The organism is Pontibacter sp. LHS1 (assembly GCF_058932855.1).
Genome location: NZ_JBZYWF010000010.1, coordinates 1 through 57,671, shown reverse-complemented (window position 1 = coordinate 57,671; position 57,671 = coordinate 1). Strand labels below are relative to the sequence as shown.

Here is a 57,671-nt window from a genome sequence, read left to right as displayed (position 1 = left end):
AGAGCTAATGCTCCATTTATGCGGTATTATAAATATGATTGGGCGTATGAAAACAATTTATACCTTCCTTCTGGTGCTGCTTTTTGTCATGCCACTGACTGTACAAGCGCAGACGAAGCCTAAAAACGGTATCTGGCCTTTCAAGATCAACCGATTCGACAAAGAGGGGCGTCACCACGGCCGCTGGAAGCTATACCTGTCAGACAACACCACGTTGTTGCGCAACGGACGGTTCAAGCACGGGCAGGAGCGAGGTAAGTGGCGCTATTACTACCCCGACGGCAGCCTTCGGAAGATCGAGTATCACAAGCCAAACTCTTTAGAGTTTTTAGTCAAGCTGTTTCACGACAACGGCGAACTGGAAAAACAAGGTATGGCTAGAGTAGTAGAAACAGAGCGCGTCATCCACTATTACTGGTTCGGCACCTGGCAGGTATACAACCGCGCCGGACAGCTCACCCATACCGAGTATTATGAAAAAGGGAATGAAATGAAGTTGGAGTTGAGTAGGGATTTTAGGGAGTAGGGTGCTGCCAGGAGGGTGAATTGTCTGAATCAGGATTTACAGGATGCTTGGATTTACAGGATTTTCGTGCACGATTGTGATCACAATGGTACAAGCCTGGTACATGTAGTTTCTATTACACACCATTGGCAGGTATTGAAAGACATCCTTGCCCCTGAAGCAATAAAACAAATCACATTTGCCAAGTGCACCTTTTGACTACCCACTGTCTGAGCGTTCAGCGAGTGGGGGTAGGGGCCCTCGATTTTTTCATCAAGGAAAAAAGTGAGTGCCCGCCGCAGAGGCGAAAAGGCTACCCGGCTGGCCAAGCCATGCAATGAAACAAAGTCAGTTCTTTTATATATACCTTGAATATACTTATACCTGGGCCAGAGGCCCCTCTATACCAGTCACGAGCGTGGACGCTCGCGCCATATAAAAGAGCATCGCCGGCAAGGCGAAAACTTTACAAGATTAACTTAAAGTATAATACTCCTCCTTCTCCTTATCATGCAGCCGCAGATACCCATGAATAACTAACTTCACCAGCATCCGGTAAGCCCTTCTTTCAGAAAGATTCGCAATCTTCATATACTGCCGCAGCGTGACACGGCGGTTGAGCGCCAAATAATCTAACACGGCAAGCTCGTGGCGGTCTAGAGGGATGCGCTCAAAAGTAGGTTCATCCGTCTGCAGGGACTTCTCCACCATTTTGCTGGTCTGCACACTGGTATCCTTTACCCGCACATAGCCGCGCCAGTCATCCTCCTTCACCTTCGCAAAATGCGGCTTCGCCTTACTTTCCGGCACTATTACTTTCAAAATAGTATGGCCATCCAGCTCCACTTCTTCATATGTTAGTTGCAGAGGAGGGTCGCAGTAAAAACCAGCAGCCAGTTCGAGTGTATGTTTTTCCTCCTCCGGGTCTATACCCACCACTTTGCCATTATCTTTCACGCCGATCAGGATAGTGCCACCGCGGGTGTTGGCAAAGGAAACCAGGGTGCGGGCTATTTTGTCAGGCTGCGTGACACGTTGCTTGAAATCTACCTGATCGTTTTCGCCCTGCCAGATCAGGCGCTGTAAATCATCCATAGTCAGAAGGGTTCAGGTATAGCGGCTATACCTCGTTATACTATTAAAGTCGCTGGCAGTAGGTTTTGTTTTAGGAAGCCAGCATTATCCTGTGCAGGACGAGCATAAAAAAAGCGAGCCTGTCGGGGCTCGCTCTCATTATACGCAATATGTATTAGAAAGGCAGATCGTTGTCTGCATCGCTGCTGTAGAAAGAAGGAGCCGCTGATTCCTGAGCAGGAGCACCAGCTGGAGCACCAAAACCACCAGTGGCGGCAGCACCCTCGATACGCCATGCCTGCAGGTTAGTGAAGTACATGGTCTGGCCGTTCTTTGTGAATGGCTTACCAGTCAGGTTGAAGGTAACTTTCACTTCGTCACCCTGCTTGTAATTGTCGATCAGGTTACACTTGTCTTGCGTCAGTTGGAACTTGCAGTACTGCGTGAACGAACCGTCCGGAATCTCCAGTACAAACTCACGCTTTCTGAACTTTTCACTTACCTGCTGTTCCTCAAACACTTCGTACAGCTTTCCTTGAATATCAAACGACATAAAATAAACTTTATAATGAATAGATTGACCTAAGGACAAATATACAAAATCTTTGGTTTCGGCGGGACTGAAAAATTGACAGCTTTACTAATTTTTGACCATTTACCAGCCTTCTAAAACAGCCGGACCCCTATAGGCGTAGGAGCCTACTATAACGCACCTGTTACCTATGCAAAACCTAGCCATTGCCATACACGGAGGGGCCGGCACCATAACACCCGCCTCTATGACACCCGAATTGGAGAAAGCCTACAAAAGAGCCCTGTCACATGCACTCAAAGAGAGTTATGGCGTCCTTGAAAAGGGGGGAAGTGCCCTCGATGCCGTAGAGCTGGCTGTCGCGCTGCTGGAAGATTCGCCATTGTTCAATGCCGGGCGTGGCTCTGTGTTTACAAAAGAAGGCAAGCACGAGATGGATGCGGCTATCATGTGTGGCAAAACGCTGGAGGCCGGTGCTGTGGCAGGTATACGCAGCATCCGAAACCCGGTGCGTCTCACACGGGCGATCCTGGAGCACTCTGATCACGTGTTCCTGAGCGGTTATGGGGCAGAGGAGTTTGCCCGGAAGTATGATATCGCATTTGAGCCCGAGGAGTATTTTTATGACCAGCATCGCTACAAGCAGTGGCGTGAGGTGCGCGATACCGACATCTTTATGCTCGACCATACCGAAGAGCGGAAGTTCGGCACAGTAGGCGCCGTGGCACGCGATAAGAATGGCGACCTGGCAGCGGCCACCTCTACGGGTGGAATGACCAATAAAAACTATAACCGCATCGGCGACAGCCCTGTGATTGGGTCTGGTACCTATGCCAACAATAAGACCTGCGCCATTTCCTGCACGGGGCATGGAGAGTACTTTATAAGGGCGGTAGTCGCCTACGATGTCTCCTGCCTGATGGAATACAAGGGCTATACCTTGCAGGAGGCCTGTGATGAAGTGGTTATGAACAAGCTGGTTAAGTTTGGGGGCGAGGGTGGCCTGATCGCAGTCGATAGCAGGGGGAACCTAGCCCTTCCATTTAATTCGGAGGGAATGTACAGGGGTTACCGCACCAGCGGCAGCGAAGGCAAGGTGGCCATCTACAAAAACTAGCTCCGCGACTCCGAAGCCAGTTCGTTCTTCTCTACGTCTTCCATGTCTTTATAGAAGGCGCGTGAGTTTATGTTGAACACATTGCCCTTGGCCAGCACATGCATCATCATACCGGCAATGGCTACCGGACGCCCAGGCTCTATTTCATTGATATTGGTATACTCCACACCATGTCCATCCACAATCACGACCAGGTTAGAGCCTATGGTTTCGATCATATGACCGTCTGTAATCAGCACGCCGGTATCTTCACCCAGTCCGATGCCTACTGTTTTAGGATGAGTGACCACGGCTTCCATCAGGCGACCAAAGCGGCCCCGGATCACAAAGTGAGAGTCGATGATCACCCCACCGATCAGGCCAAAGCCACGGCCCATCTTCACTGAGCCGCGCAGCAGGGCCTCCGTCGAACTGCCCCCCTTGATCATGATCTCTGACATGGCCATGGCACCTGCGCTGGTACCTGCCACGATGAAGTCCTCGTGCCAGTACCGGTCATGTATGATCTGTAAAAACTCCGTGTCTCCAAAAATGCGGGTGAGACGGGACTGGTCGCCTCCGCTGAACATAACCCCGTCGGCCTTGCGGATACGCTCCAGGTACTCTGGCCGCAGGGCATCTTCTTCTTCCCGGATGTGCATCATATTTACTTTCTCGCAACCCAGTATCCCGAAGGCACTTTCGTAGCGTTCGCCTACTTCCTCAGGTATAAGCGAGGCAGTTGTGATCACCTCAATGGTGGGGTTGCGGGCAGGTATCTCGTTCAGAAAGCGCTTTAGTATACCCAGCTCAAAGAAATCAAGGTAGTATTTCTTTTTATGCTTGGGATTCGGGTATGAGCCTTTGTCTTCATTTCCGCCAATGGCTATCAGCTTTCCTTTTGGTTTGTCCACGGGTACTTCTCTTTTATGCTAATTGTATACTTATTGTACAGGGATGCTGCCTTACAACGGTAGCACACTCCCCTAAGATTACCCATATTCTGGAAAATCGTTACGGCAAGCATGCCTTTATTACGTATTAAGGCCATATTTATTTGTTTCTGCTATTTGTGCTCAAAAAAACAGGTATAGCCTAGACAATACATATATCTCAAATGTTATATACCTCCTTGTTATGTGATCTTACTATATATATTTTATCTAATTAAAATTATATTTTTAAACCTCAGCCATATCCTGCCGTATAGTAATCACACAAGCTTAGGCTTATAATTATTTACGACGCTAAACCTTTCCAAGCTATGAAACTAAACAACCTGAATGACTTATTCATCCACGAACTCAAGGATATCTACAATGCTGAAAAGCAGATTACCAAGGCGCTGCCACTGATGGCCAAGCAGGCTTCTACTTCACAGTTGAAAAAGGCCTTCGAGATGCACCTCAGTGAGACAGAGACACAAATTGAGCGATTGGAGCAAGTCTTCGACATGCTGGGCATGAAAGCCTCCGGAGAGAAGTGCAAGGCGATGGAAGGAATCATCAAGGAAGCGCAGGACATGATGTCTGAAAACGCTGACTCGGATGTGATGGACGCCGCCCTGATCGCTTCGGCACAGCGTGTGGAGCACTACGAAATTGCCGGCTACGGCACTTTGTGTACTTATGCCAAGCAGTTGGGTCACAAAGAGATTTTGAACCTGCTGCACACGACACTGGAGGAAGAGAAAGCCACAGACTTAAAACTAACTGATCTGGCTGAAAGCAAGATCAACGTAAAAGCAGAACACAAAGGAGCAAAGTAAGGCTCCAAACGAAATAAGGAAAAAAATCTGTCCTTTCCCCATGCTAACCAAGCTGGCCAGAAGGAGACAGATTTTTTTCATTTATACCTGTTGCAAAACAAAAGCCCCGCAGCTATGCGGGGCTTTTGTTTTATCTGGTGGCTATACCTATTTCAGCATGGCATCCAGTGTGTTGGTAGACACAGCATGATAGTTTGGCTTTGCCCGCACGTAGATTTCCTGCGCTTTTTTCTTACCCTCCGGGGTAGCGGCAAGCGCTCTGTAGATCGGCACCAGGAATTTGCGGCGTCCTACATTGGTCAGGAAGTTATCAAGCGCCTGATCAGCCGGTTTGTAGCCATTGCGGATCGTATGGATGAACCAGGCGGCCAGCACTTCGGAGTTGCCGGAGTTGGTAAAGCCAAAGGCCTTGTCCAGCTCCGCTAATTGCTGCTGGCTCATCTGCTCTGGCAGCAAGCGGATAAAGTGCAGCCATTCGTGGCTTGACCAGTCCTTGGTTTGCAGCTGGCCGGCCGGTTTGCCGCCCTGCCAGGCCTTGAACGACTCTTCTACCTGCGCAAAACGCTTTGATGTCGGATTTATGTGATCTTCCGGAAGACCTGGCGTGTATACCCAGCCCTCGATATTGATCTGCTCCGCAATTTTCTCGTCGCCCTGAATCAGCTCCTTGCGCAAAAAGTCCAGGAAGAGGTCGGTGTTTGTGCTCTGGAAAGCAAAAGTCTGGAAATACTTGTTCAGGAACTGGTCAAAGCGCTCCCGGCCAACCACACGCTCGATGTTCTGCAAAAAGAAATTGCCTTTTTCGTAAGCGATATCTGTCAGACCTTCATCCGGATCGCGGCCTTCGAGGTCCAGCTTCAGGCGTGTGTCATCGCTGTTGCGACCCAGCTCGTCCAGCGTGTGCTGCAGGTCCTGGTAGCCCAGCACGTTCAGCATGTCGGCATAGTCTTTTCCGTAGATTTCCTCCATGATGCGGCGCTCAAAGTAAACCGTGAAGCCTTCGTTCAACCAGAAATCATCCCAGGTGCCGTTGGTTACCAGATTGCCGCTCCAACTGTGCGCCAGTTCATGCGCGATCAGGCTGGTCAGAGAGCGGTCTTTGGCCAGTACGGTAGGAGTTACAAAAGTCAGACGTGGATTTTCCATACCTCCGAATGGAAAGGAAGGAGGCAGCACCAAGAGGTCGTAGCGGTCCCAGCGGTACTTTCCGTACAGCTTCTCAGCGGCCACCAGCATCTTGTCCATCTCTGCAAACTCGTACACGGCAGCATCAATGGTAGCAGGCTCGGCATAAATTCCGGTTTGCTGCCCGATCGGTTTAAACACCATGTCACCCACGGAAAGCGCCATGAGGTAGGAAGGGATCGCCTGGCGCATTTCAAAGGTATAGCTGCCGGTGCTGTTTTTCTGCTGCGGGTTCTCTGCACTCATCACGGCCATCAGCTCCTTCGGCACCTGCACTTTGGCGCTGTAGGTGATGCGTATGCCCGGGCTGTCCTGAATCGGAATCCAGGTGCGGGCCAGAATCGCCTGCGACTGCGTGAACAGGAACGGGTGCTTCTTGCCTGCCGTCTGCTGCGGATTTAGCCACTGCAGCGCATCGGCATTGGCAGTCGTGCGATACTGTATCGTCACGTAGTCCGTCTCAGGCTGTATGGCAATGATCAGCGGACGACCGAGGAACTGCTTTTCGTCACCGAGCCTGAAGGTGGTCGGCGTCTGCTCTTTGCCCAGGTATACCTGCTCAATTTCCAGTCCGCGTGTATCGAAAATAATCTCGTTGCCTTTGGCCAGGTTTTCGATCTGATAAGAAGCCTTGCCGGAAATCACTTTCTGTTCAAAGTTCACGGATATGTCGAGGTCCAGGTGGCGGGCCACAGCCTCTGCCGGCTTGGCGAAGCTGTGTACATCGTTTGGCGCTTGGGCCATGCCTTGTTGTGCTGCAGTCATAGTTTCATCTGTCGTGGTCGTTTGGGTAGAGCAGGCGCCCAGTTGCAGACTGCCGGCCAATCCAAGTCCAAGTAAAATTTTACGGTATGGAGTCATTGTATACTTTAGTTATGGTGTGGTAAGATACATTTTTTGTGATGAACAGTAAAGTATCAGAGTCCAAACGTATCGACTGGCGCTTACTGTACGTAATATGTTATAGAGGCTCGCTTCTGAAAGTGAAGTTAATCTGCTGTGTCCCGCGGAGATAGGCTGATTGCTTTCAGCATGCTATGCAGCCTTGTATAGAACATTTTATGCCGGTTTGAAGTACATAAGGCAAAACCAAGACAAAAAGGCAACCACTACTGGAAAATAGCACAATTTAAAGGGTGATATAATTCTACCGGATTATCAACCTAACCCAGTAGGCCATTAAACCAACACACATGAACCCTTTCATCCTAAGAAAAATAAAACCTATAGGCCTTGTCATCCTCTGCCTGTTCAGCTTTGCATCCTGCAACCAGAGCGGAGAGAGCAAAGAAGAGGGCACTGGCGGCGTAAAAGAAATGCTGGGCCTCAATACCCTGACGGCCACTGAAACGGACAGTCTATACATAAAAGACTATATTTCCAAACAAAAGCAGTTCAAAGAACATGAAGACCTGATCTACCAATTCTACGGCGACCGTGAATACCGGCTGGCCTGGTTCAAAGGATCTGATCTGGTACCGGAGTCAGAGAAGTTGCTGACAACGATCGACAATGCCTCGAAAGAGGGACTTGACCCCAAAGAATACAAAGTGGTGGCCATAGATGAAATGATCAGCCGCTACAACGAATTGGGGCGCAAGGACTCCGCCCGTCTGGAGTTGCAGCAGCAGATCGATATTGCCCTGACCGGTACTTATTTCAACTATGCTTCTGATTTTTACCGGGGCCGCATCAATCCAAGCAACGTCAAGCAGGTACAGTGGGGCGTGCGCAACAACAAAATAAAACTGCACAAGGCGCTTCAGACCATTCTGAAGGAGCGTGAAAGCACCTACCCATACTATGAATTTGAAGCACTGCATAAAGGTTATATTGACCTTCGGGACGCCCTGCAGCAATATCGTGACCTGGAAGCCAAAGGCGGTTGGGCAAAGGTAGAACTGGGAAACCGCAAAATACTGGAGAAAGGGGATACGGCAGCCGCCGTCATTTCGCTCCGTAAGCGCCTTGACCCGAATGCACAGATCAATGCTAACGACCCGGCTATGCGCAAGTTTGATGACAAACTGGAGGCGCAGGTCAAAGCGTTTCAGGAACTACACGGTCTCGCACAAGACGGCAAGGTAGGCGGCAACACGCTGCGCATGATGAATGTGCCGGTAGAAGACCGTATTCAGCAGATTATGATGAACATGGAGCGTTGGCGCTGGATACCAAAGCGACTGGTACCTAAGAGCTTGGATCAGAAGTACGTTTGGGTGAATATCCCGGAATACAAGCTGTATGTATATGAAGATCCGAGTAACAGTCCGGAGGCGGAGCGTTCCTACAAAAAATCGATGGAAATGAATGTGATCGTGGGCAAGGAGCTGAATTCCACGCCTATCTTCAGCGATAAGATGGAGTATGTGGTGCTTGCACCCTACTGGAATATTCCCAATAGTATTGTAGAAAAAGAGATTGCACCGGCTGTGGCCCGAAACCCAGGTTACCTGGAGAGCCAGAACATGGAAGTCGTAACGAAGGAGCGCAATCCGAAGCAGATCTCCCCATCGTCCATCGACTGGTCATCTGTGACTGAGAAGACCTTCCCTTATATGGTGCGCCAGCGTCCGGGACCGAAGAACGCCCTGGGCACCATGAAGTTCCTGTTCCCGAACGAGCATGCCATATACCTGCACGATACGCCTTCCGGCTCCCTGTTCAGCCAGACCCAGCGCGGCTTTAGCCATGGCTGCGTACGTCTGCAGCGCCCCATGGACCTTGCCAAGTATGTGTTGAAAGACATGCCAGAATGGACCGAGAGCCGCATTCAGGAGACGATCAATGGGGGAGAAGAGACCTGGATCACCTTACCTAAAAAGGTACAGGTATACCTGGTATACTTCACCAGTTGGGTCGATGAAGATGGAAATGTCCACTTCCGGGATGACATATATGGACACGATAAGAGACTGGAGCAGGAGCTCTTTAGCTAAACTCCAGGTATAAGCACTCAATCTTAACACACATTTATGAAACAGGTATGGGTAATCGGTATGTTCTCTGTTTTACTGTTTGCCTCCGCATGCGGCAGCCAGCAGGAGACAGGTGACAGGCCGGAGAAAATAACAGAAGAGCCTCTGATGCAACAGGAAGAGGAGCAGGATACCACACTACAGGATGTGGAGGAAGTGAGTATCCGGGCTACAGGAGGCGAGGAACTGGAAAGCATGACCTTCGATCAGGACACAATCGAGGTAAAGGCTGGATCGCATGTCAGGCTGGCTTTTACTAACGAGGGAAAAGATCCTAAGATGATCTACAACATTGTATTTACGAAAGAAGGCTATTCAGCACAGGTTGCCCGGAGAGGGAGCGAGGCTGGTGCATCCGGCAATTACCTGCCCGACAGCACCTTGCTGCTGGCAGCTTCGCCACTGGCACTACCCGGCCAAACTGTGACAATGGAGTTCAAAGCGCCTGATGAAACCGGGGTGTATGAATTCGTAAACACGTACCCCAGCGAAACGCCACTGATGAAAGGAAAGCTGATTATCAAGTAGTAAGCCGTTCACCTGGTTTATTTATTAAGTAAAGCCCCTGCACACGAGCAGGGGCTTTCTTTTTGAGTTTTAAACACTTACAGGTATAGCCTTAGAACGAAATGCAAAAAAACCATGTTGGAAGGCGTACGATATAACAGGCGAATGCATACTTTTGCAGCATCCTGATTGCTTATGAAATTCACCAACCCTGACTGTCTGAACTGTTCGAGCCGAGCAAACTCCCTGCTGAGCTGCTGCAGAGCATCTGAGCTGTCGCACCTTTCTGAAACAAAATCATGTTTCGCATACAAGAAAGGGCAGCTGATATTTCATGAGGGGGGCAAGCCGTCAGGACTTTACTGCATCAACTCCGGGAAGATCAAAATTGCCAAGCTGGGTAGCGACGGAAAAGAGCAGATCGTGCGCCTGGCCAAACCAGGTGATTTGATCGGCTACCGTGCCCTGATGGCCGACACCAACTATTCTGCCTCGGCAGTTGCGCTCGAGGATGCCGTCATCTGCTTTATACCCCGCTCGCAGTTCCTGGAGCTGATCAGCCAGAACGTGGAGTTTGCGGGAGGACTGATGAAGCTGATCTCCAATGCCCTGGGTGAGGCAGAAGAGCGTATGGTACAAATGGCCTACAAGCCGGTGCGGGAGCGGCTGGCAGAGGCCCTGCTGCTGCTTCAGAAAACCTACCAGGAGCGTGAAGAAGGCGATCTGTTCACCATTTCCATCTCACGTGAAGACCTGGCCTCCATTGTCGGTACCGCTAAGGAAACCACCATCCGCTTGCTTTCTGAATTTAAAGACGAAGGACTCATCTCCGCTAAAGGCAGCTCCATCACTATTCTGGATCACGACAAGCTCTACAAGATCAGCCACATGTACGACTAAGCCGGTTGGCGCAAGGTATAAGGTACAGGCAATAAAAAACGGCAGCCGTATGACGCCTGCCGTTATTGTAGCTCAGTCTCTCCTCTAAGCTTAAATCACCTTATACTAAACACTAAACTTTGATCACAAAACAATATCTTCATAGGCTTGCAGTACGCTTGCGCTTGCCGTATTTGTCTTTCTTGATGTTACAAATTTCGGCCTTCCTTCCGGGCTATGCACTGAGTATTATCAGTTCAGAAAGTGACATGCATCATCTTTTAGGCTATACCATCCAATTACCTTTGTGTCAGACATTAATAAAGGATAATTGTGATGGAAGCCGCACTCCAAACCAATATTCAGAACTGCTATCACTGCGGGGATTCCTGTGGTGACGAGCCCATTGTAGCACACGAGAAAGCCTTCTGCTGCGATGGGTGTAAAGCCGTTTATGAACTTCTCGAAGAAAACAATCTCTGTACCTACTATAACCTGGAGGAAAGCCCGGGCCTGACTGGCAAAAAGCCGGTTTCGGATGCCCGTTTTGCCTATCTGGATGATCCGGGTGTGGAGGCGCAACTGATTAACTTCCGCAGCGACAAGATCTGTAAGCTGACCTTCTATATTCCGCAGATGCACTGCAGCTCCTGCATTTGGCTGCTGGAGAATCTGTTTAAGCTTAACCCAGGTATAGCCGAGACGACGGTGAACTTCATGCGCAAGGAAGTGGCCCTGACTTACTTCCACGAAAAGACATCTTTGCGTGAGGTAGTGGAGCTGCTGACCCGCATTGGCTACGAGCCCGCCATTACACTGGCCGACACAGACGGCAAGAAAACGACCACAAAGAGCCGCACCATCATCTACAAGCTAGGTATAGCCGGTTTTGCTTTCGGTAACGTGATGCTGCTGGCTTTCCCGGATTACCTGGATTTTACGCAGGGGCTGCAACACAATTTTGGTTCCTTCTTCGGGTACCTGAGCATCCTGCTGTCTATACCTGTGTTCTTCTACAGTGCCCGTGGATTCTTTACTTCGGCCTGGGAGGGGATCAAGCAGCGTATGGTCAACATCGACCTGCCGATCTCCACTGGTCTGCTGGCGCTCTTCTTTGTCTCCCTGTTCGACATCCTCACCGGCCGCGGCCCAGGCTACCTGGATTCGTTCACGGGTCTGGTATTTTTCATGCTGATCGGTAAGTACTTCCAACAGCGCACCTATGACACGTTGTCTTTCGACCGCGACTATACCTCTTATTTTCCGGTATCCATCACGGTGCTGAAAGAGAACGGCGAGGAAAGCTCTACTGCTGTACGAAACCTTCAGGTAGGCGACCGTATCCGCATTCGCAATCAGGAGCTTATACCTGCAGATGCCATTTTGCTGCACGGTCGTGCCATGATTGACTATAGCTTCGTGTCAGGTGAGTCTGAACCGGTGGAGAAGGTGGTCGGTGAGGTAATCTACGCGGGTGGACGCCAGGTAGGCGAGAGCATCGAGTTGGAAGTAGTGAAGGAGGTATCACAGGGTTATCTGACCCAACTCTGGAACGACACTGTGTTCTCTAAGAACGAAGAGCAGTACCTGCATACCTATTCCAATATCGCGGGCAAGTATTTCATTATCGTGACTTTGATGGTGGCTGCCGGCGCACTCGTTTACTGGGTGCCGCGTGACATGGATATCGCGATGAAGGCGTTTACGTCCGTGCTGATTATCGCTTGTCCCTGTGCTCTGTCTCTGGCTACGCCTTTCGTGCACGGCCATACCATGCGGGTGTTCGGACGCAACAAGTTCTACCTCAAAAACACCGGCGTAGTCGAGAGACTGGCTAAAATCGATACAGTCGTATTCGATAAAACAGGTACGCTCACAGAGCCGAGCGAAGCAGAGGTAACCTACACAGGCAAAACACTTTCACCTGAACAGGAACAATCTATACTTTCAGTGCTGCGTCACTCCACGCACCCACTCAGCCAACGCATCAGCGAGTCGATGAAAGGCAGCACGGCACCGGTTGCTGGCTTCCAGGAGTTTACCGGAAAAGGACTGGTGGGCGAAGTGAACGGCATGCTGGTGCGTGTAGGATCTGCCGCCTACCTGGGTATACCTGCCGATAAACAGAAAGACACACTCAAGACCACGGTTTATGTTTCTATAGACGGTGTGGTGCTGGGTTACTATTCCTTCTTCAACGTGTACCGAGACGGCCTGAGCAAAGTGCTAGGTGATCTGAAAGACAAGAAGATCGCTGTGCTCTCAGGTGACAACGACCACGAAGAAGCAAGACTGCGGGAGCTGCTCGGCGATGAAGCCGAACTGAATTTTAATCAGTCGCCGGTTCAGAAGCTGGAGTACATCCAGAAACTGAAGGAGCAGGATCACCGCCAGGTACTGATGGTGGGGGACGGCCTCAACGATGCCGGTGCCTTAAAGCAAAGTGATGCAGGTATAGCCCTGAGCAATAGCGTCACCAACTTCTCACCGTCTTGCGACGCCATTCTGGATGCGGAGTCATTTGACAAACTGAGCCTGTTCCTGAAATTCTCTAAAAAGACCATGACACTGATCCTGTTGACCTTCGCTGTGTCGCTGGTTTACAACGTGGTTGGTCTGACCATGGCGGTGATGGGACTATTTACACCGATTGTCTCAGCCATCCTGATGCCGATCAGTACGCTCAGCGTGATGACCTTCGCCACACTCTCCGTAAAGTACGCCGCCAAAAAAGCGGGACTTTGATAGTTGAGTGAATGAGTGATTGGGTGAATGAGTGAATAATATTCGCAGGTATTGACAATCACACATTTACCAATTCACTCATTCAGTAACTCACTCAATCGCTTATTCACTAACTCACTAAATCCAAAATCCCATGTATATCATATTTGTTCTTATCGCTGTCAGTGTGCTTGTAGCAGCCGGTTTCCTGGCCGCTTTCCTGTGGGCCGTTCGCTCGGGACAGTACGACGACGACTATACCCCAGCCGTTCGCATGCTATTCGAGAACGACTTCAACGGCATGCCTAAAGCCGAAAAGCCGGGCCAGAAGCAGTCATAAATCACCTCGATTACTGATGACAATCACCTCGAAGAATGACATTGGTCATCTTTTCGGAGGGGCCGATTTATCAATTTTGCACATGATTAACAAGCAAACAAACAGTATTTCACAACACACCTTAACCAATGGAGGACACCGCACATGTCAACTAATGTAGCAACTGTCTTAGAACCGAGCCCGAAACGGGTAGGTCAGGATTCAGGGGGGATCGAATCCTTTTTCTACGACAACAAGATCGTTCGCGACTTTGGCATCGCTACCGTATTTTGGGGCGTAGCCGGTATGATTATCGGTACGCTGATCGCGTTCCAGCTCGCCAACCCCGATGTGAACATGGGTAACCAGTACACAACATTCGGCCGTATCAGGCCACTGCACACCAATGCGGTGATCTTTGCCTTCGTGGGAAATGCCATTTTCATGGGTGTGTACTACTCGCTGCAGCGCCTCTGCAAGTCGCGCATGTACAGCGATAAACTGAGTAAACTGAACTTCTGGGGCTGGCAGCTGATCATTGTAGCCGCCTTGATCACGCTTCCGCTGGGTATCACGACTTCCAAAGAGTATGCTGAGCTGGAGTGGCCAATCGACATCGCCATCACACTGGTATGGGTGGTGTTCGGCTGGAATATGTTCGGTACCATTGCCAGGCGTCGCGAGAAGCACATGTACGTAGCCATCTGGTTCTACATTGCCACTTTCCTGACCGTAGCGGTACTGCACATTGTAAACTCGTACGAAATGCCGGTAACGTTCTGGAAAAGCTATTCTGGCTATGCCGGGGTGCAGGATGCCCTGGTACAGTGGTGGTATGGGCACAACGCGGTTGCGTTCTTCCTGACAACGCCCTTCCTGGGCCTGATGTACTACTTCCTGCCTAAAGCTGCTAACCGTCCGGTATATTCATACAGACTTTCTATTATACACTTCTGGTCGCTGATCTTCATCTATATCTGGGCTGGTCCGCACCACTTGCTGTATACCTCACTGCCTGACTGGGCACAATCACTGGGTGTCGTGTTCTCTGTAATGCTGATCGCTCCAAGCTGGGGTGGTATGATCAACGGTCTGCTCACGCTGCGTGGCGCCTGGGACAAGGTGCGTGAAGAGCCGGTGCTCAAGTTCATGGTAGTAGCGATCACCGCTTACGGTATGGCTACTTTTGAAGGCCCGATGCTGTCGCTGAAGAACGTGAATGCCATCGCGCACTTTACGGACTGGATCGTAGCACACGTGCACGTGGGTGCCCTGGGCTGGAACGGCTTCCTGACATTCGCGATGCTGTACTGGTTGTTCCCACGCCTGTATAAAACACAACTACACTCTAAGAAGCTGGCTAACGCGCACTTCTGGCTGGGTACACTGGGTATCCTGTTCTACGCCATCCCAATGTACTGGGCAGGTTTCACCCAAGGTCTGATGTGGAAAGAATTCACAGCAGAAGGTACTTTGCAGTATTCTAACTTCCTGGAGACTGTGCTGCAGATCATCCCAATGTATTATCTGCGTGGTATCGGTGGTGTGCTATACCTGAGCGGTGTGTTCCTGATGATCTACAACCTGTACAAGACGGCTAAGTCTGGTGCTTTAGAGGCAAACGAGGCGGCCATCGCTCCTCCGGTAGTGAAAGAAGTGAGCCACAACGCTGGTCACTGGCACAGCTGGATCGAGAAGCGTCCGATGCAAATGGCAGTTTGGGCTACGGTAGCGATCCTGATCGGCGGTCTGGTAGAGTTTATACCTGCCTTCGTGATCAAATCAAACGTGCCGACCATTGCCAGTGTGAAGCCTTATACCTCACTCGAGTTGCAGGGACGTGACCTGTACATCAAAGAGGGTTGTGTGAACTGCCATACGCAAATGGTTCGTCCTTTCAGATCGGAGACAGAACGCTACGGTGAGTACTCTAAAGCGGGTGAGTTCGTGTACGACCACAACTTCCTGTGGGGCTCTAAGCGTACCGGTCCGGATCTTCACAGAGTGGGCGGTAAGTACCCGCACAGCTGGCACTACCACCACATGCTCGACCCGACTTCCATGTCTCCGGGCTCTATCATGCCGGCTTACCCATGGCTGTTTGAGCAGGATGTGGACCTGACCACGACAGAGGCAAAACTGAAGGTGTTGAAGCAGCTGGGCGTTCCTTACGAGGACGAATACATCGCCAACGCGAATCAGGAGCTGATGAAGCAAGCCAATGCTATCACCGCCGACCTGGCCAAAGAAGGACTGGAAGTGCGTCCTGAAAGCGAGATCGTCGCCATGATCGCCTACCTGCAACGTCTGGGTACCGACATCAAGGTAAAAGCTGAAGAAGTAGAAGAATAGTAAACCTGACATTAGACTATAAGACAAAGGACAGAAGAGTAACTCTCAAGTCCTTTGTCAAAAAGTCTAGCAGTCAAAAACTTTAAGAAAATGTACAAGAACGTGTTACAAGCCATAGATGGCATTGAAATATACCCGCTCATTTCATTTACTATCTTCTTTTTGTTCTTCCTGGGTCTGCTGGTATATGTGGCCCTGATGGACAAGAAGTATGTGAGCAACATGAGCAGCTTTGCCTGCGCTGACGAGGATCAAGACCAAACAATAGGAGGGAACAGACAATGAAATCTCCCATGAATAAACTGAGACAACTTGCTCTTGCGGCCGGCTTTGTTCTGATGACGGGTGCTACGGCATTCGCGCAGGACGCAGTGCAGGGCAAGAAAATATTTGAAGGCAACTGCGCCGCCTGCCACAGCATGGATGCCGATGTAGTAGGACCAGCCCTGAAAGATGTGCACGAGCGCCGGGGTGATGAATGGCTGCATAAGTTCATCAGTAACTCCCAGGAGCTGATACAGTCAGGTGATGCGGATGCCGTGGCCGTTTACGAAAAATTTAAAAAGATGCCCATGCCAGCATTCGAAGGTTCTCTCTCTGACGACGACATCAACCACGTGATCGCCTATATCAAAGAGGCGAGCGCCGCTGCACCAGCTAAGGCAGAGGAGACTACAGCCACAACAACTGTTGAAGCTGACACACCGGCTACAGTGCAGGATGTCGCCTTCATGGATCTACCACCGATTGTACACTTTATTTACGGCTTGGTTGGTCTGATCATTCTGCTGATCGTGGTGGTGCTGTTCATGCTCTTCCGCCTGATCGTACCGATGATGGGCGACTCGCTGAAGGATGAAGAATTCCAGGCTACTTTCTCAGGTCGAGTATACGCCCTGCTGAGCGGTGATGCCACCGTGATGACGGGTAAGGCAAAGGATGAAATCCATTCCAACCATGATTTCGACGGCATACAGGAGTACGACAACGACTTGCCGCCTTGGTGGAAGTACATGTTCTATGTGACCATCGTATTCGCAGTAGGCTACATGCTGCACTACCACGTATTCCGCACAGGAGCGCTGCAGGCAGAGGAGTATGAAATGGAAATGCAGCAGGCGGCCCTGATCGCCGCCCAGAATGTGGAAGACCCGAATGCAGTTACAAACTTCCAAGTGCTGACAGATGCCGGTGCGCTTGAGTCTGGCAAGGCAATCTACCTGCAGAATTGCGCGGCCTGCCACGGCCAGGCTGGTGAAGGTACAGTAGGTCCAAACCTGACAGACGAATACTGGCTGCATGGCGGGGATGTGAACGATATCTTCAAGACGGTGAAGTTCGGTGTGCCAAGCAAAGGCATGGTGCCTTGGCAAGGTAAACTAACCAAAGACCAGATGCTGGAAGTAAGTAGCTACATCCTGTCACTGCAAGGCAGCAACCCGCCTAATGCCAAAGAGGCGCAGGGCGAGAAAGAGTAACCCAACACCCAACCTACATGAGAGGCAGGCATTCGAAAGAGTGCCTGCTTTTTGTGTTTTAGGGGATTACTGATGACAATCACCTGGAAGAATGATTTTGGTCATCTTTTACCAGGACGCGAATTCTGAATTTTGTATCAGCAAAGAGCAGCACAAGGCCGCTACTGGCTACCATTATATCTTTCAACAGGCAGGATTAATATCCGCACAAATTAAACTGCCATGGCAACCAAATTACAAACCGCGCCGGACGAATTCCGGGACCATATTTCGACAGTAGACGAGCATGGTAAAAGGGTATGGGTATACCCTAAAAAACCCAAAGGTAAACTCTACGACTACAGAAAGTGGGTGAGCTATGGCTTGCTGGCTTTTCTGTTCGCCGGGCCTTTCATCAAGATCAACGGGCTACCGCTGCTGATGCTAAACATCCTGGAGCGAAAGTTCGTGATCTTCGGTATTCTCTTCTGGCCCCAGGACTTCTTTATTCTGGTAGTGGCCTTTCTGGCCATGGTGGTGTTCATCATCCTCTTCACGGTAGTGTATGGCAGGCTGTTCTGTGGCTGGGTCTGTCCGCAGACAATCTTCCTCGAAATGGTCTTCCGCCGCATTGAGTATCTGATAGAGGGCGACTACACCAAACAGCGGGCTCTGAATAAAATGCCCTGGAACACGGAGAAGATCCTGAAGAAGGGCTCCAAGACTGCTGTTTTCCTATTGATTTCCTTTATCATCGCAAATACCTTCCTGGCTTATATCATAGGGATAGATGCCCTGAAAGAAATCATCAGTGACAGTCCGGCAAATCACCTGGCAGGATTCGGCTCTATGCTTGTTTTCACCGGTGTGTTCTACTGGGTGTTTGCCTATTTCCGGGAGCAGGTATGTACCATTGTTTGCCCTTATGGCCGTCTGCAGGGCGTGATGCTTGACAAGAAAAGTCTGACAGTAGCTTATGACTACGGTCGTGGGGAGCCTCGCGGCAAGCTGCGCAAAGGGCAGGAGCGTACCGAAGGCGACTGCATCGACTGTCACCAGTGTGTGCAGGTATGCCCGACAGGTATAGACATCCGCAATGGGGCACAGCAGCTGGAGTGTATCAACTGTACGGCCTGCATCGATGCCTGCAATGACATCATGCGCATGATCGAGAAGCCGGAAGATTTGATCCGCTACGACTCTGAAGAGGCTATTTCCGAAGGTCGCAAGTGGAAACTTTTCACACCACGGGTAATGGGCTACAGCGCTGTGCTGATGCTCCTGCTGGTTGCGCTTACCTCGCTTCTGCTCACCCGCGATGCTGCTGAGGCAACCATCCTGCGCACGCCAGGTCAGCTATACCAGAAAACAGAGCAGGGTACGGTGAAGAACCTTTACAACATCTCTGTGATCAATAAGACCAACTTCGAGATGCCGCTGACCCTGAAGCTGCACAATACAGACGGTACAATCCGGATGGTAGGCAGCGAACTGGTGCTACCGGCGCAGGGCAAGGCAGATGGAGTGTTCTTCGCAGAAATTCCGCAGAGCCAGTTGACCGGCATGAACGCCAAAATTGAGATCGGGGTGTACCATGAAGGCGAGCTGATCACCACGCAGGACACCAAGTTCCTGGCTCCTGCCAAATAATTACCGCTTCATTATAAAGCAACTATTCAAGCACAATCATCATGACTAAAGATAAAAAATTCACTTTCTGGCCTTACGCCATCGTAATCGGGCTGATATCCTTCATGGGTTACATCGTCTACTTTGTGATACAGGCCATGAACCAGGACGTGGACCTGGTGAGCAAAGACTACTATGCACAGGAGATCGCATACCAGGACCAAATTGACCGTGTAAGACGCACCCAGGCGCTGGGCGATGTGATGCTGACTTACAAGGAGGAGGGCCAGACCATTCTATTGCAGGTGCCTGCCACTTACAGCGACAAAAAGTTAACCGGTATGGTGACCCTATTCCGTCCGTCGGACGATAAGCTGGACCAGCAAATGCCGCTACAGTTGGGTCGCGACTTAAGCCAACTCATAGAAGTAGGAAACCTTGAAAAAGGTTTGTGGAAAGTTCGCGTGAACTTCAGCGACGGCGAAGAAGCATACTATTCAGAAAAGACCATCCAAATAAAGTAAGGCCATGATCTGGGCAGGATTTCTATTTGGTTTATTAGGCAGTTTCCATTGTGTCGGGATGTGCGGCCCTATAGCAATGGCGCTACCATTTGTCGGGAGTTCCGGCTGGCGTTACTACGCCGGTCGGCTCCTGTACAATGGTGGTCGCATCGTTACATACGCATCATTGGGCGCAATCGCAGGCGCCTTTGGCCAGTCACTTGAGATGGCAGGTCTGCAACAGACAGTTTCCATTGTTTCGGGTGTTTTGATCCTTTTGCTGCTGGTGCTGCCGGCCGCTCTCAAAGGCAAGGCCTCCAACATACTGGGCACAGACAAAGTGATGGGCTGGGTTCGCAAAAAGCTTGGCTACTACTTTCAGAAAAACTCACTGGGCTCACTTTTCATAGTAGGTATGCTCAACGGTCTGCTTCCATGCGGTTTCGCTTACATTGCCCTGGCAGGCGCCATCAGTGCCCCTGGTATAGGCGGTGCCATGCTCTATATGGCGCTTTTCGGACTGGGTACTTTCCCACTCATGTTTATTGTTTCGCTCTCTGGAAAGCTCATCAGCCTGAAGGTGCGAGGCATGTTTAACCGGGCCGTTCCCTATGTAGGCATGGCATTGGCTGTACTGTTCATTGTACGTGGCCTTGGCCTGGGTATACCTTACCTCAGTCCCAAAGTAGTGCAGACAGAACAGCATACCACCGAAATGAGCTGCTGTTCCAAGCCAAAATAGCTGTAAAGCCAATACTGTTAAATTCACTTTTTCGTGTGATACAGCTCAAGTAGCTTAAGCGATCCACCTATACCCTTAAATACTAAACATGACCACTATGACAACGCTATCGCAGACAAAACGCATCCTGGTACCGCTGGAACTGAACGAGACAGGAGAGGACCTGCTATACTACGCCGGGCAGCTGGCCCATGCACTGGGGGCGGAGCTATACCTGTTCCATGCCTGCAAAACGGCTGACCTGACTTATACGCAGCAAAGCAGCTGCATTCAAAAGCTTCGATCATTTGCCGAGCGTGTGTTTAGCCGTGAATTCAAAGCCTCTAAAGTAGCAGCACCATTCGATTGCGTGGTACGGCCCGGGCAGATACGTGATAGCATACAATCCGTCGTGCAGGACTATCAGATCGACCTGGTGCTGATGGATGCCGGAACACGGGCAAACAATGTTCTCAACAGGGAAGCAACCGAGCTGGCGGCTGTCGTTATGGATCTTGTTTCATGTCCGGTCATGGTGCTACCGGCCTCCATACGTTATCAAAAATTGAAAAATCTGGTATTTGCCACGGACTTTACAGATCAGGACCAAAAGGTGCTCTTCCGTATAGCTGACCTGGCACAACAGCTGAAGGCTAAACTGACGCTTGTGCAGGTATACGGTGAAGAAGAGCGTTCCCAGCTATGCTCATACAAGTCGGCTATGCTGGAACTCGAAAAGCAGCTCAAAGGACGTAAAGTTTCCTTCAGATTGCTGGAAGAAGAAGACGTACTGGAGGGCATCAGTGAGTTTTCGGAGGAGACGGCGGCGGATCTGCTGATACTGGCCACGCAGGACAACTACCTGATGGAGCGTCTCTTTAGCACAAACTATATGAAGACAATGGCCTTTCATACTCGCATCCCGCTGTTGACTTACCGCCAGCATAAAAAGAAATCTTGTTCGGGTTGCTGTGTTAACTGTACAAGCAAGCAAAGGCAGGTGCAGCTGCAGTCTACAAATCAGTAAACATCAAACCAGCATGGCGGTAAGGGATTTCATCAACAGAGGAATGATCGAAGGAGAGCCGGAGCACCTGGAGCGTGGGCGCTGTATTTTCAGGCAGGGGGAGGAGGTATCCTCTTTTTACCTGGTCACCCGGGGAAGCGTGGCGCTTACTGACCAGGCGGCAGGTATAGATGAACAGGTGGTTGCCCCTCCGGATTTTCTGCTTGGCATCACCAACCTATTGAACGATACCTACAGCTTTACCGCCTATACGCTCGAACATACTGAACTGATCAGGATAAAAAAGGAGGCCGTGCAAAAAGCATTGCAAGAAAATCCAATGATACGGTTGTACCTGCTCAAAATGATGAGCTGGGAAGCCAGCCTGACAAAGATAGCATTCGAATAAACCAACCATTTTTATAATCAGCAGCCGGTAGCAATTAGTTACCGGCTTTCTGTTTTATAACTTATACCCAAAGCATACAGTAAAATAAAGCAATGTAACCCCGCCACCGCACTATGAAGAGAATCATAAGCCGGCTGAAGCTTGTCATTCAGTTTATCTTTACCAGCATAGGATTTTACCCGACCATTATCTCGCTGCTCTTTTTCGGGATTGCAGTGCTGATGATCTATTTTGAAACCAGGGGAATCAGCAACTCGCTGAAGGATGAATTGCCTTTTTTCATCATCACGCACGGCGATACAGCCACCATGATCCTGAGTTCGATCGCCACCGGGATCTTTTCCCTGATCGTTTTCAGTTTTACCATGGTGATGCTGGTCCTGAATCAGGCCAGCGCCAACTTTTCACCCCGTGTCATACCAGGACTAATCTCTTCCAAGTCAAACCAAAAAGTGCTGGGACTATACCTGGGAACGCTGATTTATACCTTGGTTGTCATGGTAAATATCCGCTCTGAAAGTTATGATGCTGACCTGCCCGGGCTGGCGGTATTCATGGCGATGTGCTTTACAATTCTTTGTCTGGCCTTCTTTGTATACTTCATCCATTCCATCTCAGCCGCCATTCAGATCGGCAATATTCTGGAGAGCATCTACAAACTGACCCTGGATAAATTGCGCGAGGAAATCTCAAAAGATGAAGGAAAGGCTCTACCGGCAATATTTGAAACGGGAGACTGGCGAGAACTCAACAGCGACTTCAGCGGATACCTGCAAAAAGTCGACAAGAAAGCTATAATCGAGCTTTGCAGAAAGCATGATGTGGTGCTAGAATTCATGCAGCCCCTTGGCCACTTTGTGATCAAAGGATTGCCATTTGCAAAAGTGGCCGGTACTCTGAAAGATAAAGAAGCTTTTTGCGAAGATCTTTACAGCAATATCAGTTATTACCAGGAAGAGCTCGCCGATATGAACTATCTCTATGGTTTCAAACAGATCACTGAGAGTGCTGTCAAGGCTTTAAGCCCCAGTGTGAACGACCCAGGCACTGCTATAAAGGCGATTGACTACCTGACCGACCTCTTTATAATCCGGATGCAACTGACTGACGAGAAAATCTTTCATGATAAAGATAATGTACTTCGTCTGCGTTTGGATGAAGTAAATTACAGGGATTTACTGAGTCATTGTCTCGGACCAATCCGGGTATATGGCAGAGAAGACCCTGTCATTGTGCTACGACTTTTGAACTTGCTTAAAAACCTATGTTACGCAGCAAAAAGTAACCCCAAGCGACTGGCTCCCATCACAACAGAAGCGCAACAACTCTTGTCAGATGCAGAAGAAACGACTAAGAACCCAGGGGATCGAATAAAAATAAACCAGCTGGTAAATGCCCTGAACAACACCTGTGGACTACCCCAAACACTGCCTCTGCTAAGCGTGAAATTGGGGACTTAAGCGAAAAAAAACTATTTTTACAGGAATTGCTAATTCCTGTTTATGATTTTCGATTCGATTAAGAGGGCCCTGGACAGTGTGCTTAACATCATCCATGAGACCGATGAGCCAGGCACTATTCGCGAAATTTACGATAAGATTCCTGTTCGCGGCAACAATACCTGGATGCTGATTTGCTCCGCCATGCTGGCTTCTATTGGCCTCGACACTGGCTCCGGAGCTGTTATTATCGGCGCCATGCTTATTTCCCCTCTCATGTCCCCGATTCTGGGAGTGGGGCTATCAGTAGGCATCAATGACCGCGAAATGTTGTGGGCCTCTGTGAAGAACCTTTCACTCGCAGCAGCAGCCGGCCTGATCGTGAGTACGTTCTACTTCATGATCACGCCACTCGGAGAGCCTACCAACGAACTGCTGGCACGTACCAAACCCACTTTGCTTGATGTGATGGTCGCCTTTTTTGGCGGTGTGGCAGGTATTGTCTCTATCTCCAGATCAGATAAATCAAACGCTATACCTGGCGTGGCCATTGCTACTGCCCTGATGCCGCCGCTGTGTACGGCTGGCTATGGTCTTGCGCTCGGTCGCTTCGATTTCTTTTTCGGTGGCTTCTACCTGTTTTTCATCAACGCCGTCTTTATCAGTCTGGCGACTTTCCTGATCGTTAAGTACCTCAAGTTTGACATCAAACACTACGTGGATAAAGCAACAGAGCGTCGTGTAGCCCGTATCATGGCCTTGATGCTGTTCATTGTAGTATCGCCGAGCGCCTACTTCCTGTACAACATCTATCAAAACGTTCAGACCAAGAAAAAAATTGAGAACCTGATCGTGCGCGACTTTGCCAGCAGGAACAATGAAATCATTAAATGGGAAGTAACGGATACCGACACGCTGAGTACAATTAAGATCTATAGTGTTGGCAGCCCTGTGCCTGACTCCCTGCTCCAGCACTATGAGAATGTCCTAGCTCAGAATTCACTCTCAAAACACCGTGTAAAGCTGGTGCAGTTGGATGTATCAGCCGAGGATGTACGCCGCATGGCATCCGACATCACCAACAACCTCACCAAGGATTTCCTGAAGACCATCGAAATTCAGAAAATGCAAAGTCAGCGGGCAGACAGCCTTATGCGGCTGGCCAACTCGTATACGCCGGTAAGCGCCAGCAGGGAGCTTAAATTGATTTTCCCGGAGATTGATAAGGTGGAGGTAGGGGAGATCGTGTCTGTGGCAGAAAACAAAGCAAAGCTCGATACAGTTATGCTAGTCATGATCGGATGGAAAAAGCCGCAGCCTGCCAATCCGGCAAAAAAAACCAGTGCTGTATTTGTAGACCCTGCCAAGATAACTGAGTATGAGCAGCGTATACAGCAATATATGGCTAATCGTTTCCGGAAAGATTCCGTACGCGTTTCTTCCTCTTTGTAGATCAGGTCCATGGCAACACACAGCAATGACACGCTAAAGCATAAACTGTACAGCATTATTTTCGAAGCTGAAACGCCGGCCGGCAAAGCTTTCGATATCATGCTGCTCCTGTTGATTATAGGAAGTGTTGTGGTGGTGTCGCTTGAAAGTGTGGTAGCCCTAAGGCGGGATTACCTGCCTCTGTTTCAGACGCTTGAATGGATTTTTACCATCCTGTTTACGATTGAGTACATACTCCGCATCTATAGCTCAGAGCGCCCTATAAGGTATGTGTTCTCTTTTTTCGGAATCATTGATTTCCTGGCTATTATCCCTACTTATCTCAGCCTCTTTGTTCTTGGTTCCCAATACCTGCTCGTTATCCGCGTGTTCCGTTTGCTCCGGATTGCAAGGGTATTTCGCCTGACAAGCTTTGTCAACGAAGGCCAGGTCCTGTCTAAAGCCCTGCGGGCCAGTATGACCAAAATCACGGTGTTTCTGGGTGTTGTGCTGATGATGGTAATAGTCGTTGGTGCCCTGATGTATGTGATAGAAGGCAGAGAGAGCGGGTACACCAGCATTCCGAAAAGTATCTATTGGGCCATTGTGACGCTCACCACTGTTGGTTTTGGGGATATTACCCCGGTGACGCCGCTTGGGCAACTCCTGGCCAGCTGCCTGATGATCATGGGCTATGGAATCATTGCTGTCCCCACAGGTATCGTGTCAGTAGAGCTCGCCAATGCAGAACGTTTGAGCACGACAACACGTGTTTGCCCGAACTGCTACAAGGAAGGACATTCCCTGGCGGCTAATTTCTGTGACAACTGTGGCTACGAACTTCACCGCGAAGAAGCGGTTGGGAGTAACATCTAATCGATGATGATCCGGGGTATGTTCAGCGGGAGTCGGGTCAACAGCTCATAGTTAAGCTGCGTGCTCAATTCGGCAAACGATGCCACCGTAATGCTTTCATTTCCTTGCTTGCCAAGCAGCACCACCTCATCTTTAAGAGACACGTCCGGTATACCGGTCACATCCACCATCAGTACGTTCATATTCACGATGCCCACTACCGGCGCTCTGTGCGACCTGATCAGCACCTGGCCCTGGTTGCTGAGGCTGCGGCTAAAGCCCCAGGCATATCCTACAGGTATAGCAGCAATCAGCATTTCACTACTCGCCTGAAAGCTCTTGCCATACCCAATAAACTCACCAGCCGGAACTACCTTCAAACTCATAATGTGACTCTTCCAGTTAATCAGTCGCCTTAACGGATCGGTACGGTCCGTGCTGACGCCCATGTACCGCTGGTAGATCTCCGGACTAGGCCAGAAACCATACTGCATAATACCCACCCGCACCATATCCAGGTGTGTCTCGGGATAGGCCATCACGGCAGCTGAGCAGGCTGTGTGCAGTGTTTTAATAGCGACCCCTTTCTGCTGCAGCATGCGCACCGCCGCGTGATAGCGTTGCAGCTGACCTGTCACCCGTTCATGATTCTCGCTACTTTCGGCGCCTGCATAATGCGTGGATACACCGACTACCTCAAATGCATCAGGCTGCTTCAGAATAATTTCAGCAGCACGTTCCAACTCATGCGTGTTTAATCCGATGCGGTACATACCTGTCTCCAGATCGAGGTGGATTCGGGCTGGTTTCTGTAAAGCCTGGGCTGTCTTGCCTGCCTGTTCCAGCCTGTCCAGGGAGAACACATAAAATTCTATGTCATGAGAGATAGCCCAGTTTAGCTCCTCGTCATCGATAAAGCCCATGATCATGATGGTAGCCGTATGTGGCAACACCTGCTGTAGACGATAGGCTTCATCGGCGCTAAAAACTGAAAAATGGTCAACGCCGCAGGTATAGGCCAGCTGTCCGAATTCCTCAATGCCATGCCCATAGGCGTTGCCCTTGATAACAGAGGAAAAACGGGCACCAGGTCTGAGCCGGGCTTTAAGAAATGCTATGTTATGTGCTAGGGCTGACCGACTTATTTCGATATAAGAACTATAAAACATGAAATGGTTAATCGTTTAGTAAGGATGCTGCAATGCGGTAAAACAGGGAAGCACCAGCAGGTATAAGTTCATCAGGGAAATCATAATCGGCATGGTGAAGCTGCGGTTGGACCACACCGGATCCCAATCCAAAAAGAGCACCGCTATACCTGTTTGTGATATGCCCGAAGTCCTCTGACCAGCGTACAGGTTGGTCTGCCTGCTTTACTTCCATACTCAGATAACGGGCAGCCTGCTCTACCAGTTCAACTGCCTCCGCACTATTGCGTGTAGCAGGAAACTCTTCTACCCATTCCAACTCATACCCTAATCCATACTTAAGCGAAACCAGCTTAACTGATTCTATTGCAAGGGATTTTAGCTTGTTCAGGTCTTCCTGTTCAAAGGCCCGAAGCGTTGCCATCACCGTCGCAAATCCCGGGTTGGTGCCGAATGCAACTTCGCCCAGTCGGGAATGCACCACAGTAAGCAAGGTCAGGTCCCGGAAGGAATGCTGATCACGCACCAGGGCATTGAAAGCCTGTATCAGTTCACTCATGCCTTCTCCGGGGTTCAGGCCATTCTCAGGCTCCGCAGCATGCGACTCTTTCCCGTGTAACTGCACTTTAAGTCCCACAGACGCCGCAGCGAATACGTCAGATCGCAGGATTACCTGCCCCATAGGCTTGCCTGGCATGTTATGCAGCGCAAACACATAATCGGGTGCTATCTGCTGAAAAGCAGGGGAGTGCAGAACAGCCCAGGCGCCTGCACCGTTTTCTTCTGCCGGCTGAAACAGCAAGACTACCCGTCCTTTTTCCAGTGGGTGATGGTGCAACAGACTGGCAAGTCCAGCTAAAATAGCCATGTGCCCGTCATGCCCGCATTTGTGACTAACGCCTTTCTGAATAGAGGTATAAGGCAGTTCATTTTGCTCTACAATCGGCAGGGCATCCAACTCAGCCCTGAAGAGCACGGTAGGCCCGGCATCCGAATCCTTTCCATTAAAGATCATTGCAAAGCCGTTCCCTCCTAAACCTGTAATTACTTCATCGGGTTGGTAGCGCTGCAGGAAACCACGCAAGGTATGGCTTGTCTCAAACTCAAGTCCGGAAAGCTCAGGGTGCTGGTGCAGATGGTGGCGCAGCGCTGTGATCTCTTTCAGGTCAGGTATGGGAAGGGAAGATAGGGTAGAGGGCATAATTAAAATATAGGTATAGGTATAGCTGTCAGTAGGGCTTACGGTGGTTACTGCTAAAACTTTACAAAAAAGCCTGCCCTGCCAGCCTCTTTGTGCTGGCAGGGCAGGCTGTCATTAAGGACAGAGGCCTGTTTAAGAGCTTATTCCGGCACAGATATCATCCACAACCTTCAGCAGCACCTCCCGGATTCTGGAAACACCTTTCCGTACTTCAATCAAATTGGTCTCTTGTTTAGCATTTGCCTCCACAAAGCGCACAACTTCTTTCAAAGACTCGATTTTCATGGTATCAATCGTAGACTTTACCTTGTGAGCCAGTGCACTCACCGTCTTCCAGTCTTCCTGCTCCATGGCTTTATGCATATCCTGTACCGTGACAGGTATGGTATCTGCAAAGAGCTGACGGGCACGGTTCATGAACGCCTGATTGTTGTGAGACATTTTCTGAATGATCTCCATACTGTAGAGCGGCACAGCCGGTGCTTTCTCAACCGGATGCTGTGGTGCTGTAGCAGCAACTTTCACCTGATCGCTGTTTCGCTTTTCAGGAAGCAGGCTGGCTATTTTGGTATAAAGCACCTCTGCTTCAAATGGTTTTGACAGGTAATCATTCATACCTGCGCTCAGGTACTTTTCGGCGTCGCCTTTCAGAGCATTGGCAGTCAGTGCAATTATCGGTATACCTGCCTTCTGCTCATCGGACATGGCTCTGATCTGCAGGGTGGCATCTATCCCGCTCAGCTCCGGCATCTGAATGTCCATCAGGATGATGTCATAATCTGTTTGCTGTACCATCTCCACTGCTTCGAGACCGTTGACAGCCACATCCAGTTGGAAACCCCATTCTTCCATAATCGCCTGCGCCAGGAAGATGTTTACTTCATTGTCCTCCGCCAGCAGCACTTTCACAGCACCTAAACTGCCATAGTCAATATCGACTGTTTCACCTTCCGGCAGCTGGTCCACTTCACTTTTCGGATACGTAATCATAAAGAGGAAGATACTACCACCTTCCGGATTGTCTTCTACCCAGATATCTCCTCCCTGCCGTTCTACCAGGTTTTTGCAGATGCTAAGTCCCAGTCCGGTGCCTCCGTACTTGCGTGTGATGCTGGAGTAGGCTTGCGTGAAGCCCTCGAATATTAGGTCCTTTTTATCGGTTGGCACACCAATGCCTGTATCCTCAACTGCAAACTCAATCGTCAGGGTAGAAGCCGTTTCTTCCAGTGTTTTGGCATGTAGGGTCACGCTTCCTTCCTCTGTAAACTTGATGGCGTTGTTCAGGAGGTTGAGCAGGATCTGGTTCAGGCGGTACGGATCACCCTGCAACAGGGTATGCGGCAAATCAAGTGTGCCAAGCTGAAGTGCAATATCCTTTTCTTCGGCCTTGTACTTCAATGTATGATAAGCAGCCTGCACGGTCTCTTCAATCCTGAACGGAATTGACTCGAGCTCCAGTTTGCCGGCCTCTATCTTGGCCACATCCAGAATATCATTGATGACTACCAACAGGTTGTCTGCAGACTGATTAATGATCTTGAGGTAATTAAGCTGCGTTTCGTCCAGTTGGGTCTTGTGCAATAGTCCGCTCATACCCAGTATACCGTTGAGCGGCGTTCGGATCTCGTGACTCATATTTGCCAGGAAATTCTCTTTCACCCGCGCAGATTCCTCCGCTGCCTCCTTGGCGCTTTTGAGTTCGCGCTCTGTCTGGATGCGGTCAGTCACGTCCTGGGCGATACCGATCACATAGGGCTCCTGCCCATCTTCGCTCACCTTGTAGTTCTGGTAATTGAGGAAGCGTTCTTCTTTGTCCTTGCGCAGTATGCAAAGGATGCCTTTTACAACCGTATTTTCCTCAAATTGCTTCAGATACTGCGGGAAGAATTGGCGGTGCAGCAGCGGGAAGAACTGTTTCAGCTCTTTGCCTATTACCTCTTCCTCTTCATAGCCAAGCATTTCCACCAGGTATGGATTGACAGACAGTATAACGCCCTGCATATCATGCGTACACATATAAGCCTGGCTGTACTTGATCAGGTCCCGGTATTTCTTCTCACTCTTTTTGAGCGCCTCTTCAGCCATGCGTCGCTCTGTAATATCACGCGACGAGGACTGTATCTTGATTACATTCCCATCGCTGTCCGTAATAGGCTTGATGCTCGTTTCTACCCAGATATAATAGCCATCGCGGTGCATTTTGCGATGCTGCACCGTCGTGTCATGTTTCTCCTCCAGGGCGACCCGATGTCCCATGGTCTGCACCTTTTCTGCGTCATCCGGGTGTATGATCTGGTAGGCTGATAAACCAACTAACTCAGCAGGTTTGTAGCCTAACATATCTTCCACGGCATTCGAAACATACAGATAAGTGCCTGCCGCATCATGCAGACAAACCAGGTCTCGGGAATTTTCAGACAGCAGCCTGTGAAGCTCCTCGCTTTCCTCCAGCTTTTTGTTGGCGTTATACTGCTCTGTAATATTGGTGGAGATGCCGAGTACATGCACTTCACCATTATTAGCTGTGAGCGGCTTCTTGATAGTATTAAACCACTCCACACGACCATCAGGTAAGGTATAGCTGTCCTGCACACGCAACTCCTGGCCTGTTTGTATCACAATCTGGTCCACGTGGTCATAATGCTGCAGCTCTTGCGAAACGTGGTGCAGGTCATGCGTATTTTGATCCAATAAATCTTCTGGGTTCAGCCCAAATAGGGCGGCGCACTCCTGGTTTACGAGTTTGAAGTTGCCCTCACCGTCTTTTACATATATCAGCGTAGGACTGGTATCAAGCACCAGTCTGATAAAGTCATTTTTCTCCTTTACTTCGATCGCAGCCTTGCGTTCCTCAGTCACATCCCGCACAATCGTGAGTACCTGCTCATCATTATACTTCACAATGCGGCCTTCATAGTAACGCGACTCCAACTCGTAATTTATAGAGTGCATCTGCCCGGTTGCCAGCACATCCTGTATCAGATCGAAGCTTTTCTGACTAAGAGGAGCAGGCAGCATATCGAAAAGCGTTTTGCCGATCACATCAGATGCCTGCATCGCCTGGTACTGCGAGTGTTCATTGTGCATCTCCAGGTATACCCCCTGTTTGTCTATGATAAACATCATGTCTGGTATGGCATCCAGAATAGCCCTTATCTTCGCTTCGCTGGATTTGATTTCCTGCTGTGCATGATGGAGATCAGTGATATTGAGGCCGTGCCCTATAATGATTTTTACCTCGCCCTGCTCATCGAGCACCGGGTTAAGCTTACGAATGTGGTAGCTGGCATTGCCTTGTTTATCGACAAGCTTTTCCTCGAAGGCCACCTGCCGGCGCTCATCCATCGTCTTGTGCAAGTGCTTGCCCCGGGTTTCGATGCGATGCAGCGGCACATTGCGATAGGCGCAGTACTCTTCATTCGTTTTGTTGATGATCCATTCCCGCAGATGAGGGTCTGACACGGCAGCAGGGTTCACGAAAATGTAGCGCAGTTGGTTATCATACACTGCCACATCCGAAGGAAGGTTATTCAGGATAGCTTCATAAAACTCTTTTTGATGGGCTAGTTCCTGGTTCTTCTGGCGCAGTTTGGTGATATCTTCGGCTGATCCAATGATCTGGCTTACTTTTCCATCGGCACTGCGCTTAAACACTGCTTCCCGACAAAAGAGAATTCTGCTTGACCCGTCGCTGGCACGCACACTATAGGAGATCTCACGTATTTCGCCATCCCGGGCACTCAGCATGCCGGAAGTATGCTGCAGCAGCAGGGCCCTGTCAGCTTCCTGTACGACGGACATAAAAAAGTGCCCATCCATAGCATCCAACTCCTGTTGGGTATACCCCAGGATCGTTTTAATACAGTTATTCAGGTAGATGCTTTTGTTCTGGTCGAGATCGTAGATATAGACAATGCTCGGCACCATGTGCATGACGTTTTGCACAAGCTCTGCTGTAGTATCAGACGGATGAGAACGGAGTGACTGTAACTCGCAGGCTAAGGTTTCAGCTCTTGTTTCAGCTTCCTGCCGGGCTTTTCTTTCTTTTTCGAGCTCCTGTTGCAGTTCCTGCAGCTCATATGAAGTTTCCATCATGCAATCAATAAAAACCCGTGTAAAAGAAGAGGCGGATTTATTCGCAAATTATCGCTTTTCAGTGGAGTAACAATCGATGTGAGGATATAATTTAACACAACATGAATTAATTAATAGCCTGCGTCAAAAGCAATTCACTACCGTGCTGGTTGCTATAGCTGTTTAAGTCAACTAAAGCTTCCGCAAGCTTTACAATAAATGGGGATTTTAACGCCGCTCCGGTACGTCCTATGTTAGGGGTAAAACACCATCGAATTAGTTCTATACTAAAATATGAAACAAATATAAATTTGTAAAGAGACCTACAAGTAGCAGGGCTAATAGAAAATAATAAAATGTAGCGCAACGCTATAATTGAGTAATTATGATGGGTGTATACGATAATTCATATTTATTTAAAGATTTGTTTATTTCATATTTTAAAAAATTAAATAAACTTTAAAACTGACAATTTGTGAAGAAACGATAGAATACATACTCTTATGAAATTTGCCCGCCTGAAGGAAGAATTCATCAGCTCCATCATGGATAGCAGCGGCGAGTTGTTCTCTGTGATCGATGCCTCAGGCAATTACCAGTTTGTGGGTGGATCTGTCAGGAATCTGCTAGGTTATCAGCCTGAGGAGCTGGTCTCACGCTCCGCTTTTGAGTTTATACACCACGATGACCGGCCATTGGTTGAGGCTGCTTTGGGGAGTGCGCTCTTCAACAGGACAACTGACCTGCCCAACTTCCGCTTCAGACATCAAAAAGGGAGCTGGCGCTGGATGCAGTGCCGCATTACCAATATGTCGGATAACCCGGAAGTGAGGGGCTACATCACTAACTCAATTGACATAACGGAACGAGTAGAAGTAGCGCGACACCAATTACGCTCACAGGCACATTATGAGTCTCTTTTCCATAATCATCCGGATGCTGTCTTTGAGCTGGACCGTGGAGGTTTTTTTACACTCGTAAATAAGAACTTCCCAGCCCTCACAGGTTATGGTTCAGAAGATATCACAGGTCGTCATTTTCGCGAACTGGTGCTGGAAAAGGATCTTCCAGTTGCCATGAACGCTTTTGTTAGGGCACTGGAGGGAAATGCTCACCAGGTAGAGTTATCCATCGTAAAGCCTAACCGGGAAGAGGTGTACCTGACCATTGCCATTGTGCCTGTCGTGGTAGGGCATGACATCGTTAAAATTCAAGGTATAGCCCGTGACATTACGCTACAGAAAAAATACGATAAGTATCTAGAAGCAGAGTCAAAGCAGCTGCATAATATCATGGAGCGGGTACCGGAGTCTTTTTTCTCACTCGATCAGGATTGGTGCTATACCTATGTCAACAGCTTTTACTGCCAGTATCTGGGTATTTCCAGGAAGGACCTGCTTGGTAAGAACATATGGGATCTGTTTCCGGAAGCAATTGACAGCAGCTTTTATAAGACCTGCCAGCAGGTGGCACAGACGGGTGTACCGGCTATCGCAGAAGCGTCTTCCCCCTATCACAAAGACACCACCATCAATGTTCAGGTATACCCGACAGGGGAGGACATCTCTGTTCACTTTGTGGACATAACTGAAAAGAAAGAAGAGCAGGATCGCCTGGAAAAGCTGTCGCTGGTTGCCAGTAAAACAAATACCTGTATACTTATCAGAAACAGGTTCGGTCAGATTGAATGGGTGAATGAAGCCTTTGAGCAGGTAATGGGATATAAGCTGGATGAGGTAATTCAGCAGGATCCTATAGAACTGCTGACAGGAGAGGAAACTGACCCCAAAACAGTTGCAAAGCTTCTAAAATGCGTAGCCACAGGTAAGCCTTTCAGAGGTGAGATCCTCAATTACACGAAGTATGGAAAAAAAATATGGTTTTACCAGGAGATCACACCTGTACACGGGGAAGACGGGGAACTGATCAAGTTTATATCAATCCGGACCGATATCACACAGCGCAAAGCCAAAGAAGAAGAGCTTGTGAAAGCGACCCGTGAACTGTTCCGGCAGAACCATGACCTGCAGCACTTCAGCTATATGGTTTCCCACAATCTAAGGGCTCCGGCTGCTAACATCATGGGGCTGTCGAGCCTGATGGACCGTACTGATAAAAATGATGCGGTATATGACCAGCTCGTGCAAAAGATCAAATTATCTGCACGCAATCTCGATACGGTCATCCGCGATATGAACCATATTCTTTCCATACGGGATCAGCACGAAGACCTGCACCGTGAAGTGGTATACCTCGCACATGTGGTAGATGAAGCTCTAGCCGTCATGGATCACAAGCTAAACCGTCAATCCTGCAGCCTCCACGTAGCTGTTGATCCGGGTATCCGGCTATTTTCAAACAAGGCCTATCTGCTGGAGATCCTGAAAAACCTGCTCTCAAACGCTGTGAAGTTCAGGCAGAAGGATGTGCCACTTGAGCTGCAAATAACAGCTGCCAGCAAGAAAGGCACAGTGGTACTAAAGATCAGTGACAATGGGATAGGGATGGATATGAGCAGTGTGAAGGAAGACTTGTTCAAGATTTACAAAAAATTTCATGTGGGCTATCAGGGCAGGGGCATCGGACTATTTCTGGTGAAAACATACCTCGAAATACTCAAAGGCAAGATCAAAGTGTCATCAGAACCAGGCAGGGGCACCTGTTTCAAAATCAAACTGGAAGAATATGTTTAGCAAGGTATACATCATTGATGACGATGAAGTGACACTGTATCTCACAGGTCTGGTACTTTCGCTGTACGCCCCGGAAAGCAACTGTGTCAGCTTCCAGCATGCGCCTGATGCGTTGGACCAGTTGAAGCATGATCTGAAAGAGGATAGTCTGCCGGGTTTTATTTTCCTGGACCTCAACATGCCTGTCATGGATGGCCTGCAACTGCTGGAGGCACTGGGTACTATTTTCAGCGACGTGCACACCCTGCCACAGGTATACGTGCTTACCTCCTCGATCAGTGAGACAGACAAAGTCGCATGCAGGAAGTATCCGCTGCTGTTGGATGTGATAGAGAAACCGCTGACAGACAAAAAACTTGAGGAGATAAGCTTACAAAACACGTCGATTCCTTTTGGGAGCCGTACATTAAAAAGCGACCCTATATGACTACTTCAGGTATCCCTTTACCAATGGATATAAATAAAGAATTTGAACTGTATCAGTTCGAAAAACTTAACCAGACGCTTTTTCTTAACCACCCGGATGCCATCTTCCTGCTGGATCTGGAGGGGAAGTTTATGATGGTAAATGAGGAGGTATGTCGCATCACGGGGTATGATCGGGAAGTGCTGATCGGGCAAAGTTTTGAGCCACTCATAGAAGACAGCAAGAAGGCCTTTACGCAGGAGCGTTTCCAGAATTCAATGCAAGACAAACCACAGCGCTACGAAACTTCCATTGTAACTAAGAACGGCATCAAATACCTGGACGTCACAAACTTTCCGCTCAAAAATGACACCCGCATTCTGGCTATCTTTGGCATCGCTAAAGACATTACCGAAAAGAAGCAGAAGGAGATAGAGCTTGAGAAATACACTGCGCTCCTGAAAGTACACAATGATGAGCTGGAGATCTTTCGGAAAATACTGGCCCATGACATGCGAAAGCCGGTCGCCAATGCTCTTGGTTTTGCACGGCTTCTGCAATGCAACCTGGCAGAGAACAAGGAAAAGGAGGTAAAGCGCTATTTACTGCACACCGTGGAGTCTATTGACGTGATGTTGCGCGACCTGAATGAATTGATTGCTTTGCAGTCGACGGGTAAGGAAAGCAAGGAGGAGGTGGATGTCAGCAAAACCATTAAGCGTATCGTCAATTTCTTTCAGGAAGAGATCCGTCAGGCCAATGCAAGTGTAGATCTGGAAATAGCGGATAACCTCCAGATCCATACCATCAAGGCATATTTCAACAGCATCATTCGCAATCTGATCTCCAATGCCTTGAAGTACCGCAGCCTGGATCGTCCTGCCAGTATCACCGTAAAAGCTTTTTTGCATGACGAGCTGATTACCATAAAAGTAAAAGACAATGGCATTGGCATGGATCTCGGCAGCATAGGCCAGGAAATGTTCCAGATGCACCGCCGATTTGCTCCAAAAGCAGCAGAGGGAAACGGACTGGGACTCTACATCGTGAACCAACAGGTCAGGCTAATGGGTGGTCAGATCAACGTTGAAAGTGAAGTAGACAAAGGCTCCACCTTTACGATCACGTTACCTACGCACTAAACCAGCTGTAATTTCCGGAACGCAGCGCAATCCACGGTTTATAAAAAGACCACTTCTAAACCTTACTTCACAATAAGTTCGTTGCTCTGGATCATCCGATAGATCGTAGACTTACCAATGTCAAGTTTGTCGGCTACCAGCAGCACATTGTAGTCATACCTGTCCAGGAAGCGCTGGATGATGGCGGTTGTATATTCCTTGAGGCTACGTTCTTCAGCCAGAAAATCCTTTTCGGTATGGCTGGCCGAGAAATTGATATCCTGCTCCTGTATGGCGTCTTCGTCAGCCAGTACGACAGCCAGTTCCACCAGCGCCTTCAGTTCACGTACGTTACCCGGGAAAGCATAGGAGAGGAGTTTCTGCTGCGCTTCAGGTGACAGATATTTGCGCCCGAGTCCATTCTCCTTAGCGAAGGCATCAATGAAAAATTTTGCCAAAACCAGTATATCGCTTCCCCGATCGCGCAGCGGTGGCAATTGAATCGGAAGACCGAGCAAACGGTAATACAAATCTTCTCTGAACCGCCCTTTCTTTACTTCTTCAGCCAGGTTTTTATGGGTCGCTACGATAATGCGGACATCCACCGGCACGACAGCGTTTCCTCCCACGCGCGTGATTTCTTTTTCCTGTAGTACGCGGAGCAATTTGGCCTGCAGACTGATGTCAAGTTCACCAATCTCGTCCAGAAATATGGTGCCTTTGTTCGCTTCCTCAAACTTACCAAGGCGGCGTGACACGGCGCCGGTAAAGGCACCCTTTTCGTGGCCAAACAGCTCACTTTCGATCAGCTCACGGGGTATGGCCGCTACGTTTACGGCAACATAGGGAGCTTTTTTGCGGGTGCTGTTATAATGTATAGCCTTTGCAACCAACTCCTTACCTGTACCCGTCTCACCATGCACCGACACGGTGATATTGGTTTTAGAAGCTTTGTCCATCAGGTTAAACACCTTCTTGATAGCATCACTGTTGCCAATGATCACTTTGCCGAAATCATATTTCTGGCCGATCTCTTCTTTCAGGTGGTCAATCTCTTCACGCAGCGACACATTTTCCCGGATCTTATTGATCGTGTTCCAAAGGCGCTCGGGCGTGTCTTCGTCTTTTACTATGTAGTCATAGGCACCCAGCTTGAGAAGGTCCACAGCCGTGGCAACATCTTCCTGGCCCGAAATCACCACAACCTGTACATCCGGGTTTTGCTCTTTTATACGTTTGAGTACCTCTGATCCGTTTTTGTCAGGCAGCGAGTAGTCCAGCGTCACCACATTCGGGCGCAGGTGCATACTGGAAAGGCAGTCGTTGGCTGAGTGAAATTTCCGGATTTCATAGTCTGGATTCAATGAAAGGTGGTATTCCAGCAGTTCGCTGTACCATACATCATCATCCAGTATAAATATCTTAAAAGAACCGTTTGTCATCAGGGAGTGGGATAATTGCAAAATTTGAGTCAAATATAACTGAAAAGTTATACCCTGTTAACAGAATCCAGCTCATTTTTGGTTTAACTGTACCGCTTAATTAACATTTCAAAATAATATTATAATCAGCCATGGTTCAGTACTTTACATGAGAAGGCATGGACTGCCTTCTCATGAGCAGCTTGGTTTTTAAACCCCGGTTGGAGTATTGTTCAATTAAAACAGGCGCACCTATGCAGGAAAGAACATTTACGGATGATACCAGGCAGCTCACAATAAGCCTTCGTGATTCACTGGACAACCAGTACAATAGTTTTAAGATGATACTGCCGGAGTTGCTGATCTCATTCGTTCTTCTTCTCATCTTTACATTTGTGGCCGGAAAACGCAGCATGCTGGTGCAGAACCGGCCAGGCAGGAGGGTGGACGATCCGCTGCTTGTCAACTGCGTGTCGAACTTCGTGCGCTAGGGCTTCATCCTGATCGGCCTGATGATCATGCTGCAACTGATTGGCCTGACAGGTATAGCAGGGGGCCTTCTGGCGGGTGCTGGTTTGTCAGCCTTTGTAGTGGGTTTTGCGCTAAAAGACCTTGCCGAAAATTTCCTGGCAGGTATCATACTTGCTTTTAACCGGCCATTCCGGATAGACGACACAGTAAAGGTGCGTAACTTCTATGGCAAGATCATAGTACTGATCTGGGTGCATACCTACGATTACAAAATGACAATGCTCGTACTCAAAGCCCAGGCCATGGACTGTGTGAAAAAGGCGCTCCAGGAGCACAATATACTGCAGGTAGCTAAATAAGTCGGACTAGGCCTTCGTATTGATGACCTCACACTTGGCCCGCACAAACATGAACACGCCATAGCAGATCAGTCCCAGGGCCAGTATACCCAGCAGGTAAGATCCATACGAAGCTTCCTCCAAAAATTTGAAGGCCTGCGAACTACTACCGGCCTCACGGAAATTAGCCTTGATGGCAGCCCGCAGCAGCAGGTACCCAATGATTAGCCAGACAATACCACGGGCTATGTAACCAACCAATCCGGCACGAACAAGAGTGGTTCTAACCTCAGGCTGCAGTTGCTGTGACTGCACTTTGTTCATATACTTGCCGGAATAGGCCCGGTAAAACTGGTAGAGCCCCATGATCATGGTGCCGACGGCCACAGCTCCCAGCAACCATTGCCCGAAAGGTTGTGCCAGTAACTCGCGGGCAAGCGTTTGCCTGGAATCTGTTCCGTTGCCTCCGCCGTTACCCAACAGCAACTGCGCTGCCGTAAAGGCAAGTGCCCCGTAAACTATTCCGCTGAATGCATAGCCTATGCGTTTGCCTATACCTTTGGCATCATTGCCATTATCTTCTGTGTCGCGGATGGCCTGTATAAGTCGCCACAAGGTATAGCAGAGCATACCAGCCACCACAATAGCAAGCAGCACCTGCCCATATGGCTGCTCCATGATAAACTGAAACACCCCGGTCTTGCCGGCACCCTGTTCGGTCTGTCCGCCCAGTTCGAAAGCCGCCATAAAAGCCAGCGCTCCAACAAGGCAGTACACGACTCCTTTAGCAATCAGGCCGATGCGGGCGAATCGTATGACCCACTCCGGACGAGGGGAAGGTATACGGGAAGGGGAGATTGAAATATCCATAAGGTATGTATAGTAACCTTCCCATACACGCAAACTTAAAGCTAAAGTTTAGCACCCTGACTATAAGTTTTTGAACCGCTTGAAAGCCTCTTCTTCAAGCCGTGCACGATGATCAGGATGCGCGATCCCGATCAAGGCTTTGGCCCGCTGACGCAGGTTTTTACCATATAAATAAGCCACCCCATACTCTGTTACCACATAGTGCACGTGGGCACGGGTGGTCACTACGCCGGCCCCCTGGTTAATATAAGGCGTGATCCGCGAGATACCTTTATTGGTGACAGATGGCAGTGCAATGATAGGTTTCCCGCCTTTGGAGAGGGCTGCTCCCCGGATAAAATCCATTTGGCCGCCTATACCTGAAAACTGGTAGGTACCAATGGAGTCGGAAACTACCTGGCCGGTCAGGTCAATCTCTATCGCGCTGTTGATGGCAGTTACTTTGGGGTTAGAGCGAATGACGGTCACATCGTTCACGTAGTCAGAACTCAGCATGGTGATCAGCGGATTGTCATCTACAAAATCATACAGTTTGCGGTTGCCGACAATAAAGCCGGTCGCGATTCTTCCCGGGTGCTTCGTCTTGAATTCGTTGGTGATAATTCCCTGTTCCACCAGCGGGAGGATGCCATTGGAGAACATCTCCGTATGAATTCCCAGTCCCTTGTGGTTGGTCAGGCTTTTGAGCGTGGCATCCGGTATACCGCCTATACCCATTTGCAGGGTGGCTCCGTCTTCTACCAGTTCGGCAATGTAACGGCCAATGGTCTCTTCAGTCTGGGTGATGCGCTGGCCATAGTCAACTTCCGGCAGCGGCTCGTTCACCTCCACCAGTGCATCGAAACGGCGGATGTTGATCAGGGCGTCGCCATGGGTGCGGGGCATTTGCGGGTTTACCTGCGCGATGACGTGCTGCGCACTGATAACCGCCTGGCGGGCGATGTCAACCGAAACACCCAGGGAGCAGAAGCCGTGGCGGTCGGGTGGCGACACGTGCACAATGGCTACATCCAGCGGCATGATGCCGGAGCGGAACAGGTTCGGAATTTCACTCAGGAATATGGGCACATAGTCGCCGCGACCACTGTTTACAGCCTCCCGCACATTGGCCGACACAAAAAGGGAGTTAATATAAAAGGCATCGCTGCATCGTTCTTCTGCGCAGGGCATATCACCAAAAGTGGATATGCTCACGAGCTCCACATTGCGCAGCTCGTCAGCACGCTCGGCCAGCTTGTGCAGCAGGTACTGCGGTGTGGCTGCACTGCCATGCACAAACACGCGATCACCAGACTTGATAACATAAAGTGCTTCTTCAGCTGAGGTGTACTTCAATTGGGGTTGATTCATGGGTTCCTTGTTTTTGATCTTAAGCCTTGAGCGTATCGCTTAACTTACGGCTGGTCAGATGCTCGGTTTGAAATGCCTCTTATTTCGGGCCACCATATTTATTTATTCGCAAAAGAATATATAAATTTGACAGCAAGCGATGATAATTGTCACTCTTAAAAATGAGCTTGCGTAAGGAGGGGAGGAGAAGAGCCTGCTGCCTTTGCCCTACAAACACCAGCATCTACTATGAAAAGCATGAAAAATAAACTGTCCTCAGCGCTATACCTCTTTCTGTGCGCTCTCTTTTTCAGTTCCTGCGTAGCCACTTCCGGCATCGAAAACACCAGCACGATCAGTTCATCAGAGGGCGTTTTAAGCAAAAAAAGCACCTATGCCTGGTACCAGCCCGCACCCTCTGCTCAGCCAGCTTATGGACCGGGCTTTGATGCAGATCTGCACAAGCACCTGCTGCAATCAATAGAGGAAGAACTGCAGCGCAAGGGCTATACCCAAACCACCGTAAATCCGGATATGTTAGTAGCTTATGATGTGAGCGTTTCGGTGCCTGATGCAATGGACAAGCCAGAACTGTATGGACCGGGATTTGGGTACAGCTACGCCTACATGTCCGGCTACAGGTATAGCTATGGCAATGCGGAACTGCCTGGTTACCGCGCAGTAGACCTTTTTAAGCAAGGCACGCTGATAGTAGATGTGATCGACCCGAAATCGAAACAGCTGCTCTGGCGGGGCTGGACGGAAGGCGCCGTCAAGAATTTTGATGCAAGCTACAGCAAAGTGAGAAGTCTGGTGCAGGAAATTGTAAAGCGACTGCCAACCGCTATGCAACCTTAAGATAAAACCCCGCCAGAGCAGCGGGGTTTTCTTTTTTCGGACTTAATCAGCCCGTACAAAATTATTGAAGCGCATCACATCGGCGGGCTTGCCAACCACGTAAACTACGTCTCCCCGTTTCAATATTGTCTGGGCATTGATCTCCAGCAATGTATCGCCATCACGCTTTATACCTACCACAGTGATTCCAAAACGATTGCGCACATCGGCTTCTATAAGTGATTTACCCACCAGTGAGTCATCTTTGGTATAGATCCGCAGGCTGGCTACTTCAATATCTGGCAGGTCTGTTGAGATATTTCCTGCATTGGTTTTGCTGCCTGTCAGGCTGCGCAGCATATCATAATTATCTGCCCGGATGCTGTAGGTAAAGTTGGCAATTTCATCACGCGGCATCAGGTATTTGGAAAGCACGCGGGTAAAAATTTCGATCGACGTTTCAAACTCCTCAGGTATAACCTCATCGGCTCCCAGCCGGAAGTTTTCTTCCATCTCCTGCACGAAGCGGGTTCTGACAATGATGTGTACTTTGTCGCTCACCTCTCGGATGCTGGAAATGATTCGCTTGGTCGCCTCAGGGTCAGAAATAGCGATCACCACCACCCGGGCCTTGTGGATATTGATATGGGATAAGATGACACCATGCACTGCGTCACCGTAGAGTATGGACTCCCCCCGCAGGCGTTCTTCTTTTACGGTAACGGCATTGAGCTCCACGATCACGTAAGGTATGCTGGCATGGCGGGCAGCTTTAGCCACATTGCGACCGTTTATGCCATAGCCGATGATCACAATGTGGTCTTCCATGTGGTGCATATCATCTGAAGCATCGGCATTTGCCGGGGCATTGGGAATCTGGTTCTTGGCCGGCACCCAGCGAGCACTCAATTTATTGGCAATGGTATGGAAAGATCCGATCACAAAAGGGGTAACCGCCATGGTCAGCAGCGATACAGAAAGGAAATACTGGTACACCTCCTGGGAGAGCAGGCCACTGTTTATACCTGTTTTGGAGAGAATAAACGCAAACTCACCCACCTGAAATAGTGAAAGACCAACCAGTATAGACGTTCGCAAGGGGTACTGCAGAATCCGGGCGGCCATGGCAGCGATGGTACCTTTCAGAATAAAGGTGCAGACAGTCAGCAGCAGGATCAGTGGCAAGTGCTGCAGCATAAAGCCAAAGTCGAGCAGCATACCGATTGACACGAAAAAGAAACTGGTGAAGATCTCCCGGAAAGGCAGAATGTTACTGGTAGCCTGGTGGCTATACTCGGACTCTGAAATGATCAGACCAGCCATAAAGGCACCCAGCGCCAGCGACAACCCGAGACTCTGCGTCAGCCAGGCCACCGCAAAACAAATGACCACAATGCTGAGGATGAAAAGCTCCTTGCTCTTGGTCTGGGCCACTATAAACAGAAGCTTAGGCACCAGGTAACGGGCACTTATCAAAACGAACACAATCACAAAAGCACCCTTGAGTACCATAAGCAGTAGCTCAACCACGATGTTCTCAGAGCCGCCTGCCATCAGCGGAGCAACCAGCATCATGGGCACTACCACAATATCCTGAAAGATGAGAATGCCCAGCACCACCTTTCCATGCGGACTGTTAATCTCGCCTTTGTCCTGCAATAGCTTGAGCACAATGGCCGTACTGCTAAGGGCAAACAGGAAACCGACAAAGAAACCCTCGGCTGCTGAAAAGTTGAACATCATCAGGACGAGGCCAACCAGCAAAATAGTAACGAGGACCTGGGTAGCGCCTCCCAGTAAGACAGTCCGCTTGATCAGGGCCAGGTTACGCAGCGAAAACTCCATCCCGATAATAAAGAGAAGCAGGATTACACCAATCTCAGCCAGTATCTCAATGTCATGTACATCTGTAATCAGGTTGAGACCGTGCGGACCAGCGATTACACCCGTCATCAGGAAACCCAGAATGGTGGGTAGCCTGAAGCGCTGAAAGAGCAGAATCACCACCACGGCCAACCCCAGAATAATAACGACGTCAGATAGTAAAGGAATTTCCATTCGATTTTAATTTGCCCAGCGGTCTTTCTTATTCGAGTATCAACCTGCCTGGGTTGAAAGATGGAGCAATATAGTGAAGTATTAAAAGGATTTTGATATAAAAAAGGAAGGTGAGTGGCATTGGGCAAATGTTTTTATAAATCAGGCGACAGGTTTTTTGGCGGATTATTTTTGCGCTATATTTAGGGTTCGGAACCACATAACAGCGCTATACCTTATGAAACAGTACCTGGACCTGATGCAGCATATCCTCGACAAGGGGGTGAAGAAAGAAGACCGTACCGGCACCGGTACGCTCAGTGTGTTTGGTTACCAGATGCGTTTTGATCTGGCGGAAGGCTTTCCGCTGGTAACAACCAAAAAGGTGCACCTAAAGTCTATCATCCACGAGTTGTTGTGGTTCCTGAAAGGGGATACCAATATTTCCTACCTAAAGGAGAACGGGGTCACCATCTGGGATGAATGGGCGGATGCAAACGGCGACCTGGGCCCGGTATACGGTTCGCAGTGGCGCAGCTGGCCTACACCAGACGGCCGCCACATTGACCAAATCACACAAGTGGTGAATCAGCTCAAGAACAATCCCGATTCCCGTCGTATCATTGTAAGTGCCTGGAACGTGGCTGAGATTGAGAACATGAAGCTGCCACCCTGCCACGCCTTTTACCAGTTTTATGTAGCAGAGGGCAAACTGAGCTGCCAGCTGTACCAGCGCTCTGCCGATGTTTTCCTGGGCGTGCCGTTCAATATTGCCTCCTATGCCTTGCTGGTTTTGATGATGGCACAGGTGACAGGCCTGGAGCCAGGGGAGTTCATCTGGACCGGTGGTGATACGCACCTATACCTGAACCACCTGGAGCAGGCTGAGTTGCAACTCACCCGTGAGCCACACGCACTGCCAACTATGCGTCTGAACCGGGATGTAAAGGAAATTTTCGACTTTAAGTACGAAGACTTCAAGCTGGAGAATTACGTGTCGCACCCAGGTATAAAGGCACCTGTTGCGGTATAACATCTTAAGTAATAGCGATATAAATCAAAAGGCCCGAAGCTAAACTTCGGGCCTTCTTCATTAAGGATTTGTTGACCATATACCGGCCTCTTTGATGAACACGCGGCGATTTAACTTCAGCTGCGCGACGATCAGTTCGGCAAAATCCTCGGGCTGCATCACGCGCTCCGGATTGCCATCGGTGAGTTTCAGTTCGATAGCCAGCTCTGTTGCCACTGTGCTTGGCGTGAGGGTGCTCACCCGGATGTTGTGCTTGCGCACTTCCTGCATCAGCGACTCCGACAGACCGATAACAGCAAACTTGGAGGCACTGTAGGCACTTGTTACCGGGGCTCCACGTTGTCCGGCTGTAGATGATATGTTGATGATGTCACCAGTCTGGCGCTCGATCATTTCCGGCAGCACGGCACGTGTCACATAATACACCCCCATCAGGTTCACACGGATGATGTTTTCCCAATCAGCTGGTTCCAACTCCAGGAACTTCCCAAACTTAGCGGTACCCGCGTTATTGATCAGGATATCTATCGGGCCAAGTTTAGCACCAATTGCCTTCACTGCTTCGTTAACTGAATTTATGTCGGTCACGTCGGCAGTTGCAACGGCAGCTTTTACACCCATCTTCTCAACTTCTGATGCCACTTCTTCTAATTGAGAGGTAGTGCGTGCCAGCAAGCCTACGTTTACGCCTTCCTGGGCCAGCGCAATCGCAATGGCTTTTCCTATACCTTTACCAGCACCCGTAATCAGGGCGCTTTTTCCTTTTAATGATTCCATTTTGTAAGCATTAATGTTTGTAGCTACAAATATACTACAGAATGCGGTAAAGGTTCATATGCTATACCTGATTGCTTACAATATGCTAACGCTTGAAGGGGAGTACACGCTTTTCGGTGCTGCTTTGCATGGCCAACTCAATTACCCGGATGGTATTTCGCGCCTGTTCCGGCTTTACTTCAAGTTCTGCTATACCCTGTATGGCATCACGCACATTCTCGTAGTATCCCCGGTAGTCACCCTGTTCACTCTGAATTTTTCCGACCAAATGTTGTCCTTTGAGTTCAGTATCCAGTTTTCCCCAGATCTCTTCCAGCTCAGTTCCCCAATCTGCACCTGTAGGAGAGAGCCCTGCCTTTAATGCTGCTTCCTGCACGTCCAGGCCATACTTTACAAAAGACCCCTTATCACCCGAAAGAATAAAGCGTGGACCAGGCTGTTTTATCAGCATACCTGCTTTCAGTATAGCTTTCAGGCCATTGGCATAATAGAGCGTCAGGTCAAAGCTATCGATAATCTGTCCGCCGCTACGTTGTGTACGCAAGTCAGCATAGAGTTCTTCAGGTGTACCAAACAGCACCAGTGCCTGATCGATCAGGTGTGACCCTAGATCGTACAGAATACCTGTGCCAGGTTGCTCTTCTTCTTTCCAGGTCTCGGAAGCAGGTATAGGCCGGAAGCGATCGAAATGGGCTTCGTACTCTACCAATCGCCCCAGTAATTGATTATCTATTAGTTTCTTGACAGTTTTAAAATCACTGTCCCACCGGCGATTCTGGTAAACGGTCAGCAATTTCCCCTTTTGCTTTGCCAACTCAACTAGCTCACTTGCCTCCTCCGAAGTAACGGTAAAAGGCTTCTCGACCACTACATGCTTGCCGGCTTCTAATGCTGCTTTGGCCAAACTGTAGTGCGTGTCGTTGGTCGTGGCCACGATCACCAGGTCAATAGCTTCGTCCTCCAGGATTCTGCCTGTTTCGGCTACAACTTCAGCATCAGGATATAGCCTATTGGCCAGGGCAATGCTTTCAAGGCGATTGGCTTTTATTTTGGTGAGTTTCAAGCCTTCTACGGCCGATATAATTGGCGCATGAAACACCCGTCCGGCCATACCGAAACCCAGTATTCCCACTGAAATTTGTCTTTTCATGATACTATATTCAGATGTCTATCCCGGTTTGACAACGAGGCTGCTTCTTATAAGTTTGTCGAGCTAGGCTTAAGTTATCCGGTACAGATGTTCCGGTTTCTGTGACTCTTCCTCTGAGCCATACCTGTACATTAGATATTGATGCTATTTATACCTTCTGAATATTCAGAGGCATAACATTCCTGTCATAAAGGTAAAACTGATTCGCTATTCGTTGGCCTCCAAATCAAAAAATATGATTAATATCTGAAAAAACCTATTTTAGTAAACTTTTATAAACACTTAAACCTGATTACTTGAAGCAACCTTTACATTCTTTCACCAGAATTAAAAGATTAGGCGGAACCTTATTAACCACAATTTGGGCGCTAAGCTCCTATGCCCAGTCCGCCTCGCCTGACACTGCCAACACGAGCAATGAATTCAGGGTAAAGACGGCACAGCAAGTGTCGAAAGAGCAGCTGAACAAGGGATTTGTTTACAATGCCGAGCAATTGCTGACAGGTCAGCTTACCGGGTTGCGCATAGTGCCAGCCGGAGGCGCTCCAGGGGCCAGTGCGGAGTTAGTGCTGCGTTCGGGCACATCGCTGTTTGGTAACAATAGCCCTTTGCTGGTAATTGATGGCGTTTTGCTTGATCCTTTCATTCATTCACTGCACACCAGCAACCTGGCATTTCTGAATCCGGAGGATATAGCCTCTTTTTCACTGCTAAAGGACGCATCTACGACAGCCTTGTACGGAGGAGCCGCTGCAAATGGTGTACTGCTCATCACGACGAAGTCAGGGAAAGCAGGTGATAAAATCCGTTTACAGTACAACTCTACTGGAGCGGTATCTAGCTTGCGCAAAAGGGCTGATATCTTTTCTGCGGAAGAGTTCAGAGACCTGATCCGAGAGAAATATCCGAATCGGCAAGGCCTTTTAGGCGAACACGACACAGACTGGCAGAACGAGATTTACCGTACGGGTTTCGGATTGACCAACAACCTAAGCCTGAGCGGCACGATGGGGCCAGTGCCGTACCGTGTTTCAGTTGGACAGTTGAAGCATAACGGAATCCTGGAAACTTCCGGGTATAAGCGAAACACATTGGCCCTTAACCTTAAACCCAGCCTGTTTCAGAAACACCTGACTTTCAATCTGTCAATCCATAACTCCGGGCAGAAATTACAGCTAGCCGATGAGCGGGCTATACCTGCCGCGATGGCTTTTGACCCCACGCAGCCCGTGTATGCTGACAACAAATACGGAGGCTATTTTACTTACATCCGTCCGGATGGCTATGTGCTGGGGAGCCAGATCAATCCGGTGAGTCTTTTGGAGCAAAAGGAGAACCGGGAGAATATAAGAACACTCTCTGGACAGGCACTTGTGAAATACAGGCTTCACTTCCTGCCTACCCTGACAGTCAACTACAGGTATGCCTACTTCAAGTCCGATAGTGATTACAGAAGTAATATATCCTCTGACATGGCTTCGCGTCAGTACAGTCCGATTAATTTTATCACGCATGACCTGGAATCAAAAATCATACATTCAGAGGCATTTATTGGGCTGGACCAAGCTATACCTGGCTTAAGCAGCAAGCTGGACCTAATGGCTGGTGCCATGAAAACAAAACGGGAAACCGGGTCAGAGTCTGCAGAAAATAATAGAGACGACTTACTGTACGCAAGAGGTAGAGGCTACTGGTCTGAGCAGGAAAACCTAAGCTACTATGGCAGCCTGGCCTATACCTTGCTGGACCGCTATACCTTGAAAGGCTCTTTCCGGAACCTGTCTGATTTGAATTACAAGAAGGATACATTCCGGCAGCAGTCTATCGCATTAGGTATAGGCTGGGATATCAGAAGAGAGGCATTTTGGGCCAACTCCGATTATATTTCTCATTTGAAACTCAGGGCCGATGCGGGTAGTTTCAGCAGGCTGGATGACCCCAACAGGTTCAGAACTGTTGTGTGGGCGCCAGTGCAGGGCAACCCATTTGACTATGGCTATATTGGTTCTCAACTTGAAGTTGAAACAGAGAAGACAATAGAAAAAAGTATAGGATTGGAGTTTGGACTAATGCAGAACACACTTACGGGAAGCTTCGGCTACTTTCAAAATAAGTCAAGTGACCTGCTTTTACCTTACAGGCTTCCAATTGGAAGTGGCTCTGGGTCAAGGTATGTGAGTTTGGGTAGCCTAAGCGTATCCGGCTTGGAAACATCACTGCAATATACTGTCATTCAGAAAGAAAGCGCCTACCTAATGCTGGGGATGCATGCCACTTTTGTCAAGAACCGGGTGACCAGTATCGGGGAATTACAAGTGTACACTTTCGCTGATAATGATTATGGCCTTAAGTTAGCCATTGGAGAGCCTGCACAGGTATTCAATCTTTTGAAGCAGTTATATGATAAAGACGGGAAACCAATTCAAGGAGGATATGAAAAAAACGAATATGGCTTTGTCGAAAGAAAACCAATGGGATCGAGCCAACCTAAGGCATATTTTGGACTCAGTTCCAACGGCGGTTTCGGGAATTGGGAAATGTCTTTTCTTATGCGGGGTGCTGCAGGACAAGAGGTATTTAATCACGCGGACGCACAGCGCAGCTGGCTGAATGCTAATTATGAAGATTGGTACGTTTCCAACGCGAACCGCAGTTATCTGGAGACCGGTTTAATAAGTCCACATTCTGAGTCCAGCCATTTTCTCGAAGATGCCGCTTTTTTGCGTTTGGAATATTTGCAGCTGGGCTACAATGTTGGGAAAGTGCTTGGCAGCAAAGTTGACATCAGAGTCAATACCACAGTACAGAACGCTTTTGTATTAACCAGGTATAGCGGCCAGGATCCGGAAGTTGCGAATGGTATAGACAAGGCACACTATCCGCAACCCCGAACTTTCTCCCTCGGTTTAAATCTGAACATTTGAAGGGTATAGAAAAGGCAGCCTTTGTTCTGAGGTAGCATTTTCTTTACATGCACACTACATGCACACTCGAAGCCTAAAGCTGTAAACCCGTTTTCAGATACTGCAGCCATTTGTGAGAGACACTTACTTGCTGATCTTCCAGCCCCTCTATACCTCGTATACCTGTTACATTCGCTGCAAATAAAGCTTCTGCCTGTAGCAGTTCTTCGGGTTTGGCTAAAACTTCCCGTACCGCTATACCTTGCTGCTGACACAAGCGCAGGATGTTTCTACGCAGAATTCCGTTCACACAGCCCGTTTGCAGGGCAGGGGTATGCAGAACACCCTCCTTTAGCCAGAAAAGGTTTGAAGAAGTCAGTTCCGCCACATGCCCCTGTGCATCCAGCAGCAACATATCATCAAAGCCTTTGTTTTGCTTTTCTATACCTGCCAATACATAAAGTGGCGCTTGAGGTCCTTTGAAATGGGAGAGAGGCGAAAAGCATGTTCTAACTGTCTCGCAGATACCGATCTTTATACCAGTATCGGGTATAGCTTGGGTGGGTTCAGCGGTAGCCATCCACTCGATTTCGTTTGTCTTTGGAGTATACAAACCATCACCCGCACGCCACACTTTCAGCTTCAAACGTCCCATCTTAAGAGAGTTACGCTGTTTTGCTAGACACAAAAGGTTCTCTTCCAGTTCGCCATTCCAAAAATAGTCAGGTATAGCTAGTCGTAAAGCCTCAGCAGCTTCCCGCATACGAGTCTGATGGTCTCGCCAAAAACGCAAATTCCCGTCCACCACCATGACCGTTTCAAAATAACCGTCATTGTACTGAAAAGCCCGGTTGGTGATAGGAAGTTTCAGGTCTTGTATCGGGAGGAAGTGATTGTTGTAGAGAAGCAAAGGAGTTTAGGAGTTTAAAAGTTAGAGAGTTTAGAAATTATACATTTTTGTCATCTTGGAAAGATCTCGTTGGCGAGTCGCAAAGGGTTTTAAAACAGGCAACCAAGATTCCTTCGGAATGACAGGTAAATGGGTGCAATACGTATGTATAATGTGCTATTCTCAACCTGAATGACTATCATCTAATCAAAGCAAACCGTTTCCCCGGCAGGGCTTTTACCATCCCCTTAAACTCCAAGGCCAGTAGCACAGAGGCTAGCTGACTAACGGGCACCTGGGCTTTCCACCCTAAATTATCCATTTGCTCTTCGCCGGACTGAATCAGCACCTGCAGTACCTGCATTTCTTCGGGAGTAAAATCTGCCGGATCGAGCGCAGGTATAGCAGAAGCTCGTTTAGAGGCTAGTTTGTCCTCCACATCCCAGTTGAGTAATTCAATCAAGTCTTGCGTGGAGGTAAGTACGGCGGCTTTGTGCGACTTGATCAACCAGTTCGTGCCTTCCGACATGGGCGAGTTAATGTTGCCCGGCACTGCCATTACTTCTTTGTCATAGCTGTGGGCAATGTCGGCTGTGATCAGGGTACCACTCTTAAAAGCTGCTTCGATGACAATGGTGCAGTCGGACATGCCGGCGATAATGCGGTTACGGGCAGGGAAACGGGGTGCGTCAGGTTTAGTGCCAAATGTGTTCTCGGTGATCACGCCGCCTTGCTCGAGCATTTTCTCCGCGTACTTCTTGTGCACGCCGGGGTAGATGGTATCGGGGCCAGAGGCCATCACGCCGATGGTTGGTAGTCCCGCCTGCAGGGCGGCACGGTGCGCGGCAATGTCGATGCCATAGGCCAGTCCGCTCACGATCATGACGTTGTAAGGCTTCAGCTCCTCCACAATCCGCTCCGTCACGGCTTGTCCATAACTTGTTGGTTTACGGGTACCTACAATGCTGATGATACGACGATGGTTTAAGTCAGCATTGCCCCTGAAATAGAGTAGAGGAGGTGCGTCTGGAAACTGCTTGAGCCGGTTGGGGTACAGCGGCGAGGTGTAAAAGAGCAGCTGTACATTTTTTTCAGCAGACTTTTTGAGCACTTCTTCAGCCTCCAACAGAGCCTGCCGGCCGTTATCGCGTATACTTTTAGCTACACGTTCACCCACACCCGGCACTTTCATCAGCTTCGGCACAGGTGTGTCAAACACGGCTTTAGCAGAGCCGCAATAGCTCACGAGCACCTTCGTCAGCTGGTCACCGACGTGGGGTAGAAACGACAGGGCTACTTCAAATTGGGCTTCTTGTGACATGCACCAAGGTACGCAGGCTTAGCTTTTGGTGTTCAGCTGTTCCTTGATTCCCACCAGAAAGGAGCGTACCTTCTCCAGCGAATTGATGATCTCGATCTTGTCCTTTGTCTGCACCGATTTATTCTTCAGCACTTCCTTGGCGCCCTGTATCGTAAAGCCGCGCTCTTTCACCAAATGGTAAACCGAACGCAGTTCTTCAATGTCCTTGGCCGTGTACTGGCGGTTGCCCTTCTTGTTTTTCTTGGGCTTAAGTTGATCAAATTCTGTCTCCCAGAAGCGGATTAGCGAAGGAGCAACGTCAAATAGGGCAGCTACCTCACCGATGGTGTAGTACTGTTTTTCGATTTCTTTTTCTTTATAAGGCATAGTGTCGTTTTCAGGGTATAGGGCTACAGCACTAATTTTCGGGTATAGCACGCACAATTACGGCTAAAATTGCTACTTTTGCCCTAATGCAGGTCTGCGTAAGCATTGCCCGAAAGGGCTGTTTCTATAAGGCAAAAATTCTATATTTTTTGTTATTAAACAACAAGTATAGCAGATTGTATCTAAAGGCTTAATAATCATAGATGAACTCAGCTGAGATTAGACAAAAGTTTCTTGACTTCTTCGCGCAACGACAGCACCAGATCGTGCCGTCCGCACCCCTTGTGGTAAAAGATGACCCCACCCTGATGTTTATCAACTCAGGTATGGCGCCCTTCAAAGATTACTTTTTGGGCAACAAACCCGCTCCGTCCAAGCGTATTGCCGACACCCAGAAATGTCTGCGCGTATCGGGCAAGCACAACGACCTGGAGGAAGTAGGCTACGACACTTACCACCACACCATGTTCGAAATGCTGGGCAACTGGTCATTTGGCGACTACTTCAAGAAAGAGGCGTTGGCGTGGTCATGGGAACTGTTGACGGAGGTATACCAGCTGCCGAAAGACAGGCTGTATGTATCCGTATTTCAGGGCGATGCTTCTGAAAACCTGCCAATGGACCAGGAGGCTTTTGATATCTGGAAGTCTATGATTGCGGAAGACCGCATTCTAATGGGCAACAAGAAGGATAACTTCTGGGAGATGGGCGATACGGGGCCTTGCGGTCCGTGCTCAGAGATACACGTGGACTTGCGTACCGACGAGGAACGCGCACAGGTAGACGGCAAGACGCTTGTGAACGCTGATCATCCGCAGGTTGTCGAAATCTGGAATAACGTATTCATGGAGTTCAACCGTCTGGCTGATGGCTCGCTGGTAAAACTGCCTGCGCAGCACGTGGATACAGGGATGGGCTTCGAGCGTTTGTGCATGGCCATCCAGGGCAAGCGCTCAAACTACGACACAGACGTGTTCCAGCCGCTGATTCAGTTCATTGCCAAAGAAGCCGGTGTGGTTTATGGCGAGAATGAGCAAGTAGACATTGCCATTCGTGTAATGGCCGATCATATCCGGGCTATTGCCTTTGCCATTTCCGACGGACAGCTGCCATCGAACAACAAGGCGGGTTATGTGATTCGTCGTATCCTACGTCGTGCTGTACGATATGGCTTCACCTTCCTGGACTTCAAAAAGCCATTCCTCTACAAACTGGCTGCCGTACTGGCCGACCAGATGGAAAATGTATTCCCGGAACTTAAGGCTCAACTGAGCTTTGTGCAGCGTGTAATCGAGGAAGAAGAAAACGCTTTCCTGCGCACTTTAGAGAACGGCTTGAAGCGACTCGATGCGCTGGAGGCCAGATTCAAAGAGAACAATAACACCATCGATGGCAAGACTGCCTTCGAACTATACGATACCTTCGGCTTCCCACTCGACCTGACCGCCCTGATTGCCCGTGAAAAAGGCTTGAAAGTGGACGAGGCTGGTTTTGGTGTGGAGATGGAGCAACAGAAGAACCGTTCCCGCAACGCTTCGGCTTCGGAGCAGAGCGACTGGGTAATTGTACAGCCAGACGTGGAAACGGAATTCCTGGGTTACGAGCATGACGTAGCGGATTCGCACATCGTGCGCTACCGTCATGTAAAGACCAAGAATAAGAGCGAGTATCACATAGTGCTCGACCGCACGCCTTTTTATGCCGAAAGTGGCGGACAGGTAGGCGATACAGGTTACCTGATTTCGGATTCAGAGCAAATCGAGGTGCTGGACACCAAGAAAGGAAACGACCTGATTCTGCACATCACATCCAAGTTGCCTAATAATGTAGAAGCGACTTTCAGAAGTGAAGTAGATTTTGAGCGCCGCAACCTGATTCGTAAAAACCACTCAGCTACGCACTTATTGCACGCTGCTTTACGTAAAGTTTTAGGTGACCATGTGCAGCAAAAGGGTTCTTTGGTAAACGAGAAAGTACTACGATTCGACTTCTCACACTTCTCTAAAGTAACGGACGAAGAATTGCGTGAGGTAGAAACCATTGTGAATCAGCGCGTACGTCAGGCTATACCTTTGGAAGAGCAGCGCAACATCCCGATTGCCGAGGCAAAAGAAATGGGTGCCATGGCATTGTTTGGTGAAAAGTACGGTGAGTTTGTGCGAGTGATCGCTTTCGACCGCGACCACTCGGTGGAGCTATGCGGCGGAACACACGTGTACAATACAGGAGAAATTGGCTATTTCAAAATACTTTCTGAAAGCTCTGTAGCCGCAGGTGTGCGTCGTATTGAGGCAACCACGGCTGCTTCGGCTGAAGAGTACATGCAGCAACAGCTGAATGAACTGAATGCCGTTCGTGAAGTATTAGGCACGCACAGCAACATTTCAGGTGCCGTGCAGAAGCTGCAGGAAGACAACAAAGCCCTGCAGAAGCAACTGGAGCAATTCGAGCTGAAGCAGCTGACCAGTCTGAAAGAAAGTCTGGTGCAGAAGGCGCAGTCCATCGACGGCGTAAACTTTGTGGCGGAGAATGTAGATGTATCTACAGCAGACTACCTGAAGAAACTGGCTTTCGACATGCGTCAGGCAGTGGACAACCTGGTGCTGGTGCTGGCCGCTGAAATCGACGGCAAACCACAAATCGCAGTGATGCTGTCAGACAACCTGGTTTCGGACCGTAAGTTAAATGCCAGCCAAATGGTGCGCGAACTTGCCAAGGAAATCAAAGGCGGCGGCGGCGGACAGCCGTTCTATGCGACGGCTGGTGGTAAGGAAGTTGCTGGTCTGCAGGCTGTGCCTGCGAAAGCGCAGGAATTAGTTAAAGGACTGCTACAATAGGTAAATGGCAGGTATAGAAACACCTTGGTTAGAGAAGGCTAAATCATTTTATACCTTTATACTTTGGGCAGTTGGTTCGGCAGTTCCGCTCAGTTTACTGACAAGGTATATGCAACTGGAAAATCCTGTAAAAGAAATAGTAGCTTTTGGCCCCGCAGCACTTGGCTTGTTATTGGCTCCAGTTGGGCTCTTATTTATGCTGAAGAGCTTTCATCAACAAGAGCATAACAAGAAACAGCAATGGATATACCTGCTGGGCTTACTAATGATAAACAGTCTGGCTTTGTACTTAGTCTTTATGATGGTAACAGGAAATAAGCCATTTATCGATTAGTAGATATCCTAAATTAGACAAATAAAAGAACAGCTTTCCAAAAAAGAATCATGGATAAAGCAATAAGAGACAAATACCAGGCGATTATCGGTCTGGAAGTGCACGCCCAGCTGTTGACTGAGAGCAAGGCTTATTCGTCTGACTCGACAGAATATGGCGTGATGCCAAACACAAACCTGAGCGTGATCACACTAGGTCATCCAGGCACCTTGCCGCGTATCAACAAGCGTGTGGTAGAGATGGCTGTAAAAATGGGTCTGGCTACCAACTGCGACATCACCCGCTACAACATCTACGCCCGCAAGAACTACTTCTACCCGGATCTTCCGAAAGGCTACCAGATCACACAGGACAAAACGCCTGTTTGTACAGCTGGTTATCTGGATGTGAAGGATGCTGAAGGCAATGATAAGCGCATCGGCATCACCCGCATTCACATGGAGGAAGACGCGGGTAAATCCATGCACTTGCCAGGCGAAACCGAAACACTGATCGACCTGAACCGCGCCGGTGTGCCGCTGATCGAGATCGTGTCAGAGCCAGATATTCGTGATTCGGAGGAAGCTTACAATTACCTGACGGAAATACGCCGCCTGGTGCGTTACCTTGAGATTTGCGACGGTAATATGGAAGAAGGCTCGCTGCGTTGCGACGCCAACATTTCGGTGATGCTGAAGGACTCGCCGCTTTGGGGTACCAAGGTGGAAGTAAAGAACATGAACTCTTTCCGCAACGTGCAGCGTGCCATCGAGCACGAGATCGAGCGCCAGATCATGGTGCTGGAGAACGGCGGTAAGGTAGATTCCGAAACCCGTAACTTCGACGCCAACACAGGTACTACCACCGCGATGCGTTCTAAAGAGACGCTGAACGATTACCGCTACTTCCCTGAGCCAGACCTGCCACCTTTGGTGATCGAACAGGAGTGGCTGGAGCGTATCAAAGAAACAATGCCAAGTCTGCCTCAGGAGCTTTACAAGCGCTTCACCGAAGAGTTTGGCTTGTCTGAGTACGATGCCGGAGTACTAACCGACGCCAAAGAGATCGCCTTATACTACGAAGAACTTTGCAAGTATACCCAAAACTACAAAGGAGCTGCGAACTGGGTAACGGGTCCGGTAAAATCATACCTGAACGAGCTGCAACTGCACATCAAGGACTTCCCGCTACAGCCGCATGCTATTGCTGAGATCATTGCGCTCGTAGACGAAAACAAAGTGAGTCATTCGGTGGCTGCCAAGAAAATCTTCCCGTACATGCTCGAAAACCCAGGTATACCGGCGCACCAGGTAGCCGAAGAGCAGAACCTGCTGCAGGAATCTGATACTGATTCCCTTAAGGTGATCGTTTCAGAGGTACTGGCCGCTAATCCGCAGAAGGTGGAGGAGTACAAGGCGGGCAAGAAATCCCTGGTAGGTATGTTCATGGGCGAGATCATGAAGAAGACTAAAGGCAAAGCTGATCCGAAAGTGGCTAACCAATTGCTGCAGGAAGGGTTGAATTAACGTATCAAGACACCCGTATCAAGTAGCACGATTTTTTTCTTTTTTTGACAGAAGGCGTCGTGCTACTTGATACGTGCTACGAGATACGAACTATATCATCTAAACCCATAGAAATATGAACCTTAAGAACTATGTAGTACTGGCTTCAGCGGCTGCATTGATGGCCAGTTGCCAGGGCAACAAAACCGCGACCAATGGAAGCGCCTATACCATAGAAGGGAAATTGCAAAATGCCACACCTGGTCAGATCTTTTTGTTTGAGCTGGGGGAGCAGCAATTCATTGCCCGGGATACGGCTGACATCAGTCAGGATGGTACATTTTCATTTCAGGGTCAGGTAGAAGAGCCAACACTGTACCGTCTCGGACTTGATCAGCAAAACGCCCTGATGATGGTCCTGGAAAATAAGAATATTAAGGTAGAAGCTGATGCCCGCGACCTGAACAATACAGCCAGGTTTGAGAACTCAGAGGACTCTGAGCTTTTCCAGCGGCTGAACAAGATGGTGAATGAAAGCCGCCAGAAGGAAATGGCCCTGAGCGAGCAATTCAACCGCGCCATGTCAGAGGGCAAAACGGAAGAAGCAGAGGGCTATCGGCAGCAGTACCTTGCCTTGCAAAAGGAGATCAAAAATTTCATTGCAAAGCACCCGGAGTCTGTTGTATCTGCATTTGGCACACTAAGTCTCGTGAACCCACAGCTGGATTTTGCCTTTGCGGACAGCATGCTCGCGCTTTATACCCAGCATATACCTGAGTCGAAATACACCAAGACGCTGAGCGATCGCCTGAGTGCCATGCGCACAACTGCCGTGGGTTCAGTAGCTCCTGATTTCACACTGCCTACACCTGAAGGTGGCAGCATGGCTTTGTCAGAGCTGCGTGGTAAGTATGTGCTCATTGATTTCTGGGCCAGCTGGTGTGCTCCCTGCCGCAAGGAAAATCCGAATGTGGTGAAGATGTACAACAAGTACAAAGACAAAGGGTTCGAGATTTTCGGAGTGTCGCTGGATCAGTCGCGTGACAAGTGGCTCAAGGCTATTGCCGATGACAAGCTGACCTGGCCACAGGTATCAGACCTGAAAGGATGGGAAAGCGCAGCTGCTCAGCTTTACCAGATAGATGCCATTCCGCAGACGATCCTGCTCGATAAAGAAGGAAAGATCATTGCCAAAGGTTTGAGAGGAGAAGAACTGGAAGCTAAAATTGCTTCGCTGGTACAGTAAGCCAGTATCTATACCT

At 49.2% G+C, this 57,671-nt stretch carries 47 protein-coding genes; 31 read left to right on the top strand and 16 right to left on the bottom strand.

Annotation, left to right across the window (positions count from 1 at the left end; translation table 11 throughout):
- Positions 1-46 precede the first annotated feature (46 nt).
- On the top strand, positions 47-526 hold the full coding sequence (locus AC5FXQ_RS17165) for a toxin-antitoxin system YwqK family antitoxin (RefSeq protein WP_493603645.1): 480 nt from the start codon (positions 47-49) through the stop codon (positions 524-526).
- A gap of 453 nt (positions 527-979) precedes the next feature.
- Here the strand turns inward: AC5FXQ_RS17165 and AC5FXQ_RS17160 are convergent, their stop codons facing one another.
- The gene (locus AC5FXQ_RS17160) at positions 980-1,600 is read right to left on the bottom strand and encodes an AlbA family DNA-binding domain-containing protein (protein WP_493603644.1); all 621 of its coding nucleotides are present in this window, start codon (positions 1,598-1,600) and stop codon (positions 980-982) included.
- 154 nt (positions 1,601-1,754) lie between these two features.
- The gene (locus AC5FXQ_RS17155) at positions 1,755-2,132 is read right to left on the bottom strand and encodes a DUF3127 domain-containing protein (RefSeq protein WP_493603643.1); all 378 of its coding nucleotides are present in this window, start codon (positions 2,130-2,132) and stop codon (positions 1,755-1,757) included.
- A 169-nt stretch (positions 2,133-2,301) separates the two neighbouring features.
- Here AC5FXQ_RS17155 and AC5FXQ_RS17150 point away from each other — a divergent pair, with 169 nt between their 5' ends.
- Complete coding sequence (locus AC5FXQ_RS17150) at positions 2,302-3,228, top strand: isoaspartyl peptidase/L-asparaginase family protein (protein WP_493603642.1); 927 nt, start codon at positions 2,302-2,304, stop codon at positions 3,226-3,228.
- Here the strand turns inward: AC5FXQ_RS17150 and AC5FXQ_RS17145 are convergent.
- A complete protein-coding gene (locus tag AC5FXQ_RS17145) occupies positions 3,225-4,121 on the bottom strand; it encodes a cyanophycinase (protein WP_493603641.1) in 897 nt (298 codons plus the stop codon). The two genes, AC5FXQ_RS17150 and AC5FXQ_RS17145, sit on opposite strands and share 4 nt — an antisense overlap.
- 350 nt (positions 4,122-4,471) lie before the next feature.
- Here AC5FXQ_RS17145 and AC5FXQ_RS17140 point away from each other — a divergent pair, with 350 nt between their 5' ends.
- Positions 4,472-4,975 carry a YciE/YciF ferroxidase family protein gene (locus AC5FXQ_RS17140; protein WP_493603640.1) on the top strand — a complete coding sequence of 168 codons (504 nt, stop codon included), beginning with the start codon at positions 4,472-4,474 and terminating at the stop codon, positions 4,973-4,975.
- Between the two features lie 147 nt (positions 4,976-5,122).
- On the opposite strand, the gene AC5FXQ_RS17135 is transcribed toward AC5FXQ_RS17140, so the two are convergent.
- Positions 5,123-7,021: a M1 family metallopeptidase gene (locus AC5FXQ_RS17135; RefSeq protein WP_493603639.1), complete on the bottom strand. Its 1,899-nt coding sequence runs from the start codon at positions 7,019-7,021 to the stop codon at positions 5,123-5,125.
- Positions 7,022-7,353: 332 nt separating this feature from the next.
- Between AC5FXQ_RS17135 and AC5FXQ_RS17130 the strand changes: the two genes are divergently transcribed.
- The 16 genes from AC5FXQ_RS17130 (at position 7,354) to AC5FXQ_RS17055 (ending at position 25,390) form a co-directional block, all read left to right on the top strand.
- Positions 7,354-9,099 carry a L,D-transpeptidase family protein gene (locus AC5FXQ_RS17130; RefSeq protein WP_493603638.1) on the top strand — a complete coding sequence of 582 codons (1,746 nt, stop codon included), beginning with the start codon at positions 7,354-7,356 and terminating at the stop codon, positions 9,097-9,099.
- Between the two features lie 36 nt (positions 9,100-9,135).
- Entirely contained in the window at positions 9,136-9,666 is a 531-nt protein-coding gene (locus tag AC5FXQ_RS17125) for a plastocyanin/azurin family copper-binding protein (RefSeq protein WP_493603637.1), read from the top strand.
- A gap of 174 nt (positions 9,667-9,840) precedes the next feature.
- Positions 9,841-10,545: a Crp/Fnr family transcriptional regulator gene (locus AC5FXQ_RS17120; RefSeq protein WP_493603636.1), complete on the top strand. Its 705-nt coding sequence runs from the start codon at positions 9,841-9,843 to the stop codon at positions 10,543-10,545.
- 315 nt (positions 10,546-10,860) lie between these two features.
- Positions 10,861-13,269 carry a heavy metal translocating P-type ATPase gene (locus tag AC5FXQ_RS17115; RefSeq protein ID WP_493603635.1) on the top strand — a complete coding sequence of 803 codons (2,409 nt, stop codon included), beginning with the start codon at positions 10,861-10,863 and terminating at the stop codon, positions 13,267-13,269.
- Between the two features lie 133 nt (positions 13,270-13,402).
- Positions 13,403-13,588: a cbb3-type cytochrome oxidase assembly protein CcoS gene (ccoS, locus tag AC5FXQ_RS17110; protein WP_493603634.1), complete on the top strand. Its 186-nt coding sequence runs from the start codon at positions 13,403-13,405 to the stop codon at positions 13,586-13,588.
- A gap of 144 nt (positions 13,589-13,732) precedes the next feature.
- The gene (gene ccoN, locus AC5FXQ_RS17105; protein WP_493603633.1) at positions 13,733-15,919 is read left to right on the top strand and encodes a cytochrome-c oxidase, cbb3-type subunit I; all 2,187 of its coding nucleotides are present in this window, start codon (positions 13,733-13,735) and stop codon (positions 15,917-15,919) included.
- A 90-nt stretch (positions 15,920-16,009) separates the two neighbouring features.
- Positions 16,010-16,204, top strand: coding sequence for a hypothetical protein (locus AC5FXQ_RS17100; RefSeq protein ID WP_493595743.1), 195 nt, complete (start codon positions 16,010-16,012; stop codon positions 16,202-16,204).
- 8 nt (positions 16,205-16,212) lie between these two features.
- Positions 16,213-17,397, top strand: a complete 1,185-nt coding sequence (locus tag AC5FXQ_RS17095; protein ID WP_493603632.1) for a c-type cytochrome — start codon at positions 16,213-16,215, stop codon at positions 17,395-17,397.
- 222 nt (positions 17,398-17,619) lie between these two features.
- Positions 17,620-19,026 carry a cytochrome c oxidase accessory protein CcoG gene (gene ccoG, locus AC5FXQ_RS17090; protein ID WP_493603631.1) on the top strand — a complete coding sequence of 469 codons (1,407 nt, stop codon included), beginning with the start codon at positions 17,620-17,622 and terminating at the stop codon, positions 19,024-19,026.
- A gap of 41 nt (positions 19,027-19,067) precedes the next feature.
- Positions 19,068-19,529, top strand: coding sequence for a FixH family protein (locus tag AC5FXQ_RS17085; RefSeq protein WP_493603630.1), 462 nt, complete (start codon positions 19,068-19,070; stop codon positions 19,527-19,529).
- Positions 19,530-19,533: 4 nt separating this feature from the next.
- Positions 19,534-20,250: a sulfite exporter TauE/SafE family protein gene (locus tag AC5FXQ_RS17080; RefSeq protein ID WP_493603629.1), complete on the top strand. Its 717-nt coding sequence runs from the start codon at positions 19,534-19,536 to the stop codon at positions 20,248-20,250.
- Positions 20,251-20,347: 97 nt separating this feature from the next.
- On the top strand, positions 20,348-21,256 hold the full coding sequence (locus AC5FXQ_RS17075; RefSeq protein ID WP_493603628.1) for a universal stress protein: 909 nt from the start codon (positions 20,348-20,350) through the stop codon (positions 21,254-21,256).
- A gap of 13 nt (positions 21,257-21,269) precedes the next feature.
- Positions 21,270-21,644, top strand: a complete 375-nt coding sequence (locus AC5FXQ_RS17070) for a Crp/Fnr family transcriptional regulator (protein ID WP_493603627.1) — start codon at positions 21,270-21,272, stop codon at positions 21,642-21,644.
- 113 nt (positions 21,645-21,757) lie between these two features.
- Positions 21,758-23,104 (top strand): DUF2254 domain-containing protein, encoded by a 1,347-nt coding sequence (locus AC5FXQ_RS17065; RefSeq protein WP_493603626.1) that lies wholly within the window; start codon positions 21,758-21,760, stop codon positions 23,102-23,104.
- A 42-nt stretch (positions 23,105-23,146) separates the two neighbouring features.
- Entirely contained in the window at positions 23,147-24,535 is a 1,389-nt protein-coding gene (locus tag AC5FXQ_RS17060; protein WP_493603625.1) for a TIGR00341 family protein, read from the top strand.
- 9 nt (positions 24,536-24,544) lie between these two features.
- On the top strand, positions 24,545-25,390 hold the full coding sequence (locus AC5FXQ_RS17055) for an ion transporter (protein WP_493603624.1): 846 nt from the start codon (positions 24,545-24,547) through the stop codon (positions 25,388-25,390).
- Here AC5FXQ_RS17055 and alr read toward each other — a convergent pair.
- The 3 genes from alr to AC5FXQ_RS17040 all read right to left on the bottom strand — a co-directional run bounded on the left by alr (position 25,387) and on the right by AC5FXQ_RS17040 (position 31,813).
- Positions 25,387-26,538 carry an alanine racemase gene (gene alr, locus AC5FXQ_RS17050; protein WP_493603623.1) on the bottom strand — a complete coding sequence of 384 codons (1,152 nt, stop codon included), beginning with the start codon at positions 26,536-26,538 and terminating at the stop codon, positions 25,387-25,389. The genes AC5FXQ_RS17055 and alr overlap by 4 nt on opposite strands.
- A gap of 7 nt (positions 26,539-26,545) precedes the next feature.
- Entirely contained in the window at positions 26,546-27,718 is a 1,173-nt protein-coding gene (locus AC5FXQ_RS17045) for an amidohydrolase (RefSeq protein WP_493603622.1), read from the bottom strand.
- A 132-nt stretch (positions 27,719-27,850) separates the two neighbouring features.
- Positions 27,851-31,813, bottom strand: coding sequence for a PAS domain S-box protein (locus AC5FXQ_RS17040; RefSeq protein ID WP_493603621.1), 3,963 nt, complete (start codon positions 31,811-31,813; stop codon positions 27,851-27,853).
- 482 nt (positions 31,814-32,295) lie between these two features.
- On the opposite strand from AC5FXQ_RS17040, the gene AC5FXQ_RS17035 reads away from it, so the two are divergent.
- From AC5FXQ_RS17035 to AC5FXQ_RS17025, 3 genes are read left to right on the top strand one after another with little or no spacing between them, the layout of a single operon-like run.
- Positions 32,296-34,485 carry a PAS domain-containing sensor histidine kinase gene (locus tag AC5FXQ_RS17035; RefSeq protein ID WP_493603620.1) on the top strand — a complete coding sequence of 730 codons (2,190 nt, stop codon included), beginning with the start codon at positions 32,296-32,298 and terminating at the stop codon, positions 34,483-34,485.
- Complete coding sequence (locus AC5FXQ_RS17030; RefSeq protein WP_493603619.1) at positions 34,478-34,912, top strand: response regulator; 435 nt, start codon at positions 34,478-34,480, stop codon at positions 34,910-34,912. Before AC5FXQ_RS17035 ends, AC5FXQ_RS17030 begins: the two co-directional genes overlap by 8 nt.
- 23 nt (positions 34,913-34,935) lie before the next feature.
- Positions 34,936-36,033: a PAS domain-containing sensor histidine kinase gene (locus AC5FXQ_RS17025; protein WP_493603618.1), complete on the top strand. Its 1,098-nt coding sequence runs from the start codon at positions 34,936-34,938 to the stop codon at positions 36,031-36,033.
- Between the two features lie 62 nt (positions 36,034-36,095).
- Here AC5FXQ_RS17025 and AC5FXQ_RS17020 read toward each other — a convergent pair whose 3' ends face one another.
- Entirely contained in the window at positions 36,096-37,454 is a 1,359-nt protein-coding gene (locus AC5FXQ_RS17020) for a sigma-54-dependent transcriptional regulator (RefSeq protein WP_493603617.1), read from the bottom strand.
- 233 nt (positions 37,455-37,687) lie between these two features.
- Between AC5FXQ_RS17020 and AC5FXQ_RS17015 the strand changes: the two genes are divergently transcribed.
- Together AC5FXQ_RS17015 and AC5FXQ_RS17010 are read left to right on the top strand one after the other, a co-directional pair.
- Positions 37,688-37,924, top strand: coding sequence for a hypothetical protein (locus tag AC5FXQ_RS17015; protein WP_493603616.1), 237 nt, complete (start codon positions 37,688-37,690; stop codon positions 37,922-37,924).
- Positions 37,925-37,951: 27 nt separating this feature from the next.
- A complete protein-coding gene (locus AC5FXQ_RS17010) occupies positions 37,952-38,263 on the top strand; it encodes a mechanosensitive ion channel domain-containing protein (RefSeq protein ID WP_493603615.1) in 312 nt (103 codons plus the stop codon).
- 6 nt (positions 38,264-38,269) lie between these two features.
- Here AC5FXQ_RS17010 and AC5FXQ_RS17005 read toward each other — a convergent pair whose 3' ends face one another.
- Together AC5FXQ_RS17005 and AC5FXQ_RS17000 are read right to left on the bottom strand one after the other, a co-directional pair.
- A complete protein-coding gene (locus tag AC5FXQ_RS17005; RefSeq protein WP_493603614.1) occupies positions 38,270-39,112 on the bottom strand; it encodes a DUF1206 domain-containing protein in 843 nt (280 codons plus the stop codon).
- Positions 39,113-39,172: 60 nt separating this feature from the next.
- Positions 39,173-40,462 carry an acetyl-CoA hydrolase/transferase family protein gene (locus AC5FXQ_RS17000; RefSeq protein ID WP_493603613.1) on the bottom strand — a complete coding sequence of 430 codons (1,290 nt, stop codon included), beginning with the start codon at positions 40,460-40,462 and terminating at the stop codon, positions 39,173-39,175.
- A 237-nt stretch (positions 40,463-40,699) separates the two neighbouring features.
- Between AC5FXQ_RS17000 and AC5FXQ_RS16995 the strand changes: the two genes are divergently transcribed.
- Positions 40,700-41,299, top strand: coding sequence for a DUF4136 domain-containing protein (locus AC5FXQ_RS16995; protein ID WP_493603612.1), 600 nt, complete (start codon positions 40,700-40,702; stop codon positions 41,297-41,299).
- Positions 41,300-41,341: 42 nt separating this feature from the next.
- On the opposite strand, the gene AC5FXQ_RS16990 is transcribed toward AC5FXQ_RS16995, so the two are convergent.
- On the bottom strand, positions 41,342-43,336 hold the full coding sequence (locus AC5FXQ_RS16990) for a monovalent cation:proton antiporter family protein (RefSeq protein ID WP_493603611.1): 1,995 nt from the start codon (positions 43,334-43,336) through the stop codon (positions 41,342-41,344).
- Positions 43,337-43,553: 217 nt separating this feature from the next.
- Between AC5FXQ_RS16990 and AC5FXQ_RS16985 the strand changes: the two genes are divergently transcribed.
- The gene (locus AC5FXQ_RS16985; RefSeq protein ID WP_493603610.1) at positions 43,554-44,348 is read left to right on the top strand and encodes a thymidylate synthase; all 795 of its coding nucleotides are present in this window, start codon (positions 43,554-43,556) and stop codon (positions 44,346-44,348) included.
- 60 nt (positions 44,349-44,408) lie between these two features.
- On the opposite strand, the gene AC5FXQ_RS16980 is transcribed toward AC5FXQ_RS16985, so the two are convergent.
- Both AC5FXQ_RS16980 and AC5FXQ_RS16975 read right to left on the bottom strand, forming a co-directional pair.
- Positions 44,409-45,125, bottom strand: a complete 717-nt coding sequence (locus AC5FXQ_RS16980) for a 3-ketoacyl-ACP reductase (protein ID WP_493603609.1) — start codon at positions 45,123-45,125, stop codon at positions 44,409-44,411.
- Between the two features lie 85 nt (positions 45,126-45,210).
- The gene (locus AC5FXQ_RS16975; RefSeq protein WP_493603608.1) at positions 45,211-46,275 is read right to left on the bottom strand and encodes an oxidoreductase; all 1,065 of its coding nucleotides are present in this window, start codon (positions 46,273-46,275) and stop codon (positions 45,211-45,213) included.
- Between the two features lie 296 nt (positions 46,276-46,571).
- On the opposite strand from AC5FXQ_RS16975, the gene AC5FXQ_RS16970 reads away from it, so the two are divergent.
- The gene (locus AC5FXQ_RS16970) at positions 46,572-49,199 is read left to right on the top strand and encodes a SusC/RagA family TonB-linked outer membrane protein (protein ID WP_493603607.1); all 2,628 of its coding nucleotides are present in this window, start codon (positions 46,572-46,574) and stop codon (positions 49,197-49,199) included.
- A 73-nt stretch (positions 49,200-49,272) separates the two neighbouring features.
- Here AC5FXQ_RS16970 and AC5FXQ_RS16965 read toward each other — a convergent pair whose 3' ends face one another.
- From AC5FXQ_RS16965 to AC5FXQ_RS16955, 3 genes are all read right to left on the bottom strand, one after another.
- The gene (locus AC5FXQ_RS16965; protein WP_493603606.1) at positions 49,273-50,088 is read right to left on the bottom strand and encodes an aminotransferase class IV; all 816 of its coding nucleotides are present in this window, start codon (positions 50,086-50,088) and stop codon (positions 49,273-49,275) included.
- A 178-nt stretch (positions 50,089-50,266) separates the two neighbouring features.
- Positions 50,267-51,388, bottom strand: coding sequence for a DNA-processing protein DprA (gene dprA / locus AC5FXQ_RS16960; protein ID WP_493603605.1), 1,122 nt, complete (start codon positions 51,386-51,388; stop codon positions 50,267-50,269).
- 18 nt (positions 51,389-51,406) lie between these two features.
- Positions 51,407-51,754 carry a MerR family transcriptional regulator gene (locus AC5FXQ_RS16955; RefSeq protein WP_007652526.1) on the bottom strand — a complete coding sequence of 116 codons (348 nt, stop codon included), beginning with the start codon at positions 51,752-51,754 and terminating at the stop codon, positions 51,407-51,409.
- A 203-nt stretch (positions 51,755-51,957) separates the two neighbouring features.
- Between AC5FXQ_RS16955 and alaS the strand changes: the two genes are divergently transcribed.
- The 4 genes from alaS (at position 51,958) to AC5FXQ_RS16935 (ending at position 57,655) form a co-directional block, all read left to right on the top strand.
- Positions 51,958-54,591: an alanine--tRNA ligase gene (gene alaS, locus AC5FXQ_RS16950; RefSeq protein ID WP_493603604.1), complete on the top strand. Its 2,634-nt coding sequence runs from the start codon at positions 51,958-51,960 to the stop codon at positions 54,589-54,591.
- A 4-nt stretch (positions 54,592-54,595) separates the two neighbouring features.
- On the top strand, positions 54,596-54,925 hold the full coding sequence (locus AC5FXQ_RS16945) for a hypothetical protein (RefSeq protein ID WP_493603603.1): 330 nt from the start codon (positions 54,596-54,598) through the stop codon (positions 54,923-54,925).
- 50 nt (positions 54,926-54,975) lie between these two features.
- Entirely contained in the window at positions 54,976-56,430 is a 1,455-nt protein-coding gene (gene gatB, locus AC5FXQ_RS16940) for an Asp-tRNA(Asn)/Glu-tRNA(Gln) amidotransferase subunit GatB (RefSeq protein WP_493603602.1), read from the top strand.
- A 115-nt stretch (positions 56,431-56,545) separates the two neighbouring features.
- Positions 56,546-57,655: a redoxin domain-containing protein gene (locus tag AC5FXQ_RS16935; protein WP_493603601.1), complete on the top strand. Its 1,110-nt coding sequence runs from the start codon at positions 56,546-56,548 to the stop codon at positions 57,653-57,655.
- Positions 57,656-57,671 lie beyond the last annotated feature (16 nt).

Bases quoted from the DNA above. Each gene is read 5' to 3' on its own strand.
- AC5FXQ_RS17060 (WP_493603625.1), top strand. From the start codon at position 23,147: ATGATTTTCGATTCGATTAAGAGGGCCCTGGACAGTGTGCTTAACATC.
- AC5FXQ_RS16985 (WP_493603610.1), top strand. From the start codon at position 43,554: ATGAAACAGTACCTGGACCTGATGCAGCATATCCTCGACAAGGGGGTG.
- AC5FXQ_RS17125 (WP_493603637.1), top strand. From the start codon at position 9,136: ATGAAACAGGTATGGGTAATCGGTATGTTCTCTGTTTTACTGTTTGCC.
- AC5FXQ_RS17165 (WP_493603645.1), top strand. From the start codon at position 47: ATGAAAACAATTTATACCTTCCTTCTGGTGCTGCTTTTTGTCATGCCA.
- AC5FXQ_RS17120 (WP_493603636.1), top strand. From the start codon at position 9,841: ATGAAATTCACCAACCCTGACTGTCTGAACTGTTCGAGCCGAGCAAAC.
- AC5FXQ_RS17035 (WP_493603620.1), top strand. From the start codon at position 32,296: ATGAAATTTGCCCGCCTGAAGGAAGAATTCATCAGCTCCATCATGGAT.
- AC5FXQ_RS17130 (WP_493603638.1), top strand. From the start codon at position 7,354: ATGAACCCTTTCATCCTAAGAAAAATAAAACCTATAGGCCTTGTCATC.
- AC5FXQ_RS17080 (WP_493603629.1), top strand. From the start codon at position 19,534: ATGATCTGGGCAGGATTTCTATTTGGTTTATTAGGCAGTTTCCATTGT.
- AC5FXQ_RS17100 (WP_493595743.1), top strand. From the start codon at position 16,010: ATGTACAAGAACGTGTTACAAGCCATAGATGGCATTGAAATATACCCG.
- AC5FXQ_RS17005 (WP_493603614.1), bottom strand. From the start codon at position 39,112: ATGGATATTTCAATCTCCCCTTCCCGTATACCTTCCCCTCGTCCGGAG.
- AC5FXQ_RS17095 (WP_493603632.1), top strand. From the start codon at position 16,213: ATGAATAAACTGAGACAACTTGCTCTTGCGGCCGGCTTTGTTCTGATG.
- alr (WP_493603623.1), bottom strand. From the start codon at position 26,538: ATGTTTTATAGTTCTTATATCGAAATAAGTCGGTCAGCCCTAGCACAT.
- alaS (WP_493603604.1), top strand. From the start codon at position 51,958: ATGAACTCAGCTGAGATTAGACAAAAGTTTCTTGACTTCTTCGCGCAA.
- AC5FXQ_RS17075 (WP_493603628.1), top strand. From the start codon at position 20,348: ATGACAACGCTATCGCAGACAAAACGCATCCTGGTACCGCTGGAACTG.
- AC5FXQ_RS17020 (WP_493603617.1), bottom strand. From the start codon at position 37,454: ATGACAAACGGTTCTTTTAAGATATTTATACTGGATGATGATGTATGG.
- AC5FXQ_RS17160 (WP_493603644.1), bottom strand. From the start codon at position 1,600: ATGGATGATTTACAGCGCCTGATCTGGCAGGGCGAAAACGATCAGGTA.
- AC5FXQ_RS16990 (WP_493603611.1), bottom strand. From the start codon at position 43,336: ATGGAAATTCCTTTACTATCTGACGTCGTTATTATTCTGGGGTTGGCC.
- AC5FXQ_RS16995 (WP_493603612.1), top strand. From the start codon at position 40,700: ATGAAAAATAAACTGTCCTCAGCGCTATACCTCTTTCTGTGCGCTCTC.
- AC5FXQ_RS16935 (WP_493603601.1), top strand. From the start codon at position 56,546: ATGAACCTTAAGAACTATGTAGTACTGGCTTCAGCGGCTGCATTGATG.
- ccoG (WP_493603631.1), top strand. From the start codon at position 17,620: ATGGCAACCAAATTACAAACCGCGCCGGACGAATTCCGGGACCATATT.
- AC5FXQ_RS17000 (WP_493603613.1), bottom strand. From the start codon at position 40,462: ATGAATCAACCCCAATTGAAGTACACCTCAGCTGAAGAAGCACTTTAT.
- AC5FXQ_RS16975 (WP_493603608.1), bottom strand. From the start codon at position 46,275: ATGAAAAGACAAATTTCAGTGGGAATACTGGGTTTCGGTATGGCCGGA.
- dprA (WP_493603605.1), bottom strand. From the start codon at position 51,388: ATGTCACAAGAAGCCCAATTTGAAGTAGCCCTGTCGTTTCTACCCCAC.
- AC5FXQ_RS17010 (WP_493603615.1), top strand. From the start codon at position 37,952: ATGCTGCAACTGATTGGCCTGACAGGTATAGCAGGGGGCCTTCTGGCG.
- AC5FXQ_RS16945 (WP_493603603.1), top strand. From the start codon at position 54,596: ATGGCAGGTATAGAAACACCTTGGTTAGAGAAGGCTAAATCATTTTAT.
- AC5FXQ_RS17045 (WP_493603622.1), bottom strand. From the start codon at position 27,718: ATGCCCTCTACCCTATCTTCCCTTCCCATACCTGACCTGAAAGAGATC.
- AC5FXQ_RS17115 (WP_493603635.1), top strand. From the start codon at position 10,861: ATGGAAGCCGCACTCCAAACCAATATTCAGAACTGCTATCACTGCGGG.
- AC5FXQ_RS17135 (WP_493603639.1), bottom strand. From the start codon at position 7,021: ATGACTCCATACCGTAAAATTTTACTTGGACTTGGATTGGCCGGCAGT.
- AC5FXQ_RS16955 (WP_007652526.1), bottom strand. From the start codon at position 51,754: ATGCCTTATAAAGAAAAAGAAATCGAAAAACAGTACTACACCATCGGT.
- AC5FXQ_RS17085 (WP_493603630.1), top strand. From the start codon at position 19,068: ATGACTAAAGATAAAAAATTCACTTTCTGGCCTTACGCCATCGTAATC.
- AC5FXQ_RS17155 (WP_493603643.1), bottom strand. From the start codon at position 2,132: ATGTCGTTTGATATTCAAGGAAAGCTGTACGAAGTGTTTGAGGAACAG.
- AC5FXQ_RS17065 (WP_493603626.1), top strand. From the start codon at position 21,758: ATGAAGAGAATCATAAGCCGGCTGAAGCTTGTCATTCAGTTTATCTTT.
- AC5FXQ_RS17040 (WP_493603621.1), bottom strand. From the start codon at position 31,813: ATGATGGAAACTTCATATGAGCTGCAGGAACTGCAACAGGAGCTCGAA.
- AC5FXQ_RS17070 (WP_493603627.1), top strand. From the start codon at position 21,270: ATGGCGGTAAGGGATTTCATCAACAGAGGAATGATCGAAGGAGAGCCG.
- ccoN (WP_493603633.1), top strand. From the start codon at position 13,733: ATGTCAACTAATGTAGCAACTGTCTTAGAACCGAGCCCGAAACGGGTA.
- gatB (WP_493603602.1), top strand. From the start codon at position 54,976: ATGGATAAAGCAATAAGAGACAAATACCAGGCGATTATCGGTCTGGAA.
- AC5FXQ_RS17015 (WP_493603616.1), top strand. From the start codon at position 37,688: ATGCAGGAAAGAACATTTACGGATGATACCAGGCAGCTCACAATAAGC.
- AC5FXQ_RS17030 (WP_493603619.1), top strand. From the start codon at position 34,478: ATGTTTAGCAAGGTATACATCATTGATGACGATGAAGTGACACTGTAT.
- AC5FXQ_RS16980 (WP_493603609.1), bottom strand. From the start codon at position 45,125: ATGGAATCATTAAAAGGAAAAAGCGCCCTGATTACGGGTGCTGGTAAA.
- AC5FXQ_RS17025 (WP_493603618.1), top strand. From the start codon at position 34,936: ATGGATATAAATAAAGAATTTGAACTGTATCAGTTCGAAAAACTTAAC.
- AC5FXQ_RS17140 (WP_493603640.1), top strand. From the start codon at position 4,472: ATGAAACTAAACAACCTGAATGACTTATTCATCCACGAACTCAAGGAT.
- AC5FXQ_RS17055 (WP_493603624.1), top strand. From the start codon at position 24,545: ATGGCAACACACAGCAATGACACGCTAAAGCATAAACTGTACAGCATT.
- AC5FXQ_RS17150 (WP_493603642.1), top strand. From the start codon at position 2,302: ATGCAAAACCTAGCCATTGCCATACACGGAGGGGCCGGCACCATAACA.
- ccoS (WP_493603634.1), top strand. From the start codon at position 13,403: ATGTATATCATATTTGTTCTTATCGCTGTCAGTGTGCTTGTAGCAGCC.